The organism is Clostridium sp. AF32-12BH, assembly GCF_003477935.1.
In the GTDB taxonomy this organism is placed as follows: domain Bacteria; phylum Bacillota; class Clostridia; order Lachnospirales; family Lachnospiraceae; genus Brotaphodocola.
This window is the reverse complement of sequence record NZ_QUEH01000013.1, coordinates 1-57,671: the sequence shown is the minus strand read 5'-3', so window position 1 is coordinate 57,671 and position 57,671 is coordinate 1. Positions and strand designations below refer to the sequence as shown.

The 57,671-nt window shown below is 49.2% G+C and carries 48 protein-coding genes, 2 pseudogenes and 1 riboswitch (1 of these 51 running past the window's edge); of the genes and pseudogenes, 3 read left to right on the top strand and 47 right to left on the bottom strand.

Features of this window, described 5'->3' with window-relative positions:
- The 3 genes and pseudogenes from DWZ40_RS13350 to sdaAA all read left to right on the top strand — a co-directional run.
- Window positions 1–128: pseudogene (locus tag DWZ40_RS13350) on the top strand (dicarboxylate/amino acid:cation symporter); it begins 1,079 nt to the left of the window's first position.
- A gap of 1 nt (window position 129) precedes the next feature.
- Window positions 130–798: an L-serine ammonia-lyase, iron-sulfur-dependent subunit beta gene (sdaAB, locus tag DWZ40_RS13345; RefSeq protein WP_118543503.1), complete on the top strand. Its 669-nt coding sequence runs from the start codon at window positions 130–132 to the stop codon at window positions 796–798.
- Between the two features lie 21 nt (window positions 799–819).
- Window positions 820–1,689, top strand: coding sequence for an L-serine ammonia-lyase, iron-sulfur-dependent, subunit alpha (gene sdaAA / locus DWZ40_RS13340; RefSeq protein ID WP_118543502.1), 870 nt, complete (start codon window positions 820–822; stop codon window positions 1,687–1,689).
- An 84-nt stretch (window positions 1,690–1,773) separates the two neighbouring features.
- Here sdaAA and DWZ40_RS13335 read toward each other — a convergent pair whose 3' ends face one another.
- The 47 genes and pseudogenes from DWZ40_RS13335 to DWZ40_RS13100 all read right to left on the bottom strand — a co-directional run bounded on the left by DWZ40_RS13335 (window position 1,774) and on the right by DWZ40_RS13100 (window position 57,438).
- Window positions 1,774–1,971 (bottom strand): hypothetical protein, encoded by a 198-nt coding sequence (locus DWZ40_RS13335; RefSeq protein WP_118543501.1) that lies wholly within the window; start codon window positions 1,969–1,971, stop codon window positions 1,774–1,776.
- Window positions 1,953–3,170, bottom strand: a complete 1,218-nt coding sequence (locus DWZ40_RS13330; protein ID WP_118543500.1) for an ABC transporter substrate-binding protein — start codon at window positions 3,168–3,170, stop codon at window positions 1,953–1,955. Before DWZ40_RS13330 ends, DWZ40_RS13335 begins: the two co-directional genes overlap by 19 nt.
- Before the next feature lie 29 nt (window positions 3,171–3,199).
- The gene (locus DWZ40_RS13325) at window positions 3,200–3,973 is read right to left on the bottom strand and encodes an ABC transporter ATP-binding protein (protein WP_118543499.1); all 774 of its coding nucleotides are present in this window, start codon (window positions 3,971–3,973) and stop codon (window positions 3,200–3,202) included.
- The gene (locus DWZ40_RS13320; RefSeq protein WP_347560088.1) at window positions 3,966–5,075 is read right to left on the bottom strand and encodes an ABC transporter permease; all 1,110 of its coding nucleotides are present in this window, start codon (window positions 5,073–5,075) and stop codon (window positions 3,966–3,968) included. The genes DWZ40_RS13325 and DWZ40_RS13320 overlap by 8 nt, the downstream gene beginning before the upstream one ends.
- A 101-nt stretch (window positions 5,076–5,176) precedes the next feature.
- A pseudogene (locus DWZ40_RS13315) lies at window positions 5,177–5,970 on the bottom strand (2-hydroxyacyl-CoA dehydratase family protein).
- A gap of 199 nt (window positions 5,971–6,169) precedes the next feature.
- A complete protein-coding gene (locus DWZ40_RS13310; RefSeq protein WP_118543498.1) occupies window positions 6,170–6,745 on the bottom strand; it encodes a folate family ECF transporter S component in 576 nt (191 codons plus the stop codon).
- Window positions 6,746–6,881: 136 nt separating this feature from the next.
- Window positions 6,882–6,992: riboswitch (THF riboswitch) on the bottom strand.
- A 157-nt stretch (window positions 6,993–7,149) separates the two neighbouring features.
- Complete coding sequence (locus DWZ40_RS13305; RefSeq protein WP_118543497.1) at window positions 7,150–8,490, bottom strand: MATE family efflux transporter; 1,341 nt, start codon at window positions 8,488–8,490, stop codon at window positions 7,150–7,152.
- Window positions 8,491–8,515: 25 nt separating this feature from the next.
- Window positions 8,516–10,027, bottom strand: a complete 1,512-nt coding sequence (yfcC, locus tag DWZ40_RS13300) for a putative basic amino acid antiporter YfcC (RefSeq protein ID WP_118543496.1) — start codon at window positions 10,025–10,027, stop codon at window positions 8,516–8,518.
- Window positions 10,028–10,106: 79 nt separating this feature from the next.
- On the bottom strand, window positions 10,107–12,080 hold the full coding sequence (locus DWZ40_RS13295) for a diguanylate cyclase (protein WP_118543495.1): 1,974 nt from the start codon (window positions 12,078–12,080) through the stop codon (window positions 10,107–10,109).
- A gap of 7 nt (window positions 12,081–12,087) precedes the next feature.
- A complete protein-coding gene (locus tag DWZ40_RS13290; RefSeq protein ID WP_243035339.1) occupies window positions 12,088–12,468 on the bottom strand; it encodes an Hpt domain-containing protein in 381 nt (126 codons plus the stop codon).
- A gap of 193 nt (window positions 12,469–12,661) precedes the next feature.
- Window positions 12,662–15,289, bottom strand: coding sequence for a pyruvate, phosphate dikinase (gene ppdK / locus DWZ40_RS13285; protein ID WP_118543493.1), 2,628 nt, complete (start codon window positions 15,287–15,289; stop codon window positions 12,662–12,664).
- A 354-nt stretch (window positions 15,290–15,643) separates the two neighbouring features.
- On the bottom strand, window positions 15,644–16,852 hold the full coding sequence (gene glp / locus DWZ40_RS13280; protein WP_118543492.1) for a gephyrin-like molybdotransferase Glp: 1,209 nt from the start codon (window positions 16,850–16,852) through the stop codon (window positions 15,644–15,646).
- 16 nt (window positions 16,853–16,868) lie between these two features.
- Window positions 16,869–17,921 (bottom strand): molybdopterin-guanine dinucleotide biosynthesis protein B, encoded by a 1,053-nt coding sequence (gene mobB, locus DWZ40_RS13275; protein WP_118543491.1) that lies wholly within the window; start codon window positions 17,919–17,921, stop codon window positions 16,869–16,871.
- Window position 17,922: 1 nt separating this feature from the next.
- Window positions 17,923–19,311: a glycine--tRNA ligase gene (locus DWZ40_RS13270; RefSeq protein ID WP_118543490.1), complete on the bottom strand. Its 1,389-nt coding sequence runs from the start codon at window positions 19,309–19,311 to the stop codon at window positions 17,923–17,925.
- A gap of 20 nt (window positions 19,312–19,331) precedes the next feature.
- Complete coding sequence (locus tag DWZ40_RS13265; RefSeq protein ID WP_118543489.1) at window positions 19,332–19,988, bottom strand: hypothetical protein; 657 nt, start codon at window positions 19,986–19,988, stop codon at window positions 19,332–19,334.
- A 73-nt stretch (window positions 19,989–20,061) separates the two neighbouring features.
- Window positions 20,062–20,721, bottom strand: coding sequence for a DNA repair protein RecO (gene recO / locus DWZ40_RS13260; RefSeq protein WP_118543488.1), 660 nt, complete (start codon window positions 20,719–20,721; stop codon window positions 20,062–20,064).
- Window positions 20,722–20,790: 69 nt separating this feature from the next.
- Window positions 20,791–21,783, bottom strand: a complete 993-nt coding sequence (gene era, locus DWZ40_RS13255; RefSeq protein ID WP_118543487.1) for a GTPase Era — start codon at window positions 21,781–21,783, stop codon at window positions 20,791–20,793.
- A 111-nt stretch (window positions 21,784–21,894) separates the two neighbouring features.
- A complete protein-coding gene (locus DWZ40_RS13250; RefSeq protein WP_182431745.1) occupies window positions 21,895–24,828 on the bottom strand; it encodes an insulinase family protein in 2,934 nt (977 codons plus the stop codon).
- 54 nt (window positions 24,829–24,882) lie between these two features.
- Entirely contained in the window at window positions 24,883–25,746 is an 864-nt protein-coding gene (locus DWZ40_RS13245) for a YdcF family protein (RefSeq protein WP_118543486.1), read from the bottom strand.
- A gap of 26 nt (window positions 25,747–25,772) precedes the next feature.
- Window positions 25,773–26,297 (bottom strand): adenine phosphoribosyltransferase, encoded by a 525-nt coding sequence (locus DWZ40_RS13240; RefSeq protein WP_118543485.1) that lies wholly within the window; start codon window positions 26,295–26,297, stop codon window positions 25,773–25,775.
- 37 nt (window positions 26,298–26,334) lie between these two features.
- Window positions 26,335–27,651, bottom strand: coding sequence for a family 10 glycosylhydrolase (locus DWZ40_RS13235; protein WP_118543484.1), 1,317 nt, complete (start codon window positions 27,649–27,651; stop codon window positions 26,335–26,337).
- A gap of 177 nt (window positions 27,652–27,828) precedes the next feature.
- The gene (gene hemW, locus DWZ40_RS13230; RefSeq protein WP_118543483.1) at window positions 27,829–29,073 is read right to left on the bottom strand and encodes a radical SAM family heme chaperone HemW; all 1,245 of its coding nucleotides are present in this window, start codon (window positions 29,071–29,073) and stop codon (window positions 27,829–27,831) included.
- Complete coding sequence (gene lepA / locus DWZ40_RS13225; protein ID WP_118543482.1) at window positions 29,066–30,880, bottom strand: translation elongation factor 4; 1,815 nt, start codon at window positions 30,878–30,880, stop codon at window positions 29,066–29,068. Before lepA ends, hemW begins: the two co-directional genes overlap by 8 nt.
- 168 nt (window positions 30,881–31,048) lie before the next feature.
- The gene (locus DWZ40_RS13220; RefSeq protein WP_243035338.1) at window positions 31,049–32,152 is read right to left on the bottom strand and encodes a stage II sporulation protein P; all 1,104 of its coding nucleotides are present in this window, start codon (window positions 32,150–32,152) and stop codon (window positions 31,049–31,051) included.
- Window positions 32,145–32,885 carry an RNA polymerase sporulation sigma factor SigE gene (gene sigE, locus DWZ40_RS13215; protein WP_118543481.1) on the bottom strand — a complete coding sequence of 247 codons (741 nt, stop codon included), beginning with the start codon at window positions 32,883–32,885 and terminating at the stop codon, window positions 32,145–32,147. The genes DWZ40_RS13220 and sigE overlap by 8 nt, the downstream gene beginning before the upstream one ends.
- 24 nt (window positions 32,886–32,909) lie before the next feature.
- Window positions 32,910–33,740 carry a sigma-E processing peptidase SpoIIGA gene (locus tag DWZ40_RS13210; RefSeq protein ID WP_182431743.1) on the bottom strand — a complete coding sequence of 277 codons (831 nt, stop codon included), beginning with the start codon at window positions 33,738–33,740 and terminating at the stop codon, window positions 32,910–32,912.
- A 237-nt stretch (window positions 33,741–33,977) separates the two neighbouring features.
- The gene (gene ftsZ / locus DWZ40_RS13205; RefSeq protein ID WP_118543479.1) at window positions 33,978–35,225 is read right to left on the bottom strand and encodes a cell division protein FtsZ; all 1,248 of its coding nucleotides are present in this window, start codon (window positions 35,223–35,225) and stop codon (window positions 33,978–33,980) included.
- Window positions 35,226–35,342: 117 nt separating this feature from the next.
- Window positions 35,343–36,068 (bottom strand): cell division protein FtsQ/DivIB, encoded by a 726-nt coding sequence (locus tag DWZ40_RS13200; protein WP_118543478.1) that lies wholly within the window; start codon window positions 36,066–36,068, stop codon window positions 35,343–35,345.
- A gap of 104 nt (window positions 36,069–36,172) precedes the next feature.
- Window positions 36,173–37,447, bottom strand: coding sequence for a UDP-N-acetylglucosamine 1-carboxyvinyltransferase (gene murA / locus DWZ40_RS13195; RefSeq protein WP_243035337.1), 1,275 nt, complete (start codon window positions 37,445–37,447; stop codon window positions 36,173–36,175).
- A 174-nt stretch (window positions 37,448–37,621) separates the two neighbouring features.
- Window positions 37,622–38,755 carry an FtsW/RodA/SpoVE family cell cycle protein gene (locus DWZ40_RS13190; protein WP_118543476.1) on the bottom strand — a complete coding sequence of 378 codons (1,134 nt, stop codon included), beginning with the start codon at window positions 38,753–38,755 and terminating at the stop codon, window positions 37,622–37,624.
- Window positions 38,756–38,804: 49 nt separating this feature from the next.
- Complete coding sequence (gene murD, locus DWZ40_RS13185; RefSeq protein WP_118543475.1) at window positions 38,805–40,160, bottom strand: UDP-N-acetylmuramoyl-L-alanine--D-glutamate ligase; 1,356 nt, start codon at window positions 40,158–40,160, stop codon at window positions 38,805–38,807.
- A gap of 29 nt (window positions 40,161–40,189) precedes the next feature.
- Window positions 40,190–41,158 (bottom strand): phospho-N-acetylmuramoyl-pentapeptide-transferase, encoded by a 969-nt coding sequence (gene mraY, locus DWZ40_RS13180; RefSeq protein ID WP_118543474.1) that lies wholly within the window; start codon window positions 41,156–41,158, stop codon window positions 40,190–40,192.
- A 55-nt stretch (window positions 41,159–41,213) separates the two neighbouring features.
- Complete coding sequence (locus DWZ40_RS13175) at window positions 41,214–42,890, bottom strand: penicillin-binding transpeptidase domain-containing protein (RefSeq protein ID WP_118543548.1); 1,677 nt, start codon at window positions 42,888–42,890, stop codon at window positions 41,214–41,216.
- A 255-nt stretch (window positions 42,891–43,145) separates the two neighbouring features.
- Window positions 43,146–45,488, bottom strand: a complete 2,343-nt coding sequence (locus tag DWZ40_RS13170; RefSeq protein ID WP_243035335.1) for a penicillin-binding transpeptidase domain-containing protein — start codon at window positions 45,486–45,488, stop codon at window positions 43,146–43,148.
- A gap of 61 nt (window positions 45,489–45,549) precedes the next feature.
- Window positions 45,550–46,023: a septum formation initiator family protein gene (locus tag DWZ40_RS13165; RefSeq protein ID WP_243035334.1), complete on the bottom strand. Its 474-nt coding sequence runs from the start codon at window positions 46,021–46,023 to the stop codon at window positions 45,550–45,552.
- A gap of 99 nt (window positions 46,024–46,122) precedes the next feature.
- Window positions 46,123–47,058 (bottom strand): 16S rRNA (cytosine(1402)-N(4))-methyltransferase RsmH, encoded by a 936-nt coding sequence (gene rsmH, locus DWZ40_RS13160; RefSeq protein WP_118543471.1) that lies wholly within the window; start codon window positions 47,056–47,058, stop codon window positions 46,123–46,125.
- Window positions 47,059–47,484, bottom strand: a complete 426-nt coding sequence (mraZ, locus tag DWZ40_RS13155; protein WP_118543470.1) for a division/cell wall cluster transcriptional repressor MraZ — start codon at window positions 47,482–47,484, stop codon at window positions 47,059–47,061.
- Window positions 47,485–47,827: 343 nt separating this feature from the next.
- Complete coding sequence (locus DWZ40_RS13150) at window positions 47,828–47,983, bottom strand: Spo0E family sporulation regulatory protein-aspartic acid phosphatase (protein WP_118543469.1); 156 nt, start codon at window positions 47,981–47,983, stop codon at window positions 47,828–47,830.
- 165 nt (window positions 47,984–48,148) lie between these two features.
- The gene (gene lgt, locus DWZ40_RS13145) at window positions 48,149–49,024 is read right to left on the bottom strand and encodes a prolipoprotein diacylglyceryl transferase (RefSeq protein ID WP_118543468.1); all 876 of its coding nucleotides are present in this window, start codon (window positions 49,022–49,024) and stop codon (window positions 48,149–48,151) included.
- Window positions 49,025–49,562: 538 nt separating this feature from the next.
- Window positions 49,563–50,537, bottom strand: a complete 975-nt coding sequence (gene holA / locus DWZ40_RS13135; protein ID WP_118543466.1) for a DNA polymerase III subunit delta — start codon at window positions 50,535–50,537, stop codon at window positions 49,563–49,565.
- 193 nt (window positions 50,538–50,730) lie between these two features.
- On the bottom strand, window positions 50,731–51,765 hold the full coding sequence (locus tag DWZ40_RS13130) for a substrate-binding domain-containing protein (RefSeq protein WP_118543465.1): 1,035 nt from the start codon (window positions 51,763–51,765) through the stop codon (window positions 50,731–50,733).
- 59 nt (window positions 51,766–51,824) lie between these two features.
- Window positions 51,825–52,778, bottom strand: a complete 954-nt coding sequence (locus tag DWZ40_RS13125; protein ID WP_347560087.1) for a ribose ABC transporter permease — start codon at window positions 52,776–52,778, stop codon at window positions 51,825–51,827.
- On the bottom strand, window positions 52,771–54,273 hold the full coding sequence (locus DWZ40_RS13120) for a sugar ABC transporter ATP-binding protein (protein ID WP_118543463.1): 1,503 nt from the start codon (window positions 54,271–54,273) through the stop codon (window positions 52,771–52,773). The genes DWZ40_RS13125 and DWZ40_RS13120 overlap by 8 nt, the downstream gene beginning before the upstream one ends.
- A 28-nt stretch (window positions 54,274–54,301) precedes the next feature.
- A complete protein-coding gene (rbsD, locus tag DWZ40_RS13115; RefSeq protein WP_118543462.1) occupies window positions 54,302–54,700 on the bottom strand; it encodes a D-ribose pyranase in 399 nt (132 codons plus the stop codon).
- A 13-nt stretch (window positions 54,701–54,713) separates the two neighbouring features.
- A complete protein-coding gene (rbsK, locus tag DWZ40_RS13110) occupies window positions 54,714–55,643 on the bottom strand; it encodes a ribokinase (RefSeq protein ID WP_118543461.1) in 930 nt (309 codons plus the stop codon).
- Between the two features lie 30 nt (window positions 55,644–55,673).
- Window positions 55,674–56,309 carry a deoxyribose-phosphate aldolase gene (gene deoC / locus DWZ40_RS13105; protein ID WP_118543460.1) on the bottom strand — a complete coding sequence of 212 codons (636 nt, stop codon included), beginning with the start codon at window positions 56,307–56,309 and terminating at the stop codon, window positions 55,674–55,676.
- A gap of 103 nt (window positions 56,310–56,412) precedes the next feature.
- The gene (locus tag DWZ40_RS13100; protein ID WP_118543459.1) at window positions 56,413–57,438 is read right to left on the bottom strand and encodes a LacI family DNA-binding transcriptional regulator; all 1,026 of its coding nucleotides are present in this window, start codon (window positions 57,436–57,438) and stop codon (window positions 56,413–56,415) included.
- Between the last annotated feature and the right edge of the window lie 233 nt (window positions 57,439–57,671).

Genomic DNA, 57,671 nt, shown 5'->3' with positions numbered 1-57,671 from the left:
TGGTTGCGCTTTACATCACACAGGATTCCTTCGGAACTGCCTGCAATGTTTCCGGTGACAATGCCATCGGCGTAATTGTAGATACAATTTATCGCAAATTTATCATAAAAGAAACTCAGGAGGCTTAACATGTCATTTATCAGTGTTTTCGATGTACTTGGACCGAACATGATCGGTCCCTCCAGTTCTCACACGGCAGGCGCTGCCCGCATCGGTTTCCTCGCCCAGAAAATGATCGGTGGAAACGTCATCCGGGCTGATTTCACCCTGTACGGCTCCTTCGCCAAGACCTATCACGGACATGGAACCGACCGTGCGCTCCTCGGCGGCATCATGGGCTTTTCCACCGACGATATGCGCATCCGCAATTCGTTTGAGATTGCGCAGGAAAGTGGTCTGGCCTACACCTTCACCCCGAATGAGACGGAAGCCGAGATCCATCCGAACACTGTGGACATCTCCATGACAAACAAAAACGGACAGACCATGACAATCCGCGGAGAGTCTCTTGGCGGCGGCAAGGTGCGCATTGTCCGCATCAACGGTGTTTCGGTAGACTTTACCGGCGAATACAGCGCTGTCATTGTTGTCCAGCAGGATAAACCAGGAGTAGTTGCCCACATCACCAAAGTCTTAAGCGACCGCGGTGTCAACATTGCTTTCATGCGCCTGTTCCGTGAAGCAAAGGGGCACACTGCCTACACCATCGTAGAATCCGACGGAACACTTCCGGAAGATGTAGCAGAAAGCTTAAAAGAAAATGCAAACGTACACGATGTGATGATCGTACAGATTTAAGGAAGGGAGAGTGACAAGATCATGGATTTTAAAAACGCAAAAGAACTTTTAGAATTATGTCAGAAACAGAACCTTCCGATTTCCAGGATCATGCTGAACCGGGAAATAACCGAAGGCGAGATGCCAGAAGAAGAGGCGCGAAGCCGTATGGACCGCGCCCTGGAAATCATGAAAGAATCTGCCCGCACCCCGATCAAGACACCGGTGCGCTCCATGGGCGGCCTTATCGGCGGCGAAGCAGGAAAGCTTGCCGCACACCAGGCTTCCGGACAAAATATTCTGGGGGAAGTGCTGGAAAAAGCCATCACCTACGCGGTAGCCGTTCTGGAGACCAACGCTTCCATGGGTCTGATCGTAGCTGCTCCAACCGCAGGCTCCGCCGGAGTGGTTCCTGGCATGCTGTTATCGCTCCAGGAATGCCACCATTTTTCCGATGAAGATCTGGTCAAAGCACTGTTCAATGCCGGTGCGATCGGTTATCTGGCGATGCGCAACGCAACCGTAGCCGGAGCAGTCGGCGGCTGTCAGGCCGAGGTCGGCGTTGCATCCGCCATGGCTGCTTCTGCTGCTGTGGAACTGTTCGGCGGTAGTCCGAAGCAGTGTCTCGATGCAGCTACTATCGTGCTGATGAACATGTTAGGACTTGTCTGTGACCCGGTCGGCGGTCTGGTCGAATACCCGTGCCAGAACCGCAACGCAGCCGGTGTGGCAAACGCCCTGATCGCAGCCGAGATGTCCCTGGCAGGACTCTCCCAGCTCATCCCGTTCGATGAAATGTTAGAAACCATGTACACCGTAGGCAAACGCCTTCCGGCAGAACTGCGCGAAACTGCCATGGGCGGATGCGCGACGGCACCGTCCGCATGCGCGGCATGCCATATGTGCAGCTAAAAATAAACAATATCGTTAACGTAATAGGACCGTGAAAGTTGCCTTCGGCAACTTTCACGATCTATCGTTTTTTCAATGAAATTGTTATATAGCCGCAGCCTTCAGCGCTGCCCCGACCGCTCCGGCATAACGCCCGTCTTCCTGGGTGCGTACCTCTGCTCCAAGCGTTTTGGAAAGTGCCTGCGTCAGATACGGGATTCCGCACAGTCCTCCTGTCAGACAGACTGTGCCTGTTTCAATCCTTCTTGTTTTCCCGGATAAACCTACAGAACCGGGGTCCATGCCAGTCCGTAGATTTCCTCCACATCATCGGTGGAAGTGATCAGACCAAGACGGACATACTTCTCAATGATTTTCTTCAAAGATGCACCGGTGCACTCATCCGAAAGACCAAACTGCAGGGCATTGTTGATCATAACGTTCATGTCAAAATCGCCGCCGTTCCAGCCACGGTCAAGAAGCAGTTTGGTTGCCTCGTCCGGATTTTCACGCATCCAGGAATGTGCTTTCTGGACTGCCTGGGTGATTTTCTTTGCGATGGTCGGATTCTCCTGTACAAACGTGCGGTTCATAGCAATCACACAGCAGGCGTCTCCTGCGAAATCCTCATCCTGCAGGGAACGGATGCATTTTAACTTGCCCTCTTTCATCATGGCATACGCAAATGTATCACTTAACAGGGCTGCAGAAATCTCACCGCGCTCCATAGCTGCCACGCAGGCATCGGAAGAAACCTGGGTCAGGGTCACATCGCTCAGCGGATCCATGCCATCTGCATCCAACAGGATCGAAGTGATGTTATAGTCAGAAGCACCGATTCCGTTCGGTACGGAAATCTGGGTTCCCTTTAAATCTTCGGTTGTATTGTACGGGCTGTCTGCCAGTGCGTAAAGCGATTTGCAGCCGATATGTGCGCCGCCAACGAAGGTAAGATCCACATTGTTGGTGATCGGAACGATCATGGTAGCGATATGGCCGACTGCTACGGTTGCCTGGCGGGTTCCCAGTGCCTCAATGTAGGAATTGCCTTTGAAGCCTTCTGCGGTCAGTCCTGCCTCTGCATAGTAACCGAGGTCATCCGCCACGGTCGGGCCGGAGGTACATCCGTCAGACATGTAATACAGGACCGGCTCACCATATGCCGGTTCGCTCTCCATGGCTTTTTTCTCTTCCTCAGTCGGAGTCAGGTCAAAGTCTGCCATGTCGATCGCGCGGTCTTCCATATCTACCGGGGTAAACAGAGCTTCCCATTTTCCGGCTGCAAATGCATCTGCCGCATTCATATGAACATCCGACACATTGACCTCAACCGCAACACCGTCCTGGCCCATCTCGATCTGTCCGTCGTTGTTCAAATCTCCGGCAAGCTGCTCTTTCTCCGTTGCCTTCGTCTCCTCAGCCTGCTTTGCCCCTCCGCATGCAGTCAGAGACAGTCCCATGGAAAGGGACAAAAATAATGCAAGTGATCTGTTTGTTTTCATAATACCTTCTCCTTTAGTAAAAAAATGATCTATTTCTCACCGGCAAAATGAAGCCGGTTTAAAATCATGTTCCGGTACGCAATAAAGCCTTGCGAAGAACGGTTTCGCGGGAAATCTTCTTCGATCCTGATATCCGCGATGATCCGTCCCGGGTTTGCATCCATGACAATGACACGGGTTCCCATGTAAATCGCCTCATCCACATCGTGGGTTACCATCAATGCAAGCTGCCTCTTTTCCCGCCACATAGACAAAATCTCATCCTGCATGTTCATGCGGGTGAACGCATCCAGCGCGCCCAATGGTTCATCCAGAAGCAAAATCTGCGGCTGGCTGATGAGCGTCCGCACCAGCGCCACGCGCTGCGCCATGCCTCCGGAAAGCTGTCCCGGGTAATCATTGCGGAAATGCCGCAGGCCGATCACATCCAGCATGTGTTCCACCTGATCCTTATTTTCTTTCAATTTCCCCTGTGCTTTCAATGGGAATGCAATGTTTTTCTCTACGGTGAGCCACGGAAACAGCGTCGGCTTCTGAAACACCATGCCCCGCTGCGGGGATGGTCCGTCTACCTCGTTTCCATTCACGGTTACGGTTCCGAGCGTCGGCCGGATCAGTCCCGCCACCAGACGCAGCACCGTTGATTTTCCGCACCCGGATGGTCCTACCAGACTGATAAACTCCCCGCTTTCCATCTCCAGATCTACATGATCCAGCGCATGGGTTACTTCATCCTGTTCTACCTTTGCGAAGCTTTTGGATACTCCATTCAGCTTCAGCACAACGTTGCTGCGATCATCCATAATTCTTTTCCGCTCCATTCTGCCATCTGAGCACATGGCGTTTGATCCGGTCTAATACCTTGGTGACTACGGTAAAGATGAAGCAGATCACAAACAACGCTGCAAACATCTTATCGTAGCTGGCCCAGGACTTGCTCCAGTTCATATACCAGCCAAGTCCTGACTTTACGCCCAGCATTTCAGCGATCATGATCGCGGTGCAGGAGCTGCTCATAGCCTGGGTACAGCCCGAAAGAATCGATGGCATGGCATGCGGGATCGCCACGCCAAAGATCAGCCTGCGCTCGCTTGCCCCAAGCGTCCTCGCCGCGTCAAAATAATCGCGGTCTACATTGGCTATGCCGTTCATGGTCGCAACCGTTACCGCAAACCACGATCCCAGCGCGATGATGAACACCGCCCCGCCAAACAACGAGGAGGCAATGACCATCATGATCGGGATCCACGTTGAGGTTGGGATCGGTCCCAAAAATTTAATCACCGGATCGATCCAGTAGCGGGCTTTCCGGGAATACCCGCAGACAATTCCGGTTACAAGCCCAAGCGCTACACCGGAAAAATATCCCAGGAACAAAAGTCCCAGGGTATGCACCGTGCAGTCCAGGATCATGGCCCGGTCGATCCACGCAGCATTCAGGATAAAGTTGATACAGGGAACAAACGGCTGAGTCAGGATCCCGGTTTTCAACGTCAGATAATCATATCCGGTAAATAAAAGAAATAAAGCCGACCAGAGCGGTGCCCGGTACCGGAACCGCTCAGACATTTTTTTATCGCCTGATCTGCGCTTCCATGCTGCAGCGATTCCACAGATATCGTAAACCAGGATCAGCAGCACCAGAAATCCAAGATAGGTGTTCGGATTCCGGTTGGTGCTGTTGTCCGGGATCAGCAGATATTCCAGGATTGCAAGCAGTCCGCAAACATTGGGCAGACACTGGATCAGGATATCAAACGCCTTTTCCAGCTCTGTTTTTTCTTTCGCTTCCAGATCTTTTAGTTCCTGACGGGTCAAGGCTGCCATTTTCCTCTGTTCCTGTCTGGAAAAATTATCTTCTTCCGTTCTGCAGCCTGACAAAATTACATTCTTTTTCTTCTCCATGTTTTTCCACCCTGCAACTTTTGTAACACGACTGTTCATGCATGCGCACACAGTCCTCCTCACTATAATAGTTCCAGAAACGCCTCAATACGCGTTGCCAGCTAGCCGCTGTCATTCTGGGAATAATCTGTTTCAATCGCCAGATACGGCACATGCTTTTCCTTTGCAAGCTGCCGGATCGTATAAGCTTCCACCGTGTACGGCGTGCAGGCCTGCAGATCAATCTCCACGATCCCGTCGATCTGGTATTCCCGGATCAGCCGTTCGATCAGCCCGATCCGTTTTGTGTTCGGAGTCATCACCGAACAGCCGATTTCTAAATACCGGGCAGCGATGGCCTCCACAATATCTTCCGCTTCCGTATCTACCATCTGAAATGCCGCCTTGATGCCGCTGCAATTTTCAAAGCAGACCACTCATAGGCGGCGGAGTCTGCTTCTGAAGTTCCATCAGCTTCAGAAGCTCCCGGCGTTCTTCATTTCTCACACGTGCAGCTTCCCGCAGCGCTTCTTCCGTAATGGTGATCCCGAAGTTTTCCTCCAGATATGCAAGAAAGCGGTGCAGTTCTTTTGTCCAGGCTGTCAGCGGATCTCCGTCATGGCCCTGTGGAAGATGAAGCACGTAAGTCGGGCGCTTCTCATTTAACAACTCATACATCTTCTTTTTTCCATCGCAGGTCGTCTCTCCTACGATCAGGTCTGAAAAATAGGTGTACGGGCATTTATCAGACAACGCGAACCCGTAACTGGACTTGATCAGCGGACATAAGTTTTTCGGAAGCCTTGTTTCCGCAACCGGAATGGTTTCCGCTCTCTTTTAATTCTTTTACCCGCAGAAATCCGGCTCGTCTGGCCTCCCCAAACTCCTGAAACTGCTCTGGAAGATGATACCCCATACCTTTTTACCCCTGTTTTCTCATTTATTCTCAATAAAATGTAACATAAATTTCCCGGAATGAGAAATTGTATCTATCAATATATTGGTATTACTTATTTAAATTTTAAATAAATCAGACAAAAAAATAGCGAAAGTCCCGCGCCGCCATCCATGCAGACGCAGGAGCTTTCGCCCTTGTCCGTTACGATATTCGGTTATTACAGTACCGCTTTGCTTCTGCCTGCATTCCTTAACAGGCGGAATACTCCCGACGCCTCCAGTGTCTTCCCAATGGTGTAAAACAGCATGGAATTGACTGGCCACATGATCAGGTTTTTAAATACCCGCATTGGAAGAAGTGCCATAAATGCTTTTCCATACAACATGCTGAGCCACAGCGTTCCAAGCAGCATATTGCAGATGATCGATACCGTCAGCTCCGCAGCAAGCACACGCACGAACCGGATCGGATGCTTATACAGAAAACATCCGTAAAGCACGCCGCCCACCATGGCACTGAAGGTAAAGCCCGGGAAATACGCACCGGTTGGACGGATGATGTATTTCAAGATGTCGAGCGCTCCTCCGAACGCTGCGCCCACCACAGGGCCAAACAGATAATACACAAACTGGTTTGCGATCGTGGAGAATCCGATTTTTAAGTAATCCCCCAGAACCAGGGTGAAATAACCGAGCACCACGGAAATCGCAGCAAACATCGCCATAATGGTGACCGTGTTGACATACTTGAGTTCTTCCATGGAATCTTTGAATAATGCCGTAAACTTTTTCATAAAAAATTACCTCCTTTGCAGAATCCTGTTCCCGTTCACACAGACATGGCAGGAATGGAATACTCCATTCCAAAAACCTGTCCATAAACAGGAACGATTTCTCGACTACAAAGGAGATAACCGTATCTATCCTCTTCGCAGCGGGATGCGGGCTGCGTACCGCGGAAGACGTTCGAAAGCCGTTTCCTTCGTCCTGCCGGCAACTCCCTGTCCGGCTGGCACTTGACGCACACAGACCTACTCTGCTTTTCTTTGATTTTGATTGGATTGCATATCAGAGACGCCAGTGGCATGTCCTCTGATTTTGTGTGCTACTATAGCACAGTTTTGGATTCCTGTAAAGCAAATTTTTATTTAGAAAAAATCCCGCTGCCGGACACATGCATGAACGGCAGCGGGATTTTTTACGCCTGAAGCGCAGTAAATTTTTTCATTTTATAAATATAATATGGAATCAGCGGAATCAGCGCGGAAATCCATGCGGCCGGATCTGACAGGCAGGTGCTTACAAATCCGCCTCCCAGATGGAGCACCAGCATCACAACGCCGCCTCTGGCCATCAATTCAAAGACACCGCCCAGCATAGGCACAAGACCATATCCCATTCCCTGAAGTGCATTCCGGTACAGGAAAATACTTCCAAGGAACGGATAACACCAGGATACTGTTTGAAAGTACTGGTTTGCAGCATCGATCACCACAGTCTGTGAGCTGTCTACAAAGATCAGCGTCAGCTTTCCAGCCAGGAAATGGATGATCAGAAAGGAAACAAGCGCTGCGATCAGAATCATGATCTGGGTGTCTTTCACACCCTGGCGCACACGGTCCATCCGTCCTGCACCCCGGTTCTGTCCTACATAGGTCGCAATCGTTGCCCCAAACGCAATGAAGATGGTATTGACCATGTTCTGCAGCTTTCCTGCTGCCGCGTAACCAGCGATATAATCTGCACCAAAGACATTGATCGCGCTCTGCACAATGATGGTTCCGATCGCGGTAATGGAAAACTGCAGTCCCATTGGCACACCGATCGAGAGCAGTCTTTTGATCATTGGCAGATCGAACGCAAAATCCTCTTTTTGAAGTTTCAGAATATCAAACTTCAGGATGATGTAGATCAGGCACAGTAACGCGGAAATTCCCTGCGCAATGACCGTTGCGTAGGCACAGCCCTCTACACCCATGTGAAACTTCACGATAAAGAGGACATCCAGCACTGCGTTGATCACTGCAGAAATGATCAGAAAATACAGCGGAGATCGACCATCTCCCAACGCACGGAGCACCGCCGCAAACGCATTGTAGGCAGCGGTTACACAAAGTCCTGCGTAAATGATCCCCATGTAAGCAGCCGTCTGACCGATGATCTCATCCGGGGTATTCATCAGCCGCAGGATCGGTACATTTAAAAATACCAGACCTGCAGTCATGGCGACCACGAAAGCTGCACAGAGATACACAGACATTGCGACATAATGACGCATCTGTCTGTAATCCCTCGCACCAAAGGTCTGCGCCACCATGATGGCAAAACCACTGGTGATTCCCTGAAGCCACCCGGTCACCAGAAAGATCAGCGACGTGGTGCTGCCAATGGCTGCCAGGGCATGGACGCCGATATAGCGGCCGGCGATCACCGAATCCACCAGGTTATAAAACTGCTGGAAAATGTTTCCGAGATAAGTCGGAATCATGAATGCCAGAATCAGGCGAACGGGGTTTCCCCGCGTCATATCATTTGTCATGACAAATTACTCCTGCCTTTTCCAGTTATGACAATCCGATTACAATTGCGATGATCACTGCAATGGATGCGCATACAAACAAGAATGCCTGGAACTTGATCTGGAACTTCGCCCACTGTCCCCACTCCAATTTTGCTGCAGCCAGTGCACCGAGAAGGCATCCGCTGGTCGGAACAATGAAGTTGGTAAATGCATCACCCAGCTGGTAAGCAAGCACTGCAACCTGACGCTCAACTCCTACCAGATCAGCAAGCGGTGCCATAATCGGCATGGTCAGGGCTGCCTGTCCGGAACCGGATACAACGAAGAAGTTGAATACGGACTGGAATACGTACATCAGCCAGGCAGAGATAACTGGCGGGAAATTCTTCATGCCGTTGCTGATGGTATAAAGAATGGTATTCAGAACGGTTCCATCGGTTGCGCTGGTACCGCCCAGGATGATGATGATACCCTGTGCCATACCTACACACATGGCAGCGCCCAGAAGGTCAGCCGCACCACGGTCAAATGCACGCGGGATATCGTTTAAGTGCATATCATTTAAGTGGAAGATCAGTCCGATGATACCGGAAACAAGACCCATTACAAAGAACTGGGATGCGATCTCCGGAATGTAGTAGCCCTGGGTTACTACGCCCCAGATGGTCCATACCATGCAGGCTGCGATGGTTAAGAGCACCAGCTTATGGCCCAGCGTAAACGGCAGGTCTGCTTTACCATTCTTTGCGAAGTCCTCACGGTACTCTTCGTCAGACTCGTAAGCAACAGAAAGCTTCGGGTTCTTTTTGATCTTTGCTGCGTAACGAAGGGTAAACACACAGGTCAGACCGGTAAAGATGATCCATAACGGGATACGGAACCATGCACCGGACATAACCGGGATGCCTGCGATACCCTGTGCCACAGCCAGGCCGAACGGGTTCTGCCACGAGGTACCGAAACCAATCTGGGTTGCCACGTAGCTGCACATGATGCCGACTACTGCATCGTAACCCATCGCGATGAACATCGGCACCAGGATCATAACGAACGGGATGGCTTCCTCACCCATGCCGAACACGGCACCGCCCAGGGAAAACAGGACGATCAGGATCGGTACCAAAAGGATTTCCTTACCGTTTGTCATGCTGATGACCCGCATGATACCGCTCTCCACGGCACCGGTTCGTAACACGATACCAAAGGAACCGCCCACCACCAGGATAAAGGCGATGATTCCGACTGCAGTACCGTTTTTGTTACCGGTTGTAAGACCCTCAAATACATAGTTTAAAATACCCTGGCCACCGAAATCCTCCGTACCGAAAAGCGGGGCAACCTTCGTTACCTTGTTTCCGTTTTCATCCAGGACATACTCAAAGCTGTCCGGATCCAGAACGGTTCTGGTCTTTTCTTCGCCGTTCATGGTGTAGGTGATTTCTTTTGTTTCATATTTACCCAGTGGGATAAACATGGTCAGGATTGCTGCAAACAGAATTACACCAAAGATAATGATGTACGTATGCGGCATCTGAAACTTCTTTTTCTTTTCCATTTGTAGTTCCTCTTCATTCTCAAAAATAAATTGACGTGTCGCAACGAAAAATTATACCATACAGACCTATAAAAGTAAACTAATGATTCTGCGGCTCATGATCATATGCCTGGATCCGGTCCTGGATCTCGATCAGGCATTCCAGAAGGAGCGGATTAAACGTACCGCACTCCCCATTCATGATCATGCTCATGGCCTGCTCATGCGGGAACGCTTTCTTGTATACACGCGGACTCACCAGGGCATCGTAAACATCTACAATGGAAACCACCTGGGCTGCGATCGGGATTTCTTCTCCCTTTAAGCCGTCCGGATATCCCTTTCCATCGTAGCGCTCATGGTGCCACCTGCAGATCTGGTAAGCGATCTTTACGATCGGCTCGTTCTGGTAGGCAGTCAGATGTTTCAGCATCGAAGCACCGATCACGGTATGGGTCTTCATGATCTCAAACTCTGCCTTGGTCAGTCTGCCCGGTTTATTCAGAATTTGTTCATCGATCCCGATCTTCCCGATATCATGAAGGGCAGATGCGGTTGCAATCAGTTCCCGGTCTGGTCTGGAAAGATGGTACTGGTTTGTCTTTTGCGTCAGCCGCTCCAGCAAAAGGTCTGTCAGACGATTGATATGGAACACATGGCGACCGCTCTCTCCATTTCGGAATTCCATGATCTGGCTTAAAATCCCGACCATGATCCGGTTGTTCTTTTCTTTTTCGTAGATCTGGCTTGTCACCAGTTTGATCAGGCGGTGCTGCTTCGCATACAGCTTAATGGTATTGAATACGCGCTGAAATACCACCTTGGCATCAAATGGACGGCTGATATAATCAGAAACGCCAAGCTCGTAGGCCTTGCGGATGTATGGCTCTGAATTTTCACTGGAGATCATAATGACAGGGACCTCCTCGATCCAGTGGTTTCTGGTCATGTATTCCAGCACCTCAAAGCCATTCATGACCGGCATGACAATATCTAACAGGACCAGGGCGATTCCGGTTCCGTACTGCTCTAACTGGGCAATGCACTCTTTTCCGTTTTCTGCCTCCAGAATGCGGAAATCTGAGTGAAGCATTTCAGAAAGGATCTCGCGGTTCAGCCCGGAATCATCTACAATGAGGATCTGCTGCTTGATATTCTCCTGATCCTCAGTATTGTCCCCTGAATGCTGTACCTCCTGCTTTGTTCCTTCCGTCACAACCGTATTTTTCCGGTTTTTAGCCTGATACATAAGCTTATCGGCACAGATCGCAGCATCCTCCACCGTTTTGCTCCCATCACTCAGTACTCCGCCAATGCTCACAGAAAGGCGCAGGTTCGTATAGCCTGGCACATCGGCATCGCAGACCTTTTCCTTGACCCTGCGCAGGCTTTCCTCAAACTGTGCCTGGCTGATATCCGGCATCAGAAGAAGGAATTCATCGCCTCCGTAACGGATGATGGAATCTTCATCCCGCACACAGTTCCGAAGCATCTGGACCAGGGTTCTCAGCACGGCATCGCCTGCGTCATGTCCCCAGGTATCGTTGTAGAGCTTAAAGTCATCCAGGTCGATCATGGCTACGCCGCCCTTCTGGGCTGAGGTTTTGATCTTATCCTCGTAGTAACGCCGGTTGTAGGCACCGGTCAGGGCATCAATGTAAAGCTCATCGTGATAGCTTGTCAGCTTGATGAGAAGCTTTTCCCTGCCCTCAGCATCGATCAGGCAGGTGCCGTCCATCGCACGCACCAGCTCCATGATATAAGGAGTCCCGTCTACCTCCACATAACGGGCAGTTACCTCAAAGAGATCATTTCCTCTGTACTCCAGCTTCGTCCTCTGAATCCCATCCTGATAAACCTTCCTGGAAATGCAGTTTTCACAGGGCTGGCTTTTCTTCCAGTAATCATAACAGTAGCAATGGTTCAACCCACCCGTCTGGTCTTCTTTTGTTTTTTTCGCTCCAGTCAGACGAAGATCAGCAGCATCCAGAAGGCGCACGGCTGTAAACACCTGCCGGTAGAGTTCCATCTGCTCCTCTGCCTGCTGTCTCGTCAGTTTATCGTATGAATTCATATATGGGTTAAGCCTCCGCTTCCAGCTCCCGAATTGCTTCTGTTAACTGCTCGTAACGCTCGGTCAGTTCCGGAAATAACCGGTCACCGCCGTTGATGTCTCTTCCTCTCAGGTCTTCTGTCAGAGCTGCGCTGGTCTCGTAGAGACGGTCAAATCCAAGATTTAAGCAAACGCCCTTTAAGGTATGTGCTGCACGGAATGCACGCTCTGCGTCACGCGCCTCCAGGGCTTCTTTTAAATCTGCATAGCTCGGATCCTTTAAAAACTTCAAGGCAAAGCGCTTTACCAGCGCCTCGTTGCCGAATCTGCTCAGCACACTGTCGTAATTAGATCCAATTTTTTCATAACATTCTTTCGTTGTCATTTGTTTTTCCCCTAATTCTTTCATTTCTGTTTTCTATCCATCGTAATGGTTTTGCCGCTGCTGTTTACGCAAAGCACAAGCAGTAACGAATATATGCTTAGTCTAGCATAAATTTCTTTGTATTTCTACCCATAAAGCTCAACATAGCCACAAAAAGACCGCGTACCAAACAGTACGCGGTCTTTCAGTATAGGATATCCTACGATTTTGTTTTTCATTATTTCTGCGCAATTGCTGCCTGAGCTGCTGCCAGTCTTGCGATCGGAACACGGAACGGTGAGCAGGATACATAATCCAGACCGATCTTATTGCAGAACTCTACAGAAGACGGGTCTCCGCCATGCTCGCCGCAGATACCGATGTGCAGATCCGGGTTGGAAGCCTTGCCAAGCTTGATAGCCATCTCCATCAGCTTGCCTACGCCAGTCTGATCCAGTTTTGCGAATGGATCGTTCTCGTAGATCTTCGCATCGTAGTAAGCACCTAAGAACTTACCAGCATCGTCACGGGAGAAGCCGAAGGTCATCTGGGTCAGGTCGTTGGTACCGAAGCAGAAGAAGTCAGCCTCTTTTGCGATCTCGTCTGCAGTCAGGGCTGCTCTCGGGATCTCGATCATGGTACCTACATGGTAGGTCAGGTCAGAACCAGCTGCTGCGATCTCTGCATCTGCAGTCTCAACAACGGTCTTCTTGCAGTATTTTAACTCTTTTACATCGCCGATAAGCGGAATCATGATCTCCGGAACGATGGTCCAGTCCGGATGAGCTTTCTTTACATTGATTGCTGCACGGATAACAGCTTTGGTCTGCATAACAGCGATCTCCGGATAGGTAACAGCCAGACGGCATCCACGATGACCCATCATCGGGTTGAACTCATGCAGGGACTCGCAGATTGCTTTGATCTCTGCAACGGTCTTGCCTTTTGCCTTAGCCAGTTTCTCGATGTCCTCTTCCTCAGTCGGAACGAACTCATGTAACGGCGGATCCAGGAAACGGATGGTTACAGGGTTGCCCTCCATAGCCTCGTAGAGCTGTTCGAAATCGCCCTGCTGCAACGGAAGGATCTTCTCCAGAGCCTCTTCTCTCTCTTCTACGGTATCGGAGCAGATCATCTCACGGAATGCATCGATACGGTCACCCTCGAAGAACATATGCTCGGTACGGCAAAGACCAATGCCCTCTGCGCCAAGCTCACGAGCCTTCTTCGCATCGTGCGGGGTATCTGCGTTGGTGCGTACTGCCATGGTTCTGTACTCATCAGCCCATGCCATGATACGTCCGAACTCACCTGCGATGGTTGCCTCTACAGTCGGGATTGCTCCGTCATATACACAGCCGGTGGAGCCGTCGAAGGAGATCACATCGCCCTCGTGGTACTCTTTGCCAGCCAGAGTGAATTTCTTGTTTGCCTCGTCCATAATGATGTCGCCGCAGCCGGATACACAGCAGGCACCCATACCACGTGCAACTACTGCTGCGTGAGAGGTCATACCACCACGAACAGTCAGGATACCCTGGGAAGCCTTCATACCGGTAATGTCTTCCGGAGAGGTCTCAAGACGAACCAGAACAACTTTCTCGCCTCTCTCAGCCCACTCTACAGCATCGTCTGCAGTGAAGACGATCTTACCACATGCAGCACCAGGAGCTGCACCTAAAGCCTTAGCGATCGGGGTAGCAGCCTTTAATGCCTTCTGGTCGAAGGTCGGATGCAATAAGGAATCCAGGTTACGCGGATCGATCATTGCAACGGCTTCTTCCGGAGTTCTCATACCCTCGTCTACTAAGTCACAAGCGATCTTTAATGCAGCCTGAGCGGTTCTCTTACCATTACGGGTCTGCAGCATGTACAGTTTGCCGTGCTCAACGGTGAACTCCATATCCTGCATATCTCTGTAGTGATCTTCTAGAGTCTTACATACTTTCTCGAAATCTGCGTATGCCTGCGGGAACTTCTCTGCCATCTCCTGGATGTGCATCGGAGTGCGGACACCAGCTACTACGTCCTCGCCCTGTGCGTTGGTTAAGAACTCACCGAACAGACCCTTTGCGCCGGTTGCCGGGTCACGGGTAAATGCAACACCGGTACCACAGTCATCACCCATGTTACCAAATGCCATGGACTGTACGTTTACAGCAGTACCCCAGGAATACGGGATATCGTTGTCACGACGGTAAACGTTTGCACGTGGGTTGTCCCAGGAACGGAATACAGCTTTGATTGCGCCCATTAACTGCTCCTTCGGATCATCCGGGAAGTCTGCGCCAATCTTGTCTTTGTACTCAGCCTTGAACTGGTTAGCCAGCTCTTTTAAGTCGTCAGCGTCTAACTCAACGTCAAGCTTAACGCCTTTCTTTTCTTTCATCTCATCGATGAGAGCCTCAAAATATTTCTTACCGACTTCCATTACAACGTCGGAATACATCTGAATGAATCTTCTGTAGCAGTCCCAAGCCCAACGCGGATTGCCAGACTTCTCAGCGATTACGTTAACAACCTGCTCGTTTAAGCCCAGGTTTAAGATGGTGTCCATCATACCAGGCATGGAAGCACGTGCGCCGGAACGTACGGAAACCAGAAGCGGGTTCTCGAGATCTCCGAATTTCTTTCCGGTAATCTCTTCCATTTTCTCAATGTACTCGTTGATCTGCCCCTGGATCTCTTCGTTGATCTCGCGGCCATCCTCGTAGTACTGTGTGCAGGCCTCAGTTGTAATTGTAAAGCCCTGCGGAACCGGAAGACCGATATTGGTCATCTCAGCCAGGTTTGCGCCTTTACCACCGAGAAGATTTCTCATGGTAGCGTCACCTTCTGTAAATAAGTACACCCACTTTTTAGCCATTGGTTTTTTCCTCCTCAACTTGTGTAGACGATGCTGCCTACGGTTTTCAACTCCGTCGGTATAGTTTTTGCACAAAAAAATCACCATCGACGGTCTGGTATAAGTATACCATATTTTTTGCGATAGTAAAGGTTTTTCTTGGTGTTTTTTGTATAAATTTTAGCAAAAACTCGTAAAATTTTGTTTCGTTCCCGTCATTTTCACATATACGATGTGAGTTCGTATATACGAATGTGTATTTTGCATATTTTGACGAATTTTGTACCCAAACGAATCTGACACTGCGCTTTGCAGTCAGGCAGGCTCTTTTTATTGCATGTCATTTTATTGCGAAAAAAACAGGGGTACCGTGCATCACGATATCCCTGTCAAAATAATCTCGACCGGAGTCCCGGCATATACCGGTCCGCTGCCTGCCGGAACATCCACCAGGCAGTTACATCCGATCCCGCCGGTCAGCTGGCCATTTTGCTGTTTTTTCGAAAGTGCGACCGCAGTTCCATCGTAATATCCCCGCAGCAGTCTTCTTCCTCTGCTTTCCTTTAAAAAATCCGATGAGGCGGTTGTGTGGATCCGGATATAATCATACCCATCCGCTCCCAGAAGACCTGCCGTAAGCGGTCTGATCAACAGTTCAAATACAGAAAAAGCCGAGTACGGATTCCCGGATAAGGAAAGCACCGGAGTCTTTCCAAGTACGGAGCACATCGTCGGCATTCCGGGTTTCACTGCAATTCCACGAAACAGGATCCGTGCCCCCAGTGCATCCATCACATGGGGGAGCTGGTCTTTCTGTCCGACCGATACCCCTCCTGTCGTAATGACAAAATCGGCTTTGTCTGCGGCTTCCTGCACTGCCCTGGCAATGGACTCTCGGTCATCTCCGGTCATTTTGCAATACACGACATCGCAGCCCTCCTGCATCAGTCTCACCCGCAGATACGCCTGATTGGAATTGTAGATCTGCCCCGGCTGCAAAACGCTTCCGGTCTCGCACAGTTCTTCCCCTGTCGTAACAAGCGCCGCCCGCAGTCTCCGCCGTACACTGAGTTCTTTTTTCCCGGAAGCGACCGCAGCGGCAACGGTGTAAGCATCCACCGTTTCGCCTGCTTTTGCCAGAACTTCCCCTGCTTGAAAATCTTCCCCTGCCTGACAGCAGTTTTGCTGCAAAACTGCAGCTGTATAAATCTGAACGGTTTCTTCCCCGTAATCGGTATCTTCCTGCCGAATCACGCAGTCTGCGCCTTCCGGGATCATGGCACCAGTCATAATGCGCACACACTCCCCTGGCTGAATGTTTCTTCCCGGTCGGTCTCCGGCACAGGTTTTATAGACAACCTGCAGGATAGCCGGATACTCCCGGTCTGCTTTCCGGACATCTTCCTGCCGCAACGCATAGCCATCCATAGCCGAGCGCGCAAACGGAGGCTGCATCATCCCGGATACCAGGTTTTCTGCCAGGACACTGCCGGCGCACTCTGTGACCGGACGCCGCATGGCTTCTACGGCATATTCCTGCTGAAAGATAAGTTTTTGTGCTTCCTCTAGTGTGATACGAACCATGTTTCTCTCTATGCTCCTATATTTGTTTTTTTAACGTTTCCAGTTCATCTGCCAGTTTTTCCGCTGAAATCAGAGGCTCTTGCGGATAATTACAGACGTATTTCGGATAACTGCTGTTTTTCAGTCCTTCGATCAGAATGATATCTGCCTCCGGAAATGCCGCAAATAGATCCTTCTCCGTAATCCCCTGACATTCTTTCGTGACCAGAAAACGGTTTTTGGAAAATACCGCAGTCCCATAAGCCCCCGCTTTCTGATGACGGTAGCTGTCCGTTCCCGGTACGTCGCTCTCAAAATCATGACCGTCATGCTTGATGACCGCTACTTTGTAGCCACGCTTCGTCAGTTCCGGCACAAGACGCGTGATCATAGTCGTCTTTCCTGTATTTTTATAGCCGCTGACCGCAAATACGAAAGGACTCTTCTTTTGGAGAGAAATTACCATTTGAGGGTTCGGCGCCGCAGCATTCTGCATTGCAGAACCTGTCAATCCCCGGTAAGCCTCTTTCGTATTCACATTTTCCATCGCGTGACTCTCCGTCTCCAGTTCCATGATCCGGTATCCGGCGCGCTTAAGCAGATGCATCATGCGGTAATCACCTGCCTGAATCTGTTCTGTCATGCAGGGCAATATTCTTTTGGGATAAATTCCAAAAAGCGGGTGAATGCGTCCGCTCTGTGCCGTCACAAGAATGGAGGATGGTTCTTTCCGGTAGCACTCCAGGATTTTTCCTACCAGTCCGGCATCGATCATGGGCATATCGCAGGCTATCACGAGAAGCGCCTCTTCTTTGCAGTCCCAAAGTCCGCTTGCAATTCCCCCGATCGGTCCGATTTCCTTCCACCGGTCCTCTACCATGGGCAGACCGGCTTCCTTGTACGGTTCTTTTTGATCTACAGACAAATAAACCGCAGGCAGACAGTCACAGGCTTTTACAATTCTCTGGCAGAACGTTTCACCGCCGTAGCGGAGAAACAGTTTTTTCTGTCCCTCCATACGCGTGTTTTTTCCTCCTGCGAGAATGTAGCCGGCGACTGCGCCTACGGTTTTTAATTGGTTATCGTTCATATTAGAAACGGAACTTGTCCTCGAAATACTGTTTTAACTCAGCGATCGGCACACGAACCTGCTCCATGGTATCGCGGTCGCGGACGGTCACTGCGTGGTCCTCCTCAGACTCAAAGTCATAGGTAATGCAGAACGGAGTACCAATCTCGTCCTGTCTTCTATATCTCTTACCGATGTTTCCTCTGTCATCGAACTCACAGTTGTAGTACTTTGCAAGCTCTGCGTATACCTTTTCTGCGCCCTCGTTTAACTTCTTGGACAGCGGAAGGATACCGATCTTAACCGGTGCGATGGCCGGATGGAAATGAAGGACGGTACGGACATCGCCCTCACCGATCTCCTCTTCGTCGTATGCTGCGCACAGGAATGCCAGGGTAACACGGTCTGCACCCAGGGACGGCTCAATGACGTACGGGATGTATTTCTCCTTTGCCTCGTCATCGAAGTAGGTCATATCCTCACCGGAAGTGTTCTGATGCTGGGTTAAATCGTAGTCAGTTCTGTCTGCGATACCCCACAGCTCGCCCCAGCCGAATGGGAACTTGAACTCGATATCGGTGGTACCCTTACTGTAGAAGCAAAGCTCCTCCGGAGAATGGTCGCGCAGACGGATCTCGTCTTCCTTTAAGCCAAGTGCCAGCAGCCAGTCGCGGCAGAAGCCTCTCCAGTACTGGAACCACTCCAGATCTGTGCCCGGTTTGCAGAAAAACTCCAGCTCCATCTGCTCGAACTCACGGGTACGGAAGGTGAAGTTGCCCGGGGTAATCTCGTTACGGAAGGATTTACCGATCTGTCCGATACCAAACGGAACTTTCTTTCTGGAAGTACGCTGTACGTTCTTGAAGTTTACGAAAATACCCTGAGCGGTCTCCGGTCTTAAGTAAACGGTGTTCTTTGCATCCTCGGTTACACCCTGGAAGGTCTTGAACATCAGGTTAAACTGACGGATATCGGTAAAATCATGCTTACCGCAGCTTGGGCAGCAGATGTTATTATCATCGATGTATTTTTTCATTTCTTCCTGGGACCATGCGTCTACGCTGCCCTCAATGGTAATGCCGTTCTCAGCCATGTAATCTTCGATCAGCTTGTCGGCGCGGAAACGCTCCTTACATGCCTTACAGTCCATCAGCGGATCAGAGAAGCCACCAAGATGTCCGGAAGCAACCCAGGTCTGGGAGTTCATGAGGATTGCACAGTCAACGCCTACGTTGTACGGGCTTTCCTGAATGAATTTCTGCCACCATGCTTTCTTTACATTGTTTTTCAGCTCAACACCAAGGTTGCCGTAATCCCAGGTGTTTGCGAGACCGCCATAGATCTCGGAACCCGGATAAACAAATCCTCTGGTCTTTGCCAGTGCTACGATTTTCTCCATTGTTTTTTCCATCGTCAGATAACCTCTCTTTTTTACTTGAATATAATACAGCCGGTTCCCTCTGGGGTCACTGCTGAATGATCACTTGTTATTTCCACGCCTTCGGTCACATAAAGGATCTTTCCTTCCGTGTAAACAGAAGCACTGCCTTCGGTCAGGACCATATGGCTGCCTTTTTTCGCCCCGGCCTTTGAAAGTTCCATGCTCTTTCCGGAAGCTGTTTTGTAGGTCAGATCCGGCAATTTCGATGCATCCGTATCCAACACCTGCAGCGATGTTACAGAATGCGTATCGTCGCCATTTTCCTCGGAAAATTTCACAAAATCATCCGGGGAAGCATAGGAAAATACCAGCGTACCGGTCGTCCCTTCCAGGCTGCTTTTTTCCAGCGCCACCGGGAGTTTTTCTTTCCCTTCTGTATGTTCTGCCTCGGCAGCCGCTCCCTGTTCTTCATTATAAGAACAAATCTGCTCTTTTGCAAATTCAGCTAAGCCCTCGGCGCTGTACCGGTCGTTTTCCTTTTGTGATGTGTAGACCATGGCGCTCTGCACACTTAAGTCATCCGCCACATAAATGCTGTTCTCAGAAGCGTCCCAGGCTTTTTTCTTCGCCCCTGTTTCCGAACAGCCTGCAGTCCAGACTGCACAAAGCAGCACGGCTGCAGTCAAAACTGCTGTCTTCTTTTTCATAAATCTCCTCTTTGCCCTTTTTGCGGGTTCTTTAGGATTATACCTGTTCATAAACGGTTTTTCAACACTTTATTTAAATTGTTACGGTCTCCATCATTTTCAGGATTTCCAGGGAATGAAATTCCCGGTCAATAAAGCGCCGTTTGTTCAGCTCCACACAGTGCTTCAGTTCCTCTAAAACTTCCGGTGCCAGCGTAAAGGTATACAGGGATTCAAGCGGTGATGCCACGATATATTCCCAGGCATAATTGGCAGAATCGCTGACCGGACGGGGCGGATGCTCCGTATAATCCCCGTTGATCGCCATGCTGCGCAGCTCAAACACTGCCTGTACCAGCGAGTTTGGAAGGGCCGGCTTTAACAAGGCCCGCAGCGACTGGTAGAGCAAAAGGAGCTGCTCGGTCGCCTCTAAATTTTCCCGGCTGTAATAATCCGCAAATTCCAGAAAATAAGAGCCGTAGCAGGTTGCCTCCATATCCATCGTGATCTCAGAAAAATAGTTGAGCACGTCAGCTGCCTGCAGATTATAGGCATCTCTTCCTTCGTACAGCTTAAAGGTACCAAACACAAAGGGCCTGGTCACGCCCAAAAGCGGGCTGCCCGGCCGTTTGGCACCGCGGGCAAAGGCCGTGATCTTGCCGCGCTCCCTGGTTAAGATCACCAGTCGCCGGTCATTTTCCCCGACCGGAGTTGCTTTTAAGACCATTCCGGTCAGATTCACCGATTCTCTCACTGTTCCCGTTTGCCTTTCTGCTCCCGCAGCACTTCTATTTGCCTTTCCATCCCTGCGGCGCTTTTTCTGTTATTCCTTCGGATTATAACCATAATTCTTCATTAACAATTCGCTGTCGCGCCATTCTTTCCGCACTTTGACCCAGATCTGCAGGTTGACCTTCGTCTCCAGCATTGCCTCCAGCTCTCTTCTGGCAGCGGAACCGATGCGTTTTAACATGGCGCCGCCCTTGCCGATGATGATGCCCTTGTGGGAATCGCGCTCACAGATGATGGTTGCCTCCACATCCATGATGCCATTCGGGCGCTCACTCATCTTCTCAATGGTGACTGCGATTCCGTGCGGAATCTCTTCCTCTAACAGGCGGAGTGCCTTTTCGCGGATCAGCTCTGCGGCGATCTGGCGCATCGGCTGGTCTGTCACGGTATCCTCATCGTAGAACTGCGGACCGTAAGGCAGATATTTGAACAGCTGTTCCAACAGGGTGTCCGTATTCTTATCACGGAGCGCTGATACTGGAACGATCTCCGCAAAATTGCAGATATCCTTGTAAGCATTGATAAAGGTCAGGATATCTTCCTGGTTCTTTACCGTATCGGTCTTGTTGATGACCAGAATGACCGGGGTTTTGACTCCCTGAAGCTGCTCGGCGATATGGCGTTCCCCGGCACCGATGAAGGTGCTCGGCTCTACCAGCCACAAGATCAGGTCCACCTCTTTTAAGGTATGCTCTGCCACATTGACCATATACTCACCCAGCTTATTTTTTGCCTTGTGGATGCCCGGCGTATCGAGGAAAATGATCTGTCCCCGCTCATCGGTATAGACGGTCTGAATGCGGTTTCTTGTGGTCTGCGGTTTGTCTGAAGTAATGGCGATCTTCTGGCCGATGAGATGGTTCATCAGCGTGGATTTCCCTACGTTTGGCCGTCCGATCAGCGTTACAAAGCCGGATTTTTTTTGAACCGGGGCAGCTGCTTCGCTGCCCGCACCGCCCTTTTTCGCTCCATTCAGTTCTTCCAGCAATTGATCAAAATTCGTACCTTCCGGTTTCTTTGCCATAGTTTATCCTTTCCCATACATAACTGTTTTGGTAACTGTTCAGTACCTTCCCAGTTATCCTTTCCCAACAACGTTTCCTACAGGCTGCGTGCCGCACACTGCACACACCTGTTATCCTCTCGTAAGACTGGAAACCTCGCCAAACATTGCGCGGTTTGCCTCGATCTTTTCCTCATTTCCTACCACGCAGAAGCTTCCGGTCTGCAGTACGGCACGGACATGGGCAGCCAGCGCGCGGATATCCTCCTTGGTTGCCTGTAAGACCTGGTCTCGCTCGGTCTGCATCATCTCTTCCGTCACACCGGACAGATATGCGGAAAGTCCCCTGCTGCCCTTCACGGACGGCGTCAGCGGAGCATCCAGATTGCTGATGGTTCCGATCACGTACTTGGTCATGTCGCGCTCATCCGGGTCAAACTGCTCTAAGTAAGCCGGAATGCCCTCGTAGATCTCGTTTGTCTCTTTTAAGTTCGGGTCGCGGTACGATACCAGATAGCCCTCGCCGGAACGTCCAAATCCGCTCATGCAGCCATACGCGCCGCCTTTCACGCGAATGTTCAGCCACAGGTAGTCGTAGCTTAAGATCACCTGAAGGATCTTTAATGCACCGGTATACGCAAGGCCTGCATCGCGGAAATTGCCGCAGCGCGCCACATAGTCAACCTGTGCGGAGGTTTTTAAGCCCTCGTTCACATTCTTGACCGGATGGGTAAATGCATACGTTTCGCGGCTTCCCTCCGGGAGTTTTGCGGAAAGCAGCTTTAAGGTTTCCGGAAGCTTTTCATAGCCCTTTTCATCTGCCGTGTAGTTTACCAGCATATTGGAACGGGTGAAAAGCTTTCTGCTTACTTCCTGAAGCTTTGCAATGATCTCCTGTTTCTTTGCCGGATAATCCTTTTCCAGCTGCTCCAGGAAATGATAATACGCCGTGCCGCCCGTCAGCTCATTGTAGTATGCAGTCGCAGAGAAGTAAGAGGTTGCGCGGGATACTGCCGTGCTGTGTCCTGCATTCTCCAGTTTCATTCTCGCACGGGAGCGGGTCTCCTGGATCACCTCGCCCAGACGCTTTTCATCCGTAAATACGGAGTGGTTTAAAATTTCTTCCAGCATGGTAAATCCAAAATCCAGCTTATCGTACAGCACACGGATGCTTGCCACAAACGCTCCGGTAAACTGCTCGGCATCCTGCAGGTTTGCGTAGGAAGTCACGGAGAAATCCATGCCGCCGCTGTTTAAATGGATCTCACTGGTCAGATCCGAATAGCTGTAATGCTCTGTGCTGATGGAACCCAGCACGGATTTTAACAGACCTGCATACAGCAGATCTTCCTGCGGCAGTACGCTGGTATTGAATAATATCTTTAAATAGCCGATTCCAGAGGTAAAGAAATTGTGGTGCAGCACTTTAATGCCGTCCTCCTCTTTCTCGGTCCAGAAGAAGGTCTCTGCTTTTTTATCAATGTCTTCGCGGGTTAAGAGCGGGATCTTTGCCAAAATCTCCGGAGTGGACGGGGTATCCTGGTACTCCTTTAACTCTCTGGTTGCACAAACCAGTTTCTCCAGTTCCTCCTCTGAAAGAGATGCCTTATAATCAGCCAGCTTCTTAGCCAGCTTTTCATCTTCTTTTGCGGTCAGGTTCTTTTCCGGCGCTACCACGATCACAGCCTCAAACGGGTTATCCAGGAGGTAATCTTTGATCAGCTGCTCAAAATAGCCGTTCTCCACTTCTTTTTTCAGGAAGTCGAAAGTTTCCTGGTAGCAGAGGTGCGTCATCGGATCTCCGTCGTACAGCCAGCTGTCCAGGCACTGCAAACCATACATCAGACCCTTCGGTGCAGAACCATAATCCGCCTCACGGTATTTAAACTCAAAATAATTCATGCCGGCAAGCAGACTCTTGCGGTTGATGCCCTGATCAGCAAGCTTTCTCAGCGTGCCCTTTACGATCGCTAAAAACTCGCCCTTCTGCTCCTTGTTGGCATCCTTTGCGATGACGGAGAAGAATGGCTGTAAAATGCCGCTCTCGTATCCGCCCAGGATGTCCTTACCGATTCCGGCATCGATCAGCGCCTGTTTTAACGGTGCTCCCGGTGCATCAAGCAGGGTATACTCCAGAATCTGGAATGCCACGTAAAGCTTCGGATCCAGATCATCACCCACGACGGTATTCACGGAAAGATAGGTTGCATCCTCCTCGGATTCTCCATCGGTGATGGAATAGGAGAACTCACACTCTACTGGTTTTTCAAATGCCTTCTGCTCCCGGATGCGGGAATCGACCGGACGCTCCTCGTAGTGGCTTAAATATTCCTCATCCAGCCATGCCAGCTTCTCAGCCATATCCATATCGCCGTAGAGATAGATATAGCTGTTGGAGGGGTGATAGTACGTTCTATGGAAATCCAGGAATTTTTCATAGCTCAGCTCTGGAATGTGAACCGGGTCACCGCCGGAATCCTTGCCATAGCAGGTATCCGGGAACAGGGTCTTCTGGGTCACACTGTCTAAGAGACTCTCCGGAGAAGAGTAAGCGCCCTTCATCTCATTGTATACAACACCATTATAAATGAGCGGGGCATCCTTGCTCTCCAGCTCGTAATGCCAGCCCTCCTGGCGGAAAATCTTCTCTTCTTTGTAAATGTTCGGATGCAGGACTGCGTCCATGTAAACATCCATCAGGTTCTGGAAATCCTTATCGTTGCAGCTTGCAACCGGATACACAGTCTTATCCGAGTAGGTCATGGCATTTAAAAAGGTATTCAAAGATCCCTTTACCAGCTCTACAAACGGATCCTTTAACGGGAACTTGTCGGAACCGCACAGCACGCTGTGCTCCAGAATATGCGGCAGCCCGCAGTCATTGTCCGGCGGAGTCCGAAAACCGATACAGAATACCTTGTTCTCGTCATCATTTGATACCAGGAACAGTCTGGCTTTTGTCTTTTTGTGTTCCAGGACAATGCCTTCTGACTGCATTTCTTCAATGGTTTTATGCTCTACCACACGGTAGGCATCCAGTTTTTCTATTGCTTCCAGCTGATTCATCCGTTGTCTTCCTTTCCTGTCTTTTTACGATCTTATTTTTTGTCTTGCTTTCCATTATAGGTTGCCCATCAGGCGGTCTTTTAATATGGCTATGCCATCACGCAGGGAAAAATGCACCAGCAGAACTTTGTCGGATTCTGACGCAATGCCGTAAACCGTACCATAATCCTGATGCTTTGCGATCATGCCGGCACGGCACAAATGAAAATTACTGGTTAAAATACCGATCCGCAGGTGCCGTTCGGACAGCCCGGAAGTATTTTTCCCGCTTTGTCCCGGTTCTTCCGGCGCACGAAGAAGCATTTCTGCCTCTTCCTTTTGCTTTTGTTCCTGCAAGATCTGCTGTTCCCTGTTTTCGATCAGGATCTTGCTGTAAGCCAGATTTTCTACCGTACTGAAGGATTGTTCTTCCCGTACCAGCCGTTCTTTCTCTGCCCCCTGTTCCAGGAGATAGCGTTCCATGGCTTCCGCCTCCGAACATGGCTCTCCGTCGCCCTTGGCTCCGGAAAGGATCAAAACCGTTTCCGGATTTTCTTTTGTATATTCCAGTGCCTTATCCAGACGCAGTTTCAGCGTTTTACTCAGCGATCCGTCCGGTTTTACTTTCGTGCCAAGCACGATCACATAATCCAGGGATGGCTCCGCTGTTGCCGGAATTCCTCCAAAGATTAAAATCTGCGTAACCAGAAGGATCATAAGCCCGGAAGCACACAAGGTCACAAAAGAGACCGGGATCCAGAGCGGCATCCGTTCCGGATACTTCTGATAAATATGAATACCGGCTGCCGTCGCTCCGAAAAATCCACCGATCAGAAGCCATAACACTGCAAACGATGTGCCAAATCCCGCATACAATACGATGATCCCGTAATATACCAGGCAAAGCAGTGCTGCCGCAGTGAAGACCCATATTAACATCGTTTCACCTCACATCAGTTTCTTGTTTATTTTCCTTCGTAGATGATTGCAGACTCCACATCGTATCCGGCAAGACGGTCACGTCCTTTTAATCCTGCCAGTTCCATAACGAAGCAAAGTTTTACCACTTTGCCGCCCAGCTGTTCAATGAGGCTGATAATTGCTTCGGTCGTACCGCCGGTTGCGATCAGGTCATCGACTACAACTACTTTCTGTCCCGGTTTGATGGCATCTTTATGGATCTCAATCTCAGCAGAGCCATACTCCAGATCATATTTTGCAGTGATCGTCTCACGCGGCAGTTTTCCTTTCTTGCGGATCGGCACAAAACTCTTATGCTCCGCATAAGCAACCGGCACACCGAAAATAAAGCCGCGGGACTCCGGACCTACCACAACGTCGTAGTCCAGATCTTTTAGCATTTCCCGGATACTGTCAATAGCAAGTGCAAGACCGTCTGCATCCTGAAGGATCGAGGTAACATCGCGGAAAATAATGCCTGGCTCCGGAAAATCTGGAATACTTACTACGTAATCTTCTAACTTTTTCATGTTCAATCTTCTCCTTATCTTTTTTCGTCATTCTATTTTAACGGAACACGTTCAACAGATTTTTGACTTCTTTCTGGCATACTTCTTCCTGGAAGGAGCCATATTCATAAAAACTGAACCCGGCGACCGCACCGGTGACGCGCCCGGCTTCTACCTGACGGCTGATGATATCGTCATAACGCTTCCATTCCGGGATTCCGGTATTATCCCGTGCACTGCTTCCTGCCTTGTACATGGCAAGACTGATGTAAAGCTTTGCATGACCTTTCTTTACCAGAGCGATCCAGGTTTTCAGATTATTTTCATACGCAAAGGGTGCCGGACTGCCATTTGCAAGCTGGTGCTCAAATCCCCAGTAGATCTGCGGCATGATGTAGTCGACATAACCGTCATGGGACAGCCAGGTATCAATATCTGTAAACAGGCGGTTGTCGCTGCGCAGATGATTGACATAGCCCTCCGGGCTGATGCCAAACTGGGCGGACGGCCTTGTCTCCTTGATCGCCTGGTATACGCTGCGGATCAGTTCGTTGACATTTTCCCGTCTCCACTGCGCGATGCCAAGCGTGCTGCCTGACGCATCGTACTCTGGTTTGTCAAACCAGCGGCTTGCATTGGAATTGTCCACTTCCGGATAGAAATAATCATCGAAAATGATGCCGTCCACCGTATACTTCTGCACAATCTCCCGTACTCCGTTTGTGATCAGTTCCCGCACCTGCGGGATAGCCGGGTTGAAATAATAGGCACCATTCTGTTTTAATACCCAGCGGTCGTTCGACGGATCCGCATCGGTCAGCCACTTTTTCGCCGGATTCTGGTCAGAAACCTGATCCCAGTTGTTGTGGTAGCCTGTCACACGGTACGGATTGACCCACGCATGAAACTGCAGACCTTTCGCATGTGCTGCCTTTACAAAAACCGCCAGCGGATCGTACCCCGGGTTCTGCCCCTGGTTTCCTGTCACAAAACGGGACCAGGGAAAATAGGAAGACGGATACATGGCATCTGCATCCGGACGCACATGCACAAAAAGGGTATTCATTTTTAATTCCAGGCAGCGGTCCAGCATTTTATCGACTTCCCGTTTATAGGATTCCTGGTCTGCCGGAAGCCGTTCCCAGTCCAGATAAGAAATCCACACGCCGCGCAGCTCATCGGAGCGGATGACCGATGCCACTGGTGCGGCAAACGCAGGGAACAGACCTGCCTGTAAGACCATGAGCCCCGTAAGCAGCAGACAGACTGCCCTCTGAAAAACCAGGTAGCATGTTCCGGCATGTATCTTAAGTTTCTTTTGTATCAGCATTCCAGTTCCTCCCAGATGTCCTTTCATGCGGTACCGTTTTCTCATTCCCGCACTCACTTCCAATCAGCTGCAGGATGCGTTTTCCCGCAGTTACCATATTTTTCATAAACAGTATAGCAAAGGATCCGGGAAAGAACAACCAAACAAATCATGAAGCTATCCTTAAGAAATTCGTTTTATTACGGTTCACGTGCTGCGCAAACAGCGTTGATTTCGCAAGGATCAGTTCCGATCCAGGAGGAATTCGCTTAACACCACATTGCTGACATCGATTCCGAATTCTGTCAGCCGGACCATCGGTGCTTCTACTTCGATCAGCCCCTGTTTTTCCAGTTTTTTCAGGACATCTCCATAGACATTCCACATATTCAGTCCAAAACGCTCCAGAAATTCACTGCCGGACACGCCCTTCATCATACGCAGACCGGTAAACATGAACTCTTCCATTTTGTCTTCCAGGGAAAGTTCTTCAATGTCCCGGGTCGCCGCTCCCCCTTCATAGAGATTCAACGAGAGGTACTCCTGTAAATTTTCGGTATTGTGATAGCGGTATCCGTAGGTGTAGGATGAGGCACCAAGTCCCAGTCCCAGATATTCCACACCGGTCCAGTAACCAATATTGTGACGGCATTCATAACCTTTTCTGGCATAATTGGATATCTCATAACGTTCGTAGCCCTGCGCCGCCATCATCTCTCTCGTCAGATGGTACATCTCGCGGTCGGTATCCTCGTCCGGGAGATCCGGCAATGTCATCACAGCTGCGCGGGCAGCCACCTCTGCCGCTGTTTTTGCAGGCGCACCGGCTCCGTTTGGAACCGCTGCCGCCGTGCCGCACGATTTCTCCCCAAAACGTTCAAAAAACGGGGTTCCTTCTTCAATGATCAGGCTGTATGCCGAAATATGCTCCGGTTTTAACATCATGACCTTTTTCAGCGTCGTTTTCCAGGAATGGACGTCCTGACCCGGAAGCGCTGACATCAGGTCCACATTGATGTTCTTAAACCCGGCCTGTCTGGCACGCTGATAGCTCTTTAAAAAGGAATCGTAGGAATGGATCCGCCCAAGGTATTTTAATTCTTTCTCATCGGCCGACTGCAGACCAATGCTTAAGCGGTTCACACCGCTCTGGCGGTATACTTCCAGCTTTTCCATCGTCAGGGTGCCCGGATTGGCCTCCATGGTCACTTCCGCATCCGGGGAAATATCAAAATTTTCCGAAAGTGTCGCAAACAGCTCCATGATCAGATCTGGCGGCAGAATCGACGGAGTACCGCCGCCCACAAAGATCGTGGACACACGGTACTCCTGAAAATTCGGACCCTGACCGCAGATTTCCTCGATCAGTTTGTCCATATATTCCCGGTATGTCCGCTCCGGTGCTGCGAACGATAAAAAATCGCAGTAAGAGCACTTGCGGGCACAAAAGGGAATATGAATATAAAGTTCCAGTTCTCGTTTATTCATCGTCTAATTTCAGAACACTCATAAATGCCTTCTGCGGGATTTCTACATTGCCCACCTGACGCATTCGTTTCTTTCCTTCTTTCTGTTTTTCCAGAAGCTTCTTCTTACGGGAGATATCACCACCGTAGCACTTCGCAAGGACATCCTTACGCATCGCCTTTACGGTCTCACGGGCAATGATCTTGCCGCCTACCGCTGCCTGGATCGGAATCTCGAACAGATGGCGCGGAATCTCCTCTTTTAACTTCTCACACATCTTTCTGCCGCGCTCGTAGGCAGAATCTGCATGTACGATAAAGGACAGGGCATCCACCTCTTCTTTATTGATGAGGATATCCAGCTTCACAAGCTCCGAAGTTTCATATCCCTTCATGTCATAGTCGAAGGAAGCGTAACCTCTGGAACGGGATTTTAACGCATCAAAGAAATCGTAAATGATCTCGTTTAACGGAAGATCGTACTTTAAGAGTGCCCTTGTTTCTTCAATGTATTCCATGCCATGGTAGATGCCGCGGCGCTCCTGGCACAGTGTCATGATCGCACCCACAAACTCGGTGGTTACCATGATCTCCGCACTGACGATTGGCTCTTCCATATACTCGATCTCGGTCGGGTCCGGAAGGTTGGACGGGTTGGTCAGTTCGATCATCTCGCCGTTTTTCTTATGCACGCGGTAGACAACGCCCGGAGCCGTAGTAACCAGGTCGAGGTTGTATTCGCGTTCCAGACGCTCCTGAATGATCTCCAGATGCAAAAGTCCTAAAAATCCGCAGCGGAAACCAAAGCCAAGGGCGATGGAAGTCTCCGGCTCGAAGAACAGGGACGCATCGTTTAACTGAAGTTTTTCCAGCGCATCGCGCAGGTCATTGTACTTTGCACCGTCTGCCGGGTAAAGTCCGCAGTATACCATAGAAGTTACTTTTTTATATCCAGGAAGCGGCTCTGCACACGGACGCAGCGCATCGGTGATGGTATCGCCCACACGGGTATCTTTTACATTCTTGATGCTGGCCGTGATGTAGCCAACCATACCGGCGCTCAGCTCGTCACACGGGATGAACTGACCTGCACCGAAATAGCCGACCTCAACCACTTCTTCCTCCGCTCCGGTTGCCATCATGCGCACACGGGTGCCTTTCTTTACGGTTCCCTCTTTGATCCGGCAAAATACGATAACGCCCTTATACGGGTCATACAAAGAGTCAAAGATCAGTGCCTGAAGCGGTGCCTCCGGGTCTCCCACCGGCGCCGGAACCTTGTGGACAATGGCCTCCAGCACATCTTCCACATTCAGACCGGTCTTTGCGGAGATACGCGGCGCATCGTGTGCCTCAATGCCGATCACATCCTCAATTTCGTCTGCCACCCAGTCCGGTCTGGCACTCGGAAGATCGATCTTGTTGATGACCGGAAATACATCCAGGTCATGATCCAGGGCCAGGTAAACGTTTGCCAGCGTCTGGGCTTCAATGCCCTGTGCCGCATCTACGACAAGGATCGCACCGTCGCAGGCAGCCAGGCTTCTGGATACCTCATAGTTAAAGTCGACGTGTCCAGGGGTATCGATCAGGTTAAAAATATATTCTTCTCCGTCTTTTGCACGGTAAACGGTGCGGACTGCCTGGGATTTGATGGTAATTCCACGCTCCCGCTCCAGGTCCATGTTATCGAGTACCTGCGCCTGCATTTCACGGCTGGTCAGAAGACCAGTCATCTCGATGATGCGGTCTGCCAGCGTAGATTTGCCGTGGTCAATATGGGCGATGATACAGAAATTACGGATCTTGCTTTGGTCCATTGATGCCATGTATTGATTTCCTCCAAAATAAAACGTATAAGATCAGTTTTTTGTTTCCGTTTCCGTTTTCTGCGTCTTGCAGAAAGGAAACAATTCGTCAATTTATAATAATAACATTTTTTCAGATCCCTTGCAACACGATATCATGCCTGTTTTCCGGTTGTTTTTCAGTCTGTTTCAATTCACAGCATCCCCGCCAGCAGGCTGGAGCACCGTATCTACCGCTTGTGCAAGCAGTTCCATGGCGTTTCTGGCTTCCTCCATGGTGTTGGTCTGCGCTCCGGCTTCGATCAGGGAAGACCTGCCACGCAAATGCAGGTTGTAACGCAGACCTTTCAGGTAAATTTTCCTTGTAAATCCGGGATAGCGGCTCAAAGCCAGCTGCATCTGAAACGAGAATGCCAGATTTTCCTGCAAATAGGGATTTGGCAGATAGGCAATCTCGCCCTCCGGTGTCCGGCTCATCCCCTGAAAAAACATGATCTGGGCAGTCGGTTTTCCCTGAATTTCCTGCACCAGACGCACCGACTCTGCTACTCCGTCCCGGTGCAGATCCAGGATCACTTCTATGGTCGGATGTTCCTGTAAGATGCGCTGGATTCCTTCCAGCGCATACGTATACGCCCGGCTTCGCTCCAGTTTTCCCTCTTTCTGATCATAAGCGGTTGTGTCATGGATCACATTCCATCCCTTCGCCCGTAAAAGTTCCGTCAGATAAGTTCCGGCTCCCACCACCGTGGCATCTGGCTGTCCGGGTCCGTAATCGGCATATGTTTCGCTGGCATGGGTGTGATAAATCAGGATCTGGGGAACTTCCGGATTCTTCTCCAGCGTTACATCGGTGCCAAGCAGCTGATCTGCCTTCATCAGTCCCCGGTCGGCTGTCGTGGACGCATGGACGCTGAAATAATGCTTCATCAGATAATCATAGTCCTGAAGCCGGGAAAACAAGGTGGAGTTTCTCTCGTTTCCTGCATCCCTTTCCAGACTGTACGTTTCCTTCACGTTTCCGCTTCCTCCGTTTTCTTTTTCGTTCTCGCCGTTCCCTGCTTCCTTCTCCCAGCCTGTCGTTTCATTCGCTGTCTTGCCATCCTCCTGCGTCTCTTCTGCATACGAAAACAGGTATCCGTACTGTCTGTACGCATACCTGTATGTTTCGTATATCTCATAAGAGGGATCGCTCCTTACGGGTTCTTCCTTCTGGAACCGCACCGTTGGATAGCGCAGCTGCAGACACACCGCCAGCATCCATTTCAGCGCCCAAATCAGTATATTATTCAAAACGAACGATTTCCTTCTTCAGGCGTTTCATAATTTTCTTTTCCAGACGCGATATGTAGGACTGGGAAATTCCCAGGCGGTCTGCCACTTCCTTCTGGGTCATTTCTTCTCCTTCCACATTCTTTAATCCGTAACGCAGCTCCACAATGGTCTTTTCCCGCGGGCTCAGACGATCGATCGCCGAATTTAAAAGCTGCCGTTCCGTTTCATCTTCCAGTCCCCGGTAGATCATGTCATCATCCGTACCAAGGATATCGGAAAGGAGCAGCTCATTTCCATCCCAGTCAACATTCAGCGGCTCATCAATGGATACCTCTGCCTTCGTCTTGCTGTTGCGGCGCAGATACATAAGAATTTCATTTTCAATGCAGCGGGATGCATAGGTAGCCAGCTTGATATTTTTCTCCGGGTTGAAGGTATTGATTGCTTTGATCAGACCAATGGTTCCTATGGAAATCAGATCTTCCACGCCTACCGCCGTATTATCAAACTTCTTTGCTATGTATACAACCAGACGCAGATTGTGTTCGATCAGAAGAGACTTTGCCTCTTTTTCTCTGTCAGTCCCAAGCATGGAAAGCATTTCTGCTTCTTTCCTGCTTTCCAGTGGCGGCGGAAGAATGTCTGCACCCCCAATATAATGGACTTCTCCCTTCCTCTGCCACAACATTGTAGTAAAAGAAGAAACTGCCTTAAACTGAAAACGATTTGGTACTGAAACTTTTACGATCACTTTTCCATCCTCCAGGTCTTTGTATTATAGTTCTCCATGCAGAAGCATTTCGTATTGATGCCGGGGCGACAGCGGCGTTTCACTGATCGCGATCCAGGGCTGTTCCAATGTCCGGATCTGTTTCTCGTTCTTCCAGATTTCCATCCGTTCCATCCGCACTGCCGGCAAAAGTCCCGCTTCGGTTCCCACGCTGCTAAACGGAATGTAAATGACTCCGGATGCTGTTTCACAAAATTCCAGGCAGACTCGCTTTTCCAGAATGTGTACCGGCTGGTGGCCATATGGTTCATACAGCTGATTCCCGGTATCCCGCAGGGCCCGGACTGTTTTTTGTTTTCCATGATCATGCAGCGTTACCTCATACAGATTGTCGCAAAACACGGCTCTCCGTTCAAGGAAGACCACTGCCGCATACAAACACAGCCCCGCAATGCCCAAAACCGGAAAAAACCTTCCGGCAGACCAGGACGTCATCTTCCAAAAACCAGAAGACACCGAAGCAGACATTCCGTCTGCAGGTTCCAGCACACTGCAGATTCCCCCCATAAAAAGTGCAAGCATCCACAGTATACAAACCTGCCGGAGCCATGTCCGTATCCCATGGTTTCCAAATGCGATCCGCGTCATAAGTACAGCTGGCAGGATCAGTTCCAGAACTTTCCACAAAAAAACCGATCGCACCGGGACAAAAACCAGACTGCATCCCAGCACTGCTCCGCTGAATGAGCCAAAAAAGAGTCTGCTTTTTCGTTTCCTTACGGGTTCTTTCAAGATCAGACCCGTAAGAAACAACAGATACAAATCCGCTGACAGATTCACCAGAAAAAGCAGATCCAGATACAGCGTTTCTGCCATGCTACATTGTCCCCCTGACATCATGAGCCTTTCCAGGGCTTCGTAACTGCCTGATGTTCTCACAGTTACAAGGATTCTCATTGCTCATGTCCTCATTATAATTCGCAGAAAGAGAAAATTTTGTCAAAGCGACGGACGAAACTTCCATTTTTGAACGACAAAGACAGAAAACCCAAACTGGTCTTCTGTCTTTGTCGTCTTTTGTCGTAGAAATAATATGTAGCCTCAGAATGATTCTTAGCGCTTATTCTTTAAGAAATCCGGAATGTTGATCTGGGTCTGGTTTAACGGACGGTAAGAACCCTGGCTTGCCGGAGCACTCTGAGCCGGAGCTGCAGCCTGCGTAGTCTGTGCCGGAACCGGTTTTACGCTCTGGGCCTGGGTGTGAAGCTGCGGTGCAGCCTTTGCAGCCGTTGCGCTTGCCTCAGCAGCAGCGGTGCGGCCAACACTCTGGGTGTTTAAGTTTAATCCGGACGGCATTTTCGGTTTGAAGTTTCCAAACTCAGCCATAGCCTTGTTAACCGGAGTATTTGCATGTGCATCCAGACCGGTTGCGATTACGGTAATGGTGGCCTCATCCTGTGCGTTCTCGTCGTACATTGCACCGAAGATGATGTTTGCATCATCGCCAGCCAGCTCCTGAACATAGCTTGCTGCTTCGTTTGCCTCGATCAGGCTGATGTCGCCGGAGATGTTGATGATCACGTGGGTAGCGCCCTCGATGGTGGTCTCTAACAGCGGGCTTGCTACTGCCTGCTTAACAGCCTCAACAGCCTTGTCGTCGCCCTTGGCATGTCCGATACCGATATGGGCGATGCCCTTGTCGGTCATAACCGTCTGTACATCTGCAAAGTCAAGGTTGATCAGACCCGGAACGTTGATCAGGTCGGTAATACCCTGAACAGCCTGCTGCAGCACTTCGTCTGCTTTCTTTAATGCATCCGGCATCGTGGTTCTGCGGTCAACGATTTCAAGAAGTTTATCATTCGGAATTACGATCAGGGTATCAACACTTGCCTTTAAGTTTTCGATTCCGGCAAGCGCGTTGCTCATACGTGCCTTTGCCTCAAAACGGAATGGCTTTGTTACAACACCAACGGTCAGAATGCCCATGTCTTTTGCGATCTTTGCAATGACCGGAGCTGCACCGGTACCGGTACCGCCGCCCATACCGCAGGTAACAAATACCATGTCAGCGCCCTTGATGGCCTGAGCAATCTCCTCGGAACTCTCCTCTGCTGCTTTCTGTCCAACCTCTGGCTTTGCACCAGCGCCTAAGCCCTTGGTCAGCTTCTCGCCGATCTGCATGGCGGTCGGAGCCTTACAGAACTGCAATGCCTGTTTATCGGTATTGATGCCGATGAACTCGACACCTGCAATATTTTCGTCTACCATGCGGTTTACTGCATTGTTGCCGGCACCGCCAACACCGATCACAATGATCTTCGCGGAGTTTTCCGCTTCATTTATCTTAATCTCTAACAAGACTGATTCCTCCTTAACTTCTTTCATTGGCCTTTTGTAACAGTTTTGTAACATTATATCAAAAACTAGTCTAAATAATACTATAGGTGATTTCCTTGAAAATATCAACCGTTTTTTTTAGTTTTTGGGTTTGAATGTATACATCGGATTTGTTTTGGTTTCATCGTAATTATCCAGATACAGGGTGCCGCTCCTGCCTTCCAGCTGTGGGAGCATGTCGCCAAGCTCTGCTATTTTTCCGTTCAGACCGTCATTGCTTCCCAGGATCACCTCGATGTCTCCCATATACAGGGTAGCCTCACCCAGGGTATTGTACTGGATCTTGTCCACACTCAGTTCGTAAATCGAGAGGATCTGGGTCAGATTCAGGATTTCCTGGAAAATCCACTCACTTTCCACCGGCAGTTTCTGATAAAGGACGATATGACCGAACTTCAGTCCGTTGATCCAGGGAACGCCGGGAAGCTTCTGGCTGGAGCTTTCCACGATAATACCGTCCTTATCAAAATACATATAACTGCTCATGTAAGAGACATATCCCACCACACTTTTCTCGTAAACAATAAGTTCTGCCCTGGTCAGCCCTTTTAATACCAGTTTGTAATCTTCCACGAACGGGATCTTTTCATGTTTTCCGAAATGCTCCCGCAGATAGCAAAATACCGTGCTGCGGCTTACGTTATCCGGAAAAACCAGATCTACCAGCTGTTCCTCTGTGTATTTTTCATTTCCTGTTACTGTGATATCCCGAATTTTTATGGAGCACACAGCTGCCATACATGCAAGCAGCAAAAGCAGTGCCGCAAGCAGGATCACCTTTTTCTTTCCTGATCCATTTTCCATCTGTTTTTTCTCCTATTATCCGACCACGGCACCGGCAAAGCACCTGTGCTTAAACATGCGGACGCGTACGTGTCCGGCAGCAAACCTTTGCCGGTGTTTCCCATTCAGCAAAGGCGGATCCGGGCTCCCACTCCGGCGAGATCCCGGCTGATATCCTCGTACCCGCGGCTGATATGCTGATAGCCGTCAATAAAACTTTCTCCCTCTGCCGCCAGACCAGCCGCTACCAGGGCAGCACCCCCGCGCAGGTCTTCTGCCTCCACACGGGCACCTTTTAACGTGGCAGCACCGGTTACGGTTGCAAGTTTGTCTTCTATTATAATATGTGCACCAAATTTCCGCAATTCCTTTGCCGCGCAAAACCGGTTTTCAAAAACATTCTCCCGGATCCAGGATGTTCCGTCCGCAAGAGAAGCTGCTGCCAGAATCACCGACTGCATATCGGTTGGAAATTCCGGGTAAGGTCCTGTCTCCAGATGAATGGGCTTTGTTCTTTCTTTCCTGGAAATCCAGATTCCATCTTCCTCCGGTTCCAGCTTCGCTCCCATCTGTTTTGCGGTCCACAAAGTTTTTCCCATGTGACGGACTGGCGCCTTTTCCAGAAAGACCCGGCCGCCTGCACACAGCACGGCTCCCACATAAGTTCCTGCCACGATCCGGTCTCCGGGAAGAGCAAATCGCACATTCTGAAGTTCACGCCTCCCCTGTAAACGAATGACAGAACTTCCTGCCCCTTCCACGCTTATCCCAAGCGCTCTTAAAAAATCACATAATATCTCAATCTCCGGCTCCCTGGCTGCGCCAGTCAAAACCGTCTCTCCCTGCGCCCCGGCAGCTGCCATCAGAATATTTTCCGTTGCCCCCACACTGGGGTATGGAAGCGAAACCGTTGTTCCAGACAGGCCACCTTCCGGCACAAACGCATGGATCCGGTCTTCTTCCATGTTCACGACAGCACCAAGTGCCTCCAGTCCCCGGATATGCAGATCTACCGGTCGTTTTCCAATGCGGCATCCACCCGGAAGCCAGGTTTCCACCTTTCCCATCCGCGCAAGCAGAGGTCCAAGCAGCATCACCGAAGAGCGCATCTGCCCGGCCAATACTTCCGGTATACGCGAAGCGCTCAGGGAAGCGGCTGAAATGACCAGACGGTCTTCTTCCATCCGGCAATCTGCCCCCAAAGCGTTCAAAATCCCCAACATACAGAAAACATCCTGTATTTTGGGGACATGCTCCAGTATCGTGGTTCCGTTATGAAGAAGAGATGCTGCCATGACCGGCAGCACCCCGTTCTTGGAACCCTGTATTTTTATCGTTCCTTCCAGCCTGTGTAATCCTTCTATCCGCAGCACAGACAATCCCAGATCCCTCCTGTACATAATCTTCCAGACACAAGCAACACGAAACTGCCGCCATTTGATCTCTGGTCCGGCAGCTTTTCATATTCTATTTCTATGCTTTATCTTATGTACCTTTCGGATGTTGCGTTCCTGTTATTCCCGTTGGTTTGCCAGATTACGCATCCATGCCCGCCAGCGAAACCTTAGAACATCTTACCGTTCCAGCCGGATCTGGTTTGAAACACCAAGTACCATTCCCATTTCCATCATAAGGAACAAGACGGAGGTACCTCCGTAACTGATGAACGGCAGCGTGATTCCGGTGTTCGGGATGGTATTGGTTACTACCGCGATATTTAAAATAACCTGGATCGCAATATGCGCCATTACCCCGACTACGATCAAAGCGCCCAGAAGATCCGGTGCGTTGTTCGCGATCAGCATAAACCGGTAGATCATAAACAAAAAGATGAGAATGACCGATACCGCCCCGAAAAGTCCCAGTTCTTCGCAGATAATGGAGAAGATCATATCATTCTGTGCCTCCGGCACAAATCCCATCTTCTGGATACTCTCTCCAAGTCCCTTGCCGAACAATCCGCCGGAACCAATGGCGTAAAGTCCCTGCAGCACCTGATATCCGCCATCCATAGGGTATGCTTCCGGGGACAGCCATACATGGATACGGCTCAACTGATATGGCTTCAGCAGCTTGATCTTTTCCAGAAAGATTGCAAGCGGACCAGCCGTAGCTACCGCCAGAAGTGCCATAGCACCGCAGGCATAAAAAGGCCACTGCTTTTTGCATGCCACAAACAGCATCACAAAGGCGATTCCCATGATAATGATACCGGAACTTAAGTTGTTCGCTGCAACAATTCCGGCGATCGGGAGTGCAAGTCCCATCACCTTCGCCATATTTTTCCAGGTATTGACGCTGGATCCCATACGGGTGATGAGAACCGCCAAAAAAACGATCAGGGCAATTTTTACAAACTCCGTCGGCTGGAAACTCAGCGAGCCAACACCAAGCCAACGCTTTTTACCGTTTACTTCCCGCCCAAACAGGGTTACCGCAACCATCAGCACATAGGATAACAGATACGCAAACATGGAAAATTTTGCATACCAGTGGTAATCCAGTTTGGAAATCAACAGTGCCAGGACCAGACCGCCTGCTGCGACCTTAAGCTGACGCATCATAAAGAAACCGGCATTGTTATATTTGAGCTGTGCTGTGTAAGAACTGGCGCTGTAAATCATGACCAGTCCAAACACCGTCAAAAATATGATACAGAACAACAGGCTGTAATCATAAAACCGTTTCGGCCGGTTCTTCTTTGCCATATCACTCCTCCTACAGGTTTTCTTGTAACTGTTTTAAGACCTTCCTAAATTAGAGGTTTCTTACACATTCCTTGAAAATCTCACCGCGCTGCTCGTAGTTGTCAAACATGCCCCAGCTTGCGCACGCCGGAGATAAGAGGACATTGTCCCCTGCATTGGCATAAGCGGCACAGACGCGTACAGCCTCTGCCATATCCTCTGCATACATAATATCAGTAAAGCCATGGCTTCTGGCACACTCTGCGATCTTGTCGCGGGTCTGACCGATCAGAACCAGATATTTTACCTTATCGCCAAATTCCTCGATCCACTCGTCATACTCGCTGTGCTTGTCATAACCACCAGCGATCAGAACAGTCGGACCCGGCATCGCGCGGATTGCCTGAATGGCAGCATCCGGGTTGGTTCCCTTGGAATCGTTATAATAACGGACCCCGGAACGCTCCAGGACAAACTCAATCCGGTGCTCCACTGCCTGAAACTCCTTTACGGCTTTGCGGATGCAGTCCATCGGCACGCCCATGCGGATGCTCATGGCTACTGCCGCCATAACATTCTCATAATTATGCTTTCCTAACAGCTGCATATCGGTTTTTACATTCAGGATTTCCTCAGTCTTGCCGTCATGCGCATAGATCATGGTATCTCCGTCCAGATACATACCGTCTTTTAAGGTCTGGGTGCTGGAGAAAAAGATAACCTTCGGCTTTAAGTCCTTCTTCTCGCCAAACTCGCGCAGTACTTTATCGTCGTAGTTTAAAACGATGCAGTCGTCTTCGGTCTGGTTCACTGCAACACGCTCTTTTACTTCAATGTAATTTTCCATGGTTCCGTGACGGTTTAAATGATCCGGCGTAATGTTTAAGATTGCGCTCACATTCGGATGGAAATCCATGATGGTCTCAAGCTGGAAGCTGGAAACCTCTGCAACCGTAACCGATTTCTCGGTCGTATCCAAAGCAACTTCCGTGTACGGGATACCGATATTTCCGACCACAAACACCTCATCGAAGAACGTTTTCATAATGGCGCCGGTCAGCGCTGTGGTCGTGGTTTTTCCATTGGTTCCGGTAATGGCGATCAGTTTGCCCTTTGCCACATGGTATGCCAGCTGGATCTCACTCCAGATCGGAATTTTCGCCTCATCCAGTACCGGTACAAACGACGCATCCAACGGGATTCCCGGGCTGATAATAGAAAGCTCCACGCCTAAAAGATCCGGTCTGGTCAGTTCTCCCAGCACGATCGTGATCTTTGCATCTTCCTCAAAATTTTCCTTAATCTTCTCCGGATCCAGCTTGTCGTTGCCATCGTAAAGTACAACCTCGCCGCCCATGGCAAGAAGAAGTTTTGCTGCTGCAATACCGCTCTTTCCGGTACCTGCCACCAATACTTTCTGACTCATCTCATATACCTCCTGTCCTTTCAAAGATGTTATATTCCCAAGTATGCCACCAGGCAGAGCAGTGCAGTCACAATCGAAAATACTGCAACCACCCTGGTCTCAGACCAGCCGCCCAGTTCAAAATGATGATGGATCGGCGCCATGCGGAAAATACGTTTTCCATGGGTAGCCTTAAAGTAAGATACCTGCATGATAACCGATAATACTTCAACCAGATAGATCAGACCGATGATCGGAATGAATAACGGCATCTGCATCATAAATGCGCTGGATGCCACAAATCCGCCTAAAGCCAGGGAACCGGTGTCGCCCATGAAGACCTTGGCCGGATATACGTTAAACAGCAGAAAGCCAAGAAGACTTCCTACTACGGCTCCGGTGATCGGGCTGATGCCGCTGTTTTCCCCAATGGAAATGATGGTCAGAAATGTTGCAACCAGAATGGTCACACTGGTGCATAGGCCATCCAGACCATCGGTAAAGTTTACGCCGTTGTCCGTTCCAAGCACAACAAAGAAGACAAACGGAATAAATAAAAAGCCTAAATTTAAATAAATGCCATGTTCGAAGCCGCCGGTAAACGGCACCAGCATGGATGTCTCCACTTCGCCGGAACACATCAGATAATACACAAAAATTCCGGTGATGATAAACTGGCCGATCAGCTTCTGGACCGGATTTAAGCCCTCGGAACGCTTCATGACGATCTTGATGTAGTCATCCAGAAAACCGATGACACCAAACCCCACAGTCATAAATAAGACCGGAATGATGCGCGGGTAGTCACGGATGTACAGCAAAGAGGTGATCACCACCGCGGTTAAAAATACCAGTCCGCCCATCGTCGGGGTGCCCTGCTTCTTTAAATGTGCCTGTGGACCGTCATCGCGGACCTGCTGTCCGAATTTTAACTTATGCAGAAACGGGATTACGATCGGACAGAGGATCGCGCTGACTGCAAATGCGATAATGATCGCAAGAATGGTTTCGTTAATCATGATACTCTCCTAAGTTTTCTATGTATTTTGACATATCTATTAGTATACGTCTTTTCTATTTCCTTTGCAAGGCTGTTTCCTGCACAATTCCCAGATACGGCAGGATATTCTGGAACAGATCCGCAATGACCGGTGCCGCAATCGTTCCTCCATAATAGATTCCCTGCGGTTCATCGATCGTGATCAGCGCAATGACCTGCGGATCGTCCGCGGGGGCAAACCCGACAAACGAAGAAATATATTTTTTCAGGCTCCGCGGCAGTTTTTCCGAAGTTGCTGTCTTACCGCCAATGCGAAAGCCCGCCACCGCTGCCTTCTTTCCGCTGCCCTCTGCTACCACCTGTTCCAGCACATAGCGCATGGTTTTGCTGGTCTCTTCCGACAGGATCCGGCGTCCCTCCGGCCAGGAAAAACGGTGAACAAAGCTCTCATCCGCTGCCACCGCCTTCACGCCAAAATGCGGTGTCACCCGCCTGCCTCCATTGATGATGGAAGCAGCTGTAGTGATCAGCTGGATGGGCGTGATCTGAAAGGACTGCCCGAACGAAACCGTGGCCAGCTCCACCAGTCCCATATGTTCTTTTTTATGCATGATCGTGGATGCTTCACCCGGAAGATCAATGCCCGTTTTTTCGCGCAGACCAAACTGTTCAAAATACTGGCAGTAACGGTCAATCCCAAGGCGCTGCCCCACATCGATAAAAACCGGGTTGCAGGAATTCATGGCACCCTGCAAAAACGTTTCGCCTCCGTGTCCGCCCACCTTATGACAGCGGATTTTCCGGTCTTCCACAATTCGAAATCCCGGGCAGGAAAACTGGTCTGTCAGCGACACCACACCGGCCTCCAGCCCAGCAGCCGCCGTAATGATCTTAAACGTAGAACCAGGTTCATAGGTATCGTTGATCGCCGGATTTCTCCACATCTGATTTAAAAGTTCCTGCTTTTCTTTCGCCGAAATGCCCGGTGGTTCTTCTGTATTCAGTGTGAACGGATCGTTGAGATCAAATTCCGGAACATTGACCATTGCCAGAATTTCCCCATTCTGCGGATTCATCACGATCACCGATACTTTTTTTGCGCCTTTTCGCTCCATAGTCTGACGTGCCGCCTGCTGGGCATACTGCTGGATATTCACATCCAGACTTACGTACAGATCTGCTCCCGCCACCGGCTCGATCCGCTCTTCAAACGCATTTTCCAGTTCCACCCCCGCTGCATCTGCCATCGTAAGGATCGTACCGTTCGTTCCTTTTAAAACTGACTCATAAGAGACCTCAAGACCGATGATTCCCTGGTTGTCTCCTCCGGTAAATCCCAGAACTTTGGATGCCAGGCTGGAAAACGGATAATAGCGTTTGTAATCCTCATCCACCTTTACTCCATCCAGATGAAGTTCCCGGATCGCATCGCCTGTTTCTTTGTCAACATTGGTCCGGATAATCTCACGGGAACTGCGTTTTTCCACCTTTTTCCGGACCGTCGCCTCCTCCATCCCCAGTTTTTCGCATAAACTCCGAATAACCAGCTCTGCATCTTTCACCTGATTATGGATCACGGAAATGGTACACACCGTCCGGTTTGCCGCAATGACCGTTCCATTGGTATCCAGGATCCTGCCTCTGGCTGCCTTAATGGTCCGCTCTCTCTGATGCAGATCCTCTGCCATCTCACTGTAGTGGTCTGCCCGGTATATCATAAGAAACACAAGCCGCCCTGTCAGTCCCGCCATGCAAAGACACAGCAGGAAAAACAGGACGGCTATCCTTCTCCGGTGATGAGTCAGAAACGCATTTCTGTTTTCATGCTGCGTAAACAAGATTGGATACGCGCCCATGCCGGCTCCTTAAACAGTCATTATTCTATTCCTATGAAGATTTTAAAGGTTCTATGCGTAAATCAGCCGGCATTCCATGCAAAACACCGCATGATTTTATGCCTGCTATTATCATGTTTTCCTGTACATGCATACGTGCCAGGTAAAACATTACGTCCCGGCAGCAGAAGTGGCACTCATGGTTTCCCGCTCCTGCCCGGCAGAGGACTCTGCCGTTCCTGCCGCACTGCTTTGTGTGCTCTCCGAACTGCCTGCCTGTTCCTGCCCGGATTCCGTATTTCCAGAATTTTCTGCTGCGCTGCTCTCCGAACTGCTCTTGGCACTGCTACTCTCTGTACTTTCTTCCGAAGCAGAAGACTCTGGAACATTCTGAACCGGCGTCACGTAACCGCTGCCGTCACTCTCTCCGCTTCCATCATCCGCGCTGCTCTCCGGCACATCTTCCGGAAGGTCGGAGTCTGCTCCAGGTTCTACATATTCCTCTGTCTCATACACCTTCGGCTCTGCCTCGGTCTCCGGAACTACCCCCGTATTGTCGGTAATGCCCTCTGCCTCCGGCAGCTGCGTCGATGCCTCGCTCTGCTGTGCCTCAAAATCTACAGACGGGAATACATTCAAATAAGGAAGAATGTCACCCATGATCTTGGAAAATACGCCGCTGGCGTAAGAACTGTGCGCCTGATCTTCTACATGCGGGGTATCGATCGTGACATATACCAGCACCTGCGGATCATGCGTCGGTGCAAATCCACAGAAAGAAAGCAGATAGTTCTTTGCGGAACGCGGGATTTTCTCTGCGGTACCGGTCTTTCCAGCGATCTCATAGCCTTCTACAGCCGCTGCTTTACCGGTTCCCTCAGAAACCGTGCGGAATAATGCATCTTTGATAAAGCTGCTGGTCGACTCGGAAACCGTCTCACGCACCAGCTTCGGTTTTACTTCCTTCACAACCGATCCCTGGTCATTTAAGATCTGTTTGACGACATGCGGCTCATAGTAAGAACCGCCATTGATCACGGAACAGTAGGCTGCAGCCATCTGGATCATGGAACAGTTATAGTTCTGTCCAAAAGAGTTGGTTGCCAGGTCTGCAGAGTTCATCTGATCCGCACTTCGCACCAGACCCTTTGCATCGGCCTCACCCGGCAGGTCAATCCCGGTTTTTTCGCCGAATCCAAACGAGCTCATATAACGCGCGAAAGTCTGCGCCCCTGTCTTGGCTGCAATCTGCATCATGGCATCGTTACAGGAAACCATCAAAGCCTCTGCAACTGTCAGCATGCCGTGACCGCCCTTTTTGTAAGCGGTACACTTGATCTGGTGTCCCGCCACTTCCTGGTAACCATCGCAGTAAAAGGTATCGTTCGGAGAAATAATTCCCTCCTCAAGCGCCGCTGCCACGGTAAAGATCTTCGACGGAGAACCTGGCTCATAGGTATCACTGACATCGTAGTTACGCCATTTCTGGTTCCACGCTACCTGAAGTCCGTAGGAACGGATCTCATCCGACGAGAAATGCTCTGGCACCTGTTCGATCGTGATGGTGCTTCCATCGGTCTTCTTGTGCTGACGGTTATAGGTCTGCATTGCCTCCTTTAAGCCAAGTTCCCGAAGCGAATCTTCGCTGAAACTGTCTGCCGCACTTCTCGGATTATTTAAGTCAAACATGCTGTCATTCGCCATGGCAAGCACTTCACCGTTATTCGGATTCATGACCACAACGCCCACATGCTCGGATCCTGTCTCTGCCATCCATTCATTGATCCGCTTTTCTACTGCATTCTGAATGTTCACATCGATACTGGAAACCACTGTGTTTCCATTCTGCGCAGGCTTAATGACTCGTTCCAGGTTGGAATCGTCATTCAAATAACCGTATTCCCGGCCATTCGTGCCAATCAGGGAATCGTTGTAGGACTGCTCAATGCCGCCGTTTCCCGAACCTCCGTCGCTGGTAGCAAAACCAACTACGTTGCAGGCCAGGGAATTGTACGGATAGATTCGTTTAAACTCATCCTCAAACCAGATGCCCTTCACACGGGCCTTGGAATCTGCCTTGGCATTGACCTTGTTTGTATCGGACTGGTACTGTTCAAATGCCTCTTTCTGGTCATAAGAAAGCTGTCTGGCATAACGCAGGTACGCCTTGGCGGAATTGTCCCGGATCAGATTGCGCATCTCGGTCTCATCATAGCCAAATACCGTTGCAAGCGCTGTCACGGTCGCATCCAGATAGTCCTCTTCCGCAGACATGATCTGTTTTGCGTCGATGATCAGATTGTACACCTTTTCTGTCGTTGCCAGATAGGTACCGTTGCGGTCCACGATATCGCCCCGCCGGTACGGAAGCACACGGCTGTCGTACTGCTGCTGGGACAGCACAATCTGGTTGTAGCTGTCCTGTTTTGTCGTCATGATGTGATACAACACATAGATTAACGCAAACAAAGCCAGCGTAATCACAATGACCGTGACCGCCAGCTTTTCCTGCATATATGTTGTGAAGATCCGGCGCACACCGGATCTTCGTTTTTCCCCCGTCTGTGAATGCTGATTAGTGTTTTGGGATGTCCTCATATTGTCTTACATACTCACTTTCCGTTTTATCATATAATAGCACCTGATTACGGTTGGCATATACCATGCCGAGTTCCTCTGTAGCAACTTTGTAAATATGGTCCAGATCCATATCGGTATTGATACGGGTCTGAAGGGCATCGTTCTCGGAGCGAAGCTGCTCCAGTTCCTGTTCCAGTCCCTCAATGTTGTGGATCTTGGCGGTCATGGAGGACTGCACATGCAGATACCCTACGCAGATATACAGCGTACAGATTGCTGCCAGTGTCAGCATGATCACGTAAGGCAGATCCATCTGAAGTGCCTTTTCCTGATTTCTTCTGACAGTATGGCTCATATTCTGGCGGTACTGCACAACTCTCCGTTCTCTTGTCCGTTCCCTCTCTGCTGCCACATTTCTGGCGGCAGTTCCATACACATAGCCCTCTCTTGCTGCTCTGTGCGAAGCCATACTCATTCCTCCTTTTTCCTCTTACGTAACATTCCCTTTTTATATTTCTGATTCTGTATCTTACATTTTCACGGTGCCGCTGCTTTTCCAGCACCAGTCTTATGCCCGTTCAAATACACGGAGTTTTGAACTCTTCGAACGCTTATTGTACTCCAGTTCCTCTTCTCCCGGCACGATCGGCTTTCGGGTGATCACCTTTCCTTTGCTCTTTCTGCCACACATGCATACCGGAAATTCCGGCGGGCAGATGCACGGGTTTTCATTATCCCGGAAGCGTTTTTTCACGATCCGGTCTTCCAGTGAATGGAACGTAATGATGCTTAAACGGCCTCCCGGATTCAAAAGATCAATCATCGTATCAATCGAGCGGTTTAATACGTCCAACTCATGGTTTAATTCAATCCGGATCGCCTGGAACGTCCGTTTTGCCGGATGTCCGCCCGTAGCCCGGATCTTGGCCGGAATCGCTGCTTTGATGGTCTCGATCAGCTCTCCGGTCGTCTCGTAAGGTTTTTCCTCACGCTGCCGCACAATATGTTTGGCAATATTCTTCGCGAAGCGGTCCTCGCCGTAATCACGGATAATACGGTAAAGTTCCATTTCGCTGTAGGTATTTACAATGTCTGCTGCAGTCTGGGTATTCCGCTGATCCATACGCATGTCAAGCGGAGCGTCCTCCCGGTAGGTAAAGCCTCTGGATGCTGTATCCAGCTGATAGGAAGAAACCCCAAGATCCAGATAAATGCCGTCCACTTTTTCAATTCCTAAATCATGAAGCACGGAAGCAATGTTTTCGTAATTGCTTCGAACAATCGTGACCTTATCCTGAAATTCAGAAAGACGCTCGGATGCAGCCGCGATTGCATCCGCATCCTGATCGATGCCGATGAGACGTCCATGCTCTCCCAGACGGCTGCAGACCTCATGGGCATGTCCGCCTCCGCCAAGTGTTCCGTCCACATAGATGCCGTCCGGTTTGATGTTCAGACTGTCGACCGTTTCATATAATAATACTGATTTGTGTTCAAATGCCATTTAAATTCCAAGACCCTCCATATTCTCTGCAATTTCTTCCATATCGTCGTAGGTATTCGACTGATTCCAGTTATCTCTGCTCCAGATCTCAATCCGGCTTCCTACACCGACTAACACTGCGTCCTTTTCGATCTTGGCAAATTCCCTTAACACGGCCGGAAGTAAGATCCGTCCCTGTTTGTCTACTTCACAGGTGGTAGCGCCCGCAAGGAAAAAGCGGGAAAACTTTCGTGCGTTTGCATTGGTGAGCGGCAGAGCATGTAATTTTTCTTCCAGAGCTTTCCACTCTGTATTTTCATAGACGAATAAACAGCCATCGAGTCCTTTCGTTACCACGAATTCGTCTCCAAGCTGTTCCCTGAATTTGGAAGGGACAATTAACCGGCCCTTCGCGTCCACTGTATGATTGTATTCACCCATGAACATACTCAATCACCTGCTTCGTTCCTGCACTGCACATTCTCCAAATGGTTCCTGTTCACGCATGTGTACCCAGGAAGCAAAACGTACCCTTGTCCTACACTTTTGTACCATTCCGAACCACTTTGTGCCACTTTCCACCACTTGTAACATAAGTTTAGTACATGCGTAAGAAAATAGCAAGGTTTTTTCACAAAAAAGCAATGGAAAATCAAGGAAATCCACAAGCAGAAGTCATGCCATTGGCATATTTCCAATATGCAATGCAAAAAAGAGGAGATATCCACCCGTCTTTTGTGAATATCTCCCCTGTAAAGTTTGTGAAACAAATGTTCAGGAATTTTATTTTTCAGTATTCCATGGCTATGTAGATCTCGATCAGCCGGTCAAGCTCTACACTCTTTTCATAAATATAGCGATAATCTTCTCCATTTTCAATACTGCCGTCCAGTTTTTTTCTGGCCTGTTCAATGCATACCACCAGTTCCTCCTTGGAAATTTCCATGCCTTTTCCCTCCAGGTATCCGGCGACACAGCTGTCTGGTTAAAAAGCCTCTTTTCCCGCTGTATCCGGTTCAATGTGTGACATGTTTTACGGCATTTGTGATTTTCATTCTGATTCTGCAATGTTCTTTCTGCCATGTTCCAGATGACTGGCCGCAGAATTTTGTTACTGTTTGTGCAAATGTGACGAGGAATCGTTTCTGCCGTGCCAGATCAGGTTGCCTGCTGCTACTAGAATCAGCACCAGGGACAATGCCTGGGAAACCGGAAAACCGGTTCCAAATAAGATCAGCTGATCCGTCCGCAGACTCTCAATCCAGAAACGTCCCAGTCCATAACCGCACAGATAGATCCAGAGCATCTGTCCATCGTACTGTTTCTTTTTCCGGAACCAGAGCATAAACAGAAGCAGGCACAGATTCCAACAGGATTCATAAAGAAACGTCGGATGTACCTGAATGAACTCCACTCCATTTTCCACGATCTTGTGACTTAAAACATCTGCATTGAGCATATTTTCGTTCACCAGCGAAAGTTTGATCCGCATAGCCAGCAGACTGTCTGTATAGCCACCAAAGGCCTCACAGTTAAAGAAATTTCCCCACCGGCCAATGATCTGTCCCGTGACCAGTCCCAGTACCCCCGTATCTGCCATGGAAAAAAACGACATTTTTTTCACGCGTGTATACACGATCATGGTGATGGTTCCGGCGATCACACCACCATAAATTGCAAGACCTCCCGCACGCAAATTAAAAATCTGAAGTAAATTTTCTTTGTAATAATCCCACTCAAAAACCACGTAGTAAATTCTCGCACCGATAATGGAACATATAATTGCATACAGAGCAAAGTCCAGATATAATTCGGGATCCTGCCCCCTCCTTTTCGCATCTGACTGGGCGATCCATATGCCCGCCAGCATTCCGATTCCGATGATGATGCCATAAAACGCAATCCGGAATCCGAATACTGAAATACTGTTTTTCAGATGCTCGATCGTAATTCCGAGATGTACAAAACGGATGTCTGCTCCGTTCATTTTCCGCTCTCCTTTCAACGCTGTCTCTATTTTAATGCCTATAAAGGGCAAAGGCAAATAAATTCGTACGACTTATTTCGCCCTTGTTCGACAGCTTGTTTTTTAATATATGATATGGTGTTGAAGTCAAAAAGTTTTTCTTCATCTGTCATACCAGATTGCCGCACAGATATAATGGTATAAGGAAAGAGAGAAAAAAGCAAGGAAATTTGGCTAATTTATTTTTTATTACGACTGTTTTATAGAATTCCTCTGTAACTTTTTGAAACCCAGTCGATATGACCTCGATTTTCAGATACGTATCCAAATAGATTTTGCCTGTCTGGCAAAACAGCTCATAAAATATGAGCCGAAATATTGTCATGCCTCTTCCCGGATTTCATCCGCATGTTCCCGGACATATTCTTCCATGTACAGATTATACATCATATAGCGTTCCCGCATTTTTCGACTGTTTTTTATTCGGCGAACGGAATTCTGAAGCCGTTCTACAAATGGATCCGCGTAGTCAGCTTCACTTCCGAACAAATCAATAATTTTATTTATACTCTTTCGTAATCAGCAATTCCACTGCGAGCCTATCCTGCAGCCGTCCGCTCTTCACTGCTTCTTCTGTCTCCACGCAGGAGTCCACGTACGAGAGAATCTGCTCCCGGCTGAACTGTCTGGCCTGCGGCATCACCTTTCCTACTACAAACGGCTGCATTTTCAGCTTCGATGCGATGGTTCCCTTGTCCATGCCCTTTGCCATCAGTTCTTTTACCTGCAACAGCTGGTTAAACTGTCTCGCGATCAGAAAGAGAATACGCATTGGCGGTTCTTTTAAGGTCAGGAGGTCTTCGTAGAGGTCCATGGCTTTCCGGGTCTGGCGGTTTACGATAGCTGCCACCATGTCGAAAATGCGGTTTGTGACCTGCACCGTGCAGACCGCCATGACATCTTCATCGGTGATGACATCGCGCCCCAGCGTGTAGCTGATGACCTTTTCCAGTTCCATGCGGATGTTTTCCATGTCATCCCCGGTCATGCTTAAAAATAAATCCATCGTGCGGTTGGTGATCTTTTTCTGCTCCCTCGCCAGAATTCCGCCTGCCCATCTGGCTAACTGGGCACTGTCCTGGCGGTTTAGTTCTGCGGCGTAACCCATGTCCTTAACTTTCTTGTAAAGACGGTTGCGCTTATCCACCTCAGTCTCCACAAACAGCAAGATGGTGGTGTCCGGCATGGACGGAAGATACTGCACCAGGGCATCGGATGCACTTTTGAAAAATCCGCTGTCTTCGATGAGAATAAGACGGCGCTCCGCAAAAAATGGCATGGTATCTGCCAGACGGATCAGCTCGTCTACATCGAGACCTTTGCCTTCGAACCGCGCAAAATTCATGGTGTCCTCGCCGATGATGGCTTCTTTTAAGCGGTTTTTGTAGCTGTTTTTTAAGAAAACTTCTTCTCCATATAAAAGATAGATCTGTTTAAACTGTCCTGTTTTGATATCCTGATTCAATACCTGCATGAAACGTTCTCCATTTCTTTTCTCTCGTTCGCGCCAAGGTGCAATTCCTTTGTATCATAACACAGCGTAAAAACGGATACAAGGCTGCAATTCACAGACAATCTGCCTAAACGATGCACCTGGACACGAAAGAGCCGTCGGATCTTCTCCGACGGCCCCTGCCCTTATCTCATATCCTGTTTTTTATGTTCGATCACTCTTTGGTTACCAGGGTATCTACGTTCTCCTGGGTTACCAGCTGGTTGTCCAGAACGACATGAGCTTCTACTTCTTTGCCTTCCAGATAATCATACGCGGTGTTCAGGATTGCTTTTCCAAGGAAGAACGGCGGCTCTGCAATGGTAGCCTCAACGCGTTTGCCCTTGATTGCTTCCAGTGTATCATCGATTGCATCACAACCTACTTTTACGATGCTCTCGGTTCTGCCTGCTGCATCCATAGCTTCCAGTGCACCTAACAGCATTTCGTCATTTGCTGCATATAAACCATCGATCTCCGGGTTTGCCTGAAGGATGTTCTCCATAACGCTCATTGCTTTCGCACGGTCAAAATCTGCAACCTGGCAAGCTACGATTTCCATATCCGGATTCTCTGCAATCACAGAGTTGAATCCTTCGGAACGCTGCTGTGCAACGTTGGTTCCCATGATTCCCTGAAGCTCTACGATCTTGCCTTTTCCACCAAGGGAGTCTACAAGAAACTGTCCTGCCAGTTTACCGGATTTGATTGCATCGTAACCGATGTGGGAAACCACATCGCCGCCATTGGCTTCGCGGTCCATGGTGAATACCGGAATGCCTGCCTCGTTGCAGGCTTCGATGGAAGAAACAATTGCATCGGAATCACAGGTATCGATGATGATTGCATCCGGATTCTTGGTAATCAGGTTCTCTACATCCTTCATCTGGATGGTCGGGTCGTCCTGTGCATCAGTAATATACAGTTCAATTCCATGCTCATCTGCAGCCTTCTGAACGCCGTCTTTTACGTCTACGAAGAATGGGTTTGTCTGGGTGTTCATAGCCAGACCGATGACATAACCACCGTCTTTCTTCTCTGCTCCATCCTCAGTTTTTGCTTCGTCCTTGCTTTCTTCTGCCTTTTCCTCTGCTTTGGTCTCGGCCTTTGTCTCAGCCGGCGCATTTGTGGAAGAACCAGAACTGCATGCGGTTAATCCTGCACATACCATTGCCATTGCCATGAAAGCTGCTCCCAATCTTTTTCTCATAAATACACTCTCCTTTTTATTTTCTCCCCGCAGGGATTATTTTTTTGTTTCGTTTTTCTTTACTCTGCCTTTGCAGACAGATCTTTTACTTTCTTATCTACCAGAACTGCGATCAGAATCACTGCACCTTTTACGATGTTAGTCGCATGCGGGTTTACGTTCATTAGCGTAAGGATGTTATCGATGATACCCATGATCATAGCACCTACAACCGTCGGCAGTACGAAACCAACACCGCCGCTTAAGCTGGTTCCGCCAAGGATTACGGCAGCGATCGCATCCATCTCGATGCCGGTTCCGCTGGTAGACTGTGCGGATCCAAGACGTGCGGTCAGAATCAGTCCGGCCATGCCGCACATCAAGCCATTCAATGTGTAAACCAGAAATTCGCTGGTCTTTACGCGGATGCCGGAAAGACGCGCTGCTTCCCGGTTGCCTCCTACTGCATAGACACTGCGTCCATAGGTAGTCTGGGTCAGAATATAGTGAGCCAGCAAAAATACTACAATCAGGATGATAACCGGAACTGGGATTCCTGCAATGCTGCCTTTTCCGAAGAACTTATAAGAATCTACTTTGATCGGAATCGGAGATCCTTTTGTATAGACAAGAATCACACCGCGAAGCAGAGTCATCATGCCAAGGGTTGAAATAAACGGTGGAATTCCGCATACGGATACGAAAAATCCATTTACTGCGCCGCAGGCCACACCGACAATCAGGGATACGGCTACTGCTGCGGCTGTATTGCCGGTAGAGGCTAACACTCCGGATGCCAGAACGCCAGACAGACCCAGAATCGATCCAACGGACAGATCAATGCCTCCGGTTAAAATTACAAATGTCATACCGCATCCCACAATTCCTGCTACCGTGATCTGCTTAAATACATTGAACAGGTTTGTCACACTTAAGAAACTCGGGGACAAAATTGTTGCAAATACACAGATTACAAGAAGGATCAACACGGAGCGATAGATATTAATCTGATTGATTAATTTTTTCTTATTCATTTTCACTGACTCCTCCCGATGCATAAGCTAATATTGTTTCCTGATTCATCTCTGATTTATCAATTTCCAGGACGGTATATCCTTCCCGCATGATCACCACGCGGTCACTCATACCGATCACCTCCGGCAGATCTGTCGAAATCAGGATAATGCTCTTGCCCTGCCGGGTCAGTTCATCCATGATCTGATAAATTTCTGCTTTTGCGCCTACATCGACACCTCGTGTCGGCTCGTCCAAAATCAGGATGGAAGGATCTGCCTCCAGAACCTTTGCAAATACCACTTTCTGCTGGTTTCCGCCACTCAGTTTTCCGGCAAGCTGGGCCGGACTGCTGATCTTGATGTTCAGACGTTCTACCTGTGCATTGATATTTTCGGTTTCCTTCGCTTTATTCAGATGACCACCTGTACTGATTTTGTCTAACGATGACATGGAAACATTTTCCCGGATATTCCGAATCAGAACCAGTCCTTCCTGTTTTCTGTCATCGGATACAAAACCAATTCCTGCTTTCAGGGCTTTTCTCGGAGAAGAACAGTCTTTCGTTTCTCCATTGATGATCACTTCCCCGCTTGTCATTGGAAGAGCTCCATATACGATTTTGGAAAGCTCGATCGTTCCGGAACCAAGCAGTCCTGCGATACCAAGAATTTCTCCGCGGTGCAGCTTCAGACTCACATCGTGAACGCCCTTACCGTTTACCTTGCGAAGCTCCATGGCTACATCCTGTTTTTCATAATTCCGCTTCGGGTAGAGGTTGGTCACACTGCGGCCAACCATCATGGATACCACATCATCATAGTCGGTTTCTCCAATGCTCTTGGTCGCAATGTACTTTCCATCCCGAAATACGGTAAGCCGGTCTGAAATCTGGAAGATTTCATCCATTCTGTGGGAAATATATAAAATGGAAATTCCCTTTTCCTTTAATTCTGCAATGATCCGAAACAGGATCTGAATTTCTTCATCGGTCAAAGCCGCGGTCGGCTCATCCATAATGATGACTTTCGCGCCAATTGTCAGGCACTTTGCAATCTCTGTCATCTGGGATTCCGCAACCGACAGATTTTTCACTTTGCTGTGGCTGCTGAATTTCAGTCCCAGGCGCTTCAAAACTTCATCCGCATCCTGGTAAAGTTTTTTCCAGTCCACACTTCCAAACTGGGTCCTGGGAAGTCTTCCAAGATACATATTTTCTGCCACGGAAAGCTCCGGAACCATATTAAATTCCTGATAAATCATGGCGATTCCCATTTTTTCAGCTTCCTTGGTTGAATGAAATACCACTTCCTGATCCTGGACATACATGTGACCGGATGTATACCCCTGCGCGCCTGCGATGATTTTCATCAGCGTTGATTTTCCGGCTCCGTTTTCTCCGCAGAGCGCATGGACTTCTCCTTCCCTGACATCCAGTTTCACTCCATCCAAAGCCTTTACGCCTGGAAATGTTTTCACGATATCTTCCAGCCGTAATACAACACGATCCCCCATTTTCCGCCTCCTTTGGATTTCCTGATAACTAATAAGCACATCCTGCTGTCAGGATTACATTGGTATAGCCCGTAAACTCTCCCGTAAGGATAATGGCCTTTGCATCTGCACTTCTGGCTTTTAATTCTGTATGCGGAATATACTCGATCGGAAGATTTTCCGGAAGCAGTGCTTTCGCCTTTTCATGAAATTCCGGTGTCACACTGAGTGCTTCATCTGCAAACGTTGCTTTTTCTACCACGATATATTTCAAGATTTCTTCCAGTACATCCAGATAAGCCGGATCTCCCGGTCTCCAGCCAAGATCGATTCGCTCTACCCCTTTCGGAATCGGAAGCCCTGCATCACCAATCACCAGCGTGTCTTTATGACGCAGTTCTGCAAGCACTCTTGCCAGCTGTGGATGTAAAATTCCTGTTTTCAGCATAAATCTTTCCCCCTTAATTTTTATGCGTATTTAAAAACTCATCGATTTCATTTCTGAGTGGCATGGCCGGAGTCGTGCCGATCTTCTGAACAGAAAGCGCAGCCAGTGCATTTGCGAAATTCGCTGCTTCCCAGATGTCCTTATCCTCGGCCAGTGCTGCAAGAAGACCTCCATTGAAAGCATCACCTGCCCCGGTCGTATCAACTGCATCTACTTTATATGCCGGAATGATTCCCTTTTTCTCTCTGGTATTGATGTAAACGCCTCTGCCGCCCAGTGTAATGAGCACACGCTTTACACCTTTTGCAAAGAACCACTCTGCCGCCTTGTCTGCCGCTTCTTCACTGTCCACCTTTACTCCGGTGAGAATCTCTGCCTCCACCTCATTCGGTGTGATCAGATCAACCTTACTTAACACTTCATCGCTGATTGGCTGCACCGGTGCGGTATTCAGAATCACCTTCACACCCTTTTTGCAGGCGATATCCACAATACGTTCTACCGAAGACACATTCGTCTCAAGCTGGGTCAGCAGATACTCTGCCCCATCCAGAAGGTCTTCCAGGGAATCCACCTCCGCATCGGTAATGGTGTTGCAGGCTCCTAAGATAACAACGATCTCATTCTGGCTGCTGTTCTCGTCTACCATAATAAGGGCACATCCGGTTTCGGTATCATCGGAATATAAAACCCTGTCTTTCTTCATACCGAGCTCTGTCATCGTGTTCAATGCAATATCCGCAAAAGAATCACGCCCGAGTTTTGTTACCATCGTTACATCGGCCCCCGCTTTATGTGCGGCAACACCCTGATTAAATCCTTTTCCGCCCGGTCCCATCTTAAATACCGTTCCCTTGACGGTTTCACCAGGTGCCGGAAGGTGTGGGGTTCTGCCCATCAGATCCACTACAAAACTTCCAAATACAACTACTTTTTTCCCCATACGACATTTCCCTCTCTGTTCAGTCTTCTTTTACAGCAGCACAACTCCGTTTCCTGCTCCGATCCGGTCTGCTCCGGCTTCTACCAGTGCTTTTGCAGCTTCCGGTGTGCGGATACCGCCGCTTGCTTTTACCTTTGCACGGTCCCCAACCGTTTTTCTCATCAGTGCCACATCTTCTACGGTAGCACCGCCTGTGGAGAATCCGGTAGATGTCTTCACAAAATCTGCACCGGCCTTGACAGAAAACTCGCATGCACGTACTTTCTCTTCATCAGTCAGAAGACAAGTCTCAATGATCACTTTTACGACTGCTCCTTTGGAAGCTTCCACAACTGCACGGATATCTTTTTCGACATAGTCATCGTCTTTGTCTTTCAGGGCACTGACGTTGATCACCATATCCACTTCGTCTGCTCCGGCTTTTACCGCCTCGGAAGCTTCAAACGCTTTTGCCGAAGTCAACATTGCTCCCAGTGGGAATCCTACGACGCAGCAGGTCTTAACCTTGCTTCCTTTTAACTGTTCAGAAACCAGCGGCACAAAACAGGTATTGACACAAACGGATGCAAATTCATGTTCCTTCGCTTCATTACAATAGCGGATAATCGTCTCTTTTGATGCATCAGCCTTTAACATGGTGTGATCGATCATGTGATTTAAACTCATAATACCCTCTCCTTTTCCTTGTTGAATTATTGTCAATGTGTAATCGGTTACACATTGATGAAAAGAAAAATGTGTATCTTACTACACATCATTTCTTCTATTTTCACTTTTCCATATGAACTCCCCGTTCAGAACCTCTGAGTACAACCTGATATGGGACCAGAATGCGTTTTCCCCTCTGACGGTTTTTGCTGTCCGCGAAGCACTCCATGAGAAGTTTCATGGCCTCAGCCCCCTGTTGCTTTGCATCGCGCTCCACGACAGAAAGTTTGTAATCAATGACACGGAGTGTCTCGATATCATCAAATCCTAATAGTGCGATTTCCCGCCCCGGAACCATGCCGCATTCTGTCAGACATTTCAAACAACCAAGGGTCGATTCGTTGTTGGAGGAAAAGATTGCTGTTGGCGGATCCGGCTGTTTCAAAAGAGATTTGGCGGATTCATAAGCTTTCTCGCGTTTAAAATCTCCGTATGCGATATAATCTTCCCGCACAGGAATCCCTGCATCTTCGAGAGCCTGTTTATAACCTGCAAGCCGTTCTTTTCCCGGCTTTGATGTGCTTGGTCCGGCAATCACTGCAATCTTTTTGTGACCATTCTGAATCAGTGCGCTGACTCCATCGTAAGCTCCACCGTAATTGTCCACAAACACGCCGTCAAAACGTGCTCCCTTGATATCGCGGTCAATCAATACCACCGGAATCCCGGATTCTTCCAATTTAATCAGGCTGTCCTTGGTTTGCGTATCCAATTGGGAAATCGGTGCAATAATCACACCCTTAAGTCTCTGACTGATTGCTACATTCAGCGACTCGTGTTCTTTGCTCAGCGTTTCGTTGGTTCCAAAATATACGATATTGTAGTGAAAGGCATCCGCCACATCGCTGATTCCGCTGATCGCCTTAAAAAAGAATTCATTTTCAATATCCGGAATAATAACTCCGATGCTGGGATTGTCCTTAATACTTAAGTTTCTGGCAAGCGCATTGGGAACGTAATTATATTCTTCCACTGCTTCCAGTACTTTTTTTCTTGTTTCTTCTTTTACGTAACCTGAATTATTCAATACTCTTGAAACAGTAGCAGAAGAAACTCCTGCACGCCTAGCCAGTTCTTTAATGTTCATTTTTAAGGTCCTCTTTCGCTCTCGATTTAGGAAACCGATTACATATATGATATTACCATACAAACTGGTAAATGTAAACACTTTTTTGTGATTATGCACAATTTCCTAATTTCTCATATTTTTCCTGTATCCACGTTTATTCTATCATCAATTTTGAGGAAATCAAAGAGCTTTCTTTTCGGAGTCCAAACGCCCTAAAATGAAAATTTAAATTCCACTTCTCCAAATGGCGG

What these genes read in the sequence shown, in the direction of transcription:
- DWZ40_RS13165 (WP_243035334.1), bottom strand. Translation starts at nt 46,023, where the DNA reads ATGGCTTCGCACAGAGCAGCAAGAGAGGGCTATGTGTATGGAACTGCC.
- rbsD (WP_118543462.1), bottom strand. Translation starts at nt 54,700, where the DNA reads ATGCTGAAAACAGGAATTTTACATCCACAGCTGGCAAGAGTGCTTGCA.
- DWZ40_RS13290 (WP_243035339.1), bottom strand. Translation starts at nt 12,468, where the DNA reads ATGAAAGAATTAGGGGAAAAACAAATGACAACGAAAGAATGTTATGAA.
- rbsK (WP_118543461.1), bottom strand. Translation starts at nt 55,643, where the DNA reads ATGGGGAAAAAAGTAGTTGTATTTGGAAGTTTTGTAGTGGATCTGATG.
- glp (WP_118543492.1), bottom strand. Translation starts at nt 16,852, where the DNA reads ATGGTTCGTATCACACTAGAGGAAGCACAAAAACTTATCTTTCAGCAG.
- DWZ40_RS13125 (WP_347560087.1), bottom strand. Translation starts at nt 52,778, where the DNA reads ATGAATAAGAAAAAATTAATCAATCAGATTAATATCTATCGCTCCGTG.
- DWZ40_RS13310 (WP_118543498.1), bottom strand. Translation starts at nt 6,745, where the DNA reads ATGAAAAAGTTTACGGCATTATTCAAAGATTCCATGGAAGAACTCAAG.
- DWZ40_RS13330 (WP_118543500.1), bottom strand. Translation starts at nt 3,170, where the DNA reads ATGAAAACAAACAGATCACTTGCATTATTTTTGTCCCTTTCCATGGGA.
- DWZ40_RS13210 (WP_182431743.1), bottom strand. Translation starts at nt 33,740, where the DNA reads ATGGCAGAAACGCTGTATCTGGATCTGCTTTTTCTGGTGAATCTGTCA.
- DWZ40_RS13175 (WP_118543548.1), bottom strand. Translation starts at nt 42,890, where the DNA reads ATGGCGGGACTGACAGGGCGGCTTGTGTTTCTTATGATATACCGGGCA.
- DWZ40_RS13130 (WP_118543465.1), bottom strand. Translation starts at nt 51,765, where the DNA reads ATGAGAAAAAGATTGGGAGCAGCTTTCATGGCAATGGCAATGGTATGT.
- murD (WP_118543475.1), bottom strand. Translation starts at nt 40,160, where the DNA reads ATGAGTCAGAAAGTATTGGTGGCAGGTACCGGAAAGAGCGGTATTGCA.
- DWZ40_RS13295 (WP_118543495.1), bottom strand. Translation starts at nt 12,080, where the DNA reads ATGAATTCATACGATAAACTGACGAGACAGCAGGCAGAGGAGCAGATG.
- DWZ40_RS13190 (WP_118543476.1), bottom strand. Translation starts at nt 38,755, where the DNA reads ATGGCAAAGAAGAACCGGCCGAAACGGTTTTATGATTACAGCCTGTTG.
- mraY (WP_118543474.1), bottom strand. Translation starts at nt 41,158, where the DNA reads ATGATTAACGAAACCATTCTTGCGATCATTATCGCATTTGCAGTCAGC.
- sdaAA (WP_118543502.1), top strand. Translation starts at nt 820, where the DNA reads ATGGATTTTAAAAACGCAAAAGAACTTTTAGAATTATGTCAGAAACAG.
- DWZ40_RS13325 (WP_118543499.1), bottom strand. Translation starts at nt 3,973, where the DNA reads ATGGATGATCGCAGCAACGTTGTGCTGAAGCTGAATGGAGTATCCAAA.
- holA (WP_118543466.1), bottom strand. Translation starts at nt 50,537, where the DNA reads ATGCAGGTATTGAATCAGGATATCAAAACAGGACAGTTTAAACAGATC.
- yfcC (WP_118543496.1), bottom strand. Translation starts at nt 10,027, where the DNA reads ATGGAAAAGAAAAAGAAGTTTCAGATGCCGCATACGTACATCATTATC.
- DWZ40_RS13250 (WP_182431745.1), bottom strand. Translation starts at nt 24,828, where the DNA reads ATGAATCAGCTGGAAGCAATAGAAAAACTGGATGCCTACCGTGTGGTA.
- rsmH (WP_118543471.1), bottom strand. Translation starts at nt 47,058, where the DNA reads ATGGCATTTGAACACAAATCAGTATTATTATATGAAACGGTCGACAGT.
- DWZ40_RS13170 (WP_243035335.1), bottom strand. Translation starts at nt 45,488, where the DNA reads ATGCAGGAAAAGCTGGCGGTCACGGTCATTGTGATTACGCTGGCTTTG.
- DWZ40_RS13320 (WP_347560088.1), bottom strand. Translation starts at nt 5,075, where the DNA reads ATGGAGAAGAAAAAGAATGTAATTTTGTCAGGCTGCAGAACGGAAGAA.
- ppdK (WP_118543493.1), bottom strand. Translation starts at nt 15,289, where the DNA reads ATGGCTAAAAAGTGGGTGTACTTATTTACAGAAGGTGACGCTACCATG.
- lgt (WP_118543468.1), bottom strand. Translation starts at nt 49,024, where the DNA reads ATGAACGGAGCAGACATCCGTTTTGTACATCTCGGAATTACGATCGAG.
- mobB (WP_118543491.1), bottom strand. Translation starts at nt 17,921, where the DNA reads ATGAACGATAACCAATTAAAAACCGTAGGCGCAGTCGCCGGCTACATT.
- DWZ40_RS13150 (WP_118543469.1), bottom strand. Translation starts at nt 47,983, where the DNA reads ATGGAAATTTCCAAGGAGGAACTGGTGGTATGCATTGAACAGGCCAGA.
- sdaAB (WP_118543503.1), top strand. Translation starts at nt 130, where the DNA reads ATGTCATTTATCAGTGTTTTCGATGTACTTGGACCGAACATGATCGGT.
- DWZ40_RS13265 (WP_118543489.1), bottom strand. Translation starts at nt 19,988, where the DNA reads ATGAAAAAGAAGACAGCAGTTTTGACTGCAGCCGTGCTGCTTTGTGCA.
- DWZ40_RS13120 (WP_118543463.1), bottom strand. Translation starts at nt 54,273, where the DNA reads ATGGGGGATCGTGTTGTATTACGGCTGGAAGATATCGTGAAAACATTT.
- DWZ40_RS13235 (WP_118543484.1), bottom strand. Translation starts at nt 27,651, where the DNA reads ATGAGAAAACGGTACCGCATGAAAGGACATCTGGGAGGAACTGGAATG.
- DWZ40_RS13100 (WP_118543459.1), bottom strand. Translation starts at nt 57,438, where the DNA reads ATGAACATTAAAGAACTGGCTAGGCGTGCAGGAGTTTCTTCTGCTACT.
- DWZ40_RS13335 (WP_118543501.1), bottom strand. Translation starts at nt 1,971, where the DNA reads ATGGACCCCGGTTCTGTAGGTTTATCCGGGAAAACAAGAAGGATTGAA.
- DWZ40_RS13240 (WP_118543485.1), bottom strand. Translation starts at nt 26,297, where the DNA reads ATGAAAAAGTTAGAAGATTACGTAGTAAGTATTCCAGATTTTCCGGAG.
- deoC (WP_118543460.1), bottom strand. Translation starts at nt 56,309, where the DNA reads ATGAGTTTAAATCACATGATCGATCACACCATGTTAAAGGCTGATGCA.
- DWZ40_RS13270 (WP_118543490.1), bottom strand. Translation starts at nt 19,311, where the DNA reads ATGGAAAAAACAATGGAGAAAATCGTAGCACTGGCAAAGACCAGAGGA.
- era (WP_118543487.1), bottom strand. Translation starts at nt 21,783, where the DNA reads ATGGCAAAGAAACCGGAAGGTACGAATTTTGATCAATTGCTGGAAGAA.
- hemW (WP_118543483.1), bottom strand. Translation starts at nt 29,073, where the DNA reads ATGAATAAACGAGAACTGGAACTTTATATTCATATTCCCTTTTGTGCC.
- mraZ (WP_118543470.1), bottom strand. Translation starts at nt 47,484, where the DNA reads ATGTTCATGGGTGAATACAATCATACAGTGGACGCGAAGGGCCGGTTA.
- DWZ40_RS13200 (WP_118543478.1), bottom strand. Translation starts at nt 36,068, where the DNA reads ATGGAAAATGGATCAGGAAAGAAAAAGGTGATCCTGCTTGCGGCACTG.
- lepA (WP_118543482.1), bottom strand. Translation starts at nt 30,880, where the DNA reads ATGGCATCAATGGACCAAAGCAAGATCCGTAATTTCTGTATCATCGCC.
- DWZ40_RS13305 (WP_118543497.1), bottom strand. Translation starts at nt 8,490, where the DNA reads ATGACAAATGATATGACGCGGGGAAACCCCGTTCGCCTGATTCTGGCA.
- murA (WP_243035337.1), bottom strand. Translation starts at nt 37,447, where the DNA reads ATGTACAGGAGGGATCTGGGATTGTCTGTGCTGCGGATAGAAGGATTA.
- DWZ40_RS13245 (WP_118543486.1), bottom strand. Translation starts at nt 25,746, where the DNA reads ATGTTAATATGGGTCTTCACTGCGGCAGCACTGCTTTGCCTGGTATAT.